This window comes from Kribbella sp. ALI-6-A, assembly GCF_001984195.1.
GTDB lineage: Bacteria > Actinomycetota > Actinomycetes > Propionibacteriales > Kribbellaceae > Kribbella.
The window spans coordinates 111043-168013 of record NZ_MTQN01000005.1; the positions used below are offsets into that span (position 1 = coordinate 111043).

Here is a 56971-nt window from a genome sequence, read left to right on the forward strand (position 1 = left end):
CCTGCCGGCGGACCCGAGGCCCCTGCCCCGGTCGGTGGACCCGAGGCTCCTGCCCCGGTCGGAGGCCCGAAGGCCCCTGCCCCGGTGGGCGGGCCGGAGGCTCCTGCCCCGGTAGGCGGGCCGGAGGCTCCTGCTCCGGTCGGCGGACCGGGCCGCGCCACGCCTGCCGGTGGACCGGGCGGCGACCGGATCCTCGCGCTCGACCTCGGCACCTCCTCGGCGCGCGCGCTCGTGCTGTCGGCCGACGACGCGTCGCCGGTGCCGGGTGCGCTGGCGCGGCACAAGATCACCCCGACGTACGGGGTGGGCGGCTCGGCGACGATCGACCTGCACGAGTACGTCGAGGGGCTGCTCGGCTGCCTCGACGAGCTCCAGCAGAACGGCCACCTCGACGGCATCACCGCGATCGTCCTGTCGTCGCAGTGGCACTCGGTCGTCGCGCTCGACAACCACGGCGCCGCGCTGACCCCGCTGATCACCTGGGCCGACACCCGCTCGGTCGCGCCGCGGCTCGACCCGTCGTTCGACGAACACGCCTTCCACGCGCGCACCGGCGCCTGGCTGCACCGGCTGTACTGGCCGCGCCGCATTCCATGGTTGCTGTCCGAGGTGTCGGCGGCCTCCTTCGCCGGCCTTCCCGACCTCGTGCTCGAACGCCTCACCGGCGAGCGGGTCACGTCGGTGTCCATTGCCTCCGGCACCGGATCGCTCGACCTCGCCAAGGGCGAGTACGACGCCGAGGCGCTCGACATCGCCGGGGTCACGGCCGCGCAGCTGCCGCCGATCGTGCCGACCGGCTGGACCGGCGTCCTGGCGTCGACGTACGCGCGACGCTGGCCCGGCCTGGCCGGCGTACCGGTGCATCCTCCGACCGGCGACGGCGCCGCCTCCAACGTCGGCACCGGCGGCTACGACGAGTCGACCGCCGCGGTCACGGTCGGTACGTCGGCCGCCGTCCGTGTCGTGCACCCCATCGACCAGGCCCCCGAGCTGCCCTGGGAACTGTGGCGCTACCGCGTCGACGACCAGCGCGCGGTCACCGGGATGGCCTTCTCCGCCGCGGGCAACCTGCACGCCTGGCTGACCAACGTCCTGCAACTCGACGAGGCCCACCAGGAACCGACCGACGTCGAGATCGGCTCGTCGCGCGTGATCGCGATCCCGTTCCAGGCCGGCACCCGCCCGCCCGAAACGGTCCCCGGCGGCTCCGGCGTGTACTTCGGCCTGTCCTTCGACGACGACGCCGCCGACCTGCTCGCCGCGTCGCTCCAGGGCGCGTCCCTGGAGATCGACCGCGGCCTGCGCATGCTCGACTCGCTGTTCGGCCGCCGCCTCGAGGTCGTCCTCGGCGGCGGCGGCATCGACGCCTCCGCCTGGTGGCGCCGCTGCCTCACCGCGACGTTCGCCCGCCCCACCGACGTCTGCGCCGAAGCCGAAGTAGGCGCCCGAGGCGCCGCCGCCGTAGCCCTCGGCCTGTCCCCCGCACCGGGCGGCGAACACCTCGACCCCGCCCCGGAGGAGGTCGAGCGCGTCAACACCCTCCGCCCCCGCTACACCGCCCTGCGCGACCTCGCGGTCCAGGCCACGCGGGCACTGAACCCGTAGAGCCGCTCTTCACGTCCGAGAACGCGACCACGCGGTGGCTGAAGTCGGCGGTCGACTGCTCTGCGCCCTTCCGCCGGCGCGGGTTCGAGCGTAGGAAGGTGACAGGCCAGGGGGGCCTGATCACTTTCCGTGGGGGGAACCACAGATGCGACTACTTGCTGCCGTCTCAGCGGCGACCGTGCTGCTCGGCTCGATGACTGTTCCGGCTGTTGCCGCGGCGCCGGCGCCCGTGCTTCAGGTCAGCCGGACGACCGGGCTCGCCGGCGGGGACGAGGTGCGGGTGAGCGGACGCGGGTTCGCCCCCGGCTCCGAGGTGCGGATCGTCCAGTGCGACGTGTTCGTGGACTGGATCGACGGCGACTGCCCGGACCGCACGGTGACGACGGCCGGATCCACCGGCCGGATCGCGACCCGGGTGGCGCTGGGCGATCCCGTCTTCCGGCGGATGGAGTTCGGCGAACCCACCACCGTCTACTGCCGGGCGGACGTGTGCCGCCTGTTCGCCGTCGGCGACGCCCCGGATGGCACCCGGCTCGTCCTCGACTCCGGCGCCCTGCGCTTCCGTGGCTCACCGGCCACGATCGCCGCGACCCCGTCCACGGATCTGGCCGCTGAGCAGTGGGTCACGGTGCACGGTACGGCGTACGGGGCGGAGGGCCGGCAGGTGCGGATCGTTCAGCACGCCTGCTTCGAGATCATTCAGGAGACCGGTTGTTACGGCGAGCGGCCCACCGTGACCACCTGGGTCCGTGCCGACGGCAGCTACGCGACGCCGTACCGGGTGAACCGCTGGCTGGCCGACGGCACGGACTGTGTCGAGCCAGGCTTCCTGGGCAGCTGTGTCCTGTCGGTCACCGTCCTGGACCGCGACGGCGAACCCGACGACAGCTTCGGGTACTCGGCCAACGGCGACATGATGACGCCGATCGCCTTCGCCGGGCCGTGACAGCGGTGAGTGACGGCTGCCACTGACACCCCGTCGGCCGCCCTGGATGATGGCCCGCATGCTGCGCGAGATGATGAAGTCGAAGGTGCACCGGGCCACCGTCACCCAGGCGGACCTGGACTACGTCGGGTCCTGCACGCTGGACGCCGAGCTGATGGCGGCGGCGGACCTGCTGCCCGGGGAGAAGGTCGACATCGTCGACATCACCAACGGGAACCGGCTGTCGACGTACCTGATCGCAGGGCCGCGCCGGTCCGGGGTGGTCGGGATCAACGGCGCGGCCGCGCACCTGATCCATCCCGGCGACCTGGTCATCCTGATCGCGTACGGGCAGTTCGAGGACGAGGAGGCGAAGGCCTTCTCGCCGCGCGTAGTCTTCGTGGACGGGCAGAACGCGATCACCCGCATCGGTTCCGACCCCGCCGAGGCGCTGCCGGACAGCGGCACGCTCCGCGGTGACCAACTGCACACCCAGTGAGACGAGGACTGGTCGACGATGACCCAGAGCACCGAGCAGGCTCCCGCCGAACCCTCCGGCCCGGCGATCGACCCGGCCGCCGAGCAGGTCACCGAGGCGGCGCCGAAGACGGCCAAGCATGACAGCGAGCCGAAGGACAAGCTGCGCGCGTTCATGAACTCCGGCTGGGGTGACATCGAGCGCACCGACGCGAGCCTGCGTGACGTCGCGGCCTGGACCGAGAAGCGCCGCGCGGCCCTGTCGCAGGCGTTCCCGGGCGAGCGGCTGGTGATCCCGGCCGGCACCTACAAGGTCCGCTCGAACGACACCGACTACGTCTTCCGCCCGCACACCGACTACGTCTGGCTGGCCGGCGACCAGACCTCCGACGCCGTCCTGGTGCTGGAGCCGAACGGCAGCGGCCACGACTCGGTGCTGTACTTCCGCCCGCGCTCGGAGCGCAGCCAGGGCGAGGAGTTCTGGCGCGACCGCATGTACGGCGAACTGTGGGCCGGCCGCCGTCCGTCGCTGACCGAGACGGCCAAGGAGTTCGGCCTGGAGACGCGGCATGTCGACCAGCTCGCGAACGCGCTGAAGGGCGACGTACCGACCCGGGTGCGGCGCGGCGAGGACAGCTCGCTGACCGCCCAGCTGAGCGGCTTGAAGGTCGACGCCGACCGCGACCATGAGCTGGCCGCGACGCTGTCCGAGCTGCGGCTGGTCAAGGACGCGTTCGAGATCGAGCAGCTGCGCGAGGCCTGCGCGATCACGCATCGCGGCTTTTCCGACGTGCTGGCCGAGATGGAGCAGGTCCGCAAGTACGGCGAACGCTGGATCGAGGGCACCTTCTGGCGCCGCGCCCGCGCGGAGGGCAACGACGTCGGCTACACCTCGATCGCCGCCGCGGGGTCGCACGCGACCACCCTGCACTGGATCGAGAACGACGGCCCGGTCACCGACGGCACGCTGATGCTGCTCGACATGGGCGTGGAGAACCGCAACCTCTACACCGCCGACATCACCCGCACGCTGCCGGTGAACGGCGAGTTCACCCCGCGCCAGCGTGAGCTCTACCAGCTCGTGCTCGACGCGCAGAACGCCGGCATCGCGGCGCTGCGGCCCGGCGTACCGTTCGCGTCCGGCCACCAGGCCGCGATGGAGGTCATCGTGAACGGCCTGGACGCGATGGCGCTGCTTCCGGTGAGCGTCGACGAAGCCCTCGAGACCGTGATCTACCAGCGCTACACGCTGCACGGAGTCAGCCACATGCTCGGCATCGACGTGCACGACTGCGCCGCCGCCCGCAACGAGCAGTACCGCGGCGACCTGCAGGCCGGCTACGTGCTGACCGTCGAGCCCGGCCTGTACTTCCAGGCCGAGGACCTGACCGTGCCGGAGGACCTGCGCGGGATCGGGATCCGGATCGAGGACGACATCCTGATCACCGACGACGGCACCGAGAACCTGTCGGCCGCGATGCCGCGGGAGATCGACGCGATCCAGAACTGGATGAGCTGAACCTGCAGCACTCACCAAGCGCCGGCCCCGGGGGCGCCGGTCCACGCGCTGAGCGTGAACCGGCCGCCTTCCCGGGGCCGGCGCTGGTTTGGTGAGTGCTGCAGGTCCGCTACCAGATCCGGACCCGCTGCTCCTCCGGCAGCCACATCGCGTCGTCCGGGCCGACCCCGAAGGCGGCGTGGAACGCGTCGATGTTGCGGACCACCGCGTTGCAGCGGAACTCCGGCGGCGAGTGCGGGTCGATCGCCAGCCGGCGGACCACCTCGGCCGGCCGCGTCTTGGTCGACCACGCCTTGCCCCAGGCCACGAAGAACCGCTGCGCCCCGGTCAGCCCGTCCACGACCGGCGGCTCGGCGCCGTTCAGCGAGATCTCGTAGGCGGTGTAGGCGATCGACAGGCCGCCGAGGTCGCCGATGTTCTCGCCGAGGGTGAGCTTGCCGTTCACCTTCTGGCCGTCGCCGCCGGTCGGCTCGAGTACGTCGTACTGCTCGACCAGGCGGTTGGCCCGCAGCTCGAAGGCGTCCCGGTCGGCGTCGGTCCACCAGTCGCTGATGTTGCCGGCGCCGTCGTACTTGGAGCCCTGGTCGTCGAAGCCGTGGCCGATCTCGTGCCCGATCACCGCGCCGATCGCGCCGTAGTTCAGCGCGTCGTCGGAGTCCAGCGCGAAGAACGGCGGGCGCAGGATCGCGGCCGGGAAGACGATCTCGTTGGCCCGCGGGTTGTAGTAGGCGTTCACCGTCTGCGGCGTCATGTGCCACTCGTCGCGGTCCACCGGCTTGCCCAGCTTGGCCAGGTCCCGCTCGGTCTCGACCGCGATCGAGCGCCGGACGTTGCCGACCAGGTCACCGGGGACGATCTCCAGCGCGCTGTAGTCGCGCCACTTGTCCGGGTAGCCGATCTTCGGGGTGAACTTGCCGAGCTTGTCCAGCGCGCGCTGCCGGGTCTCCGGACCCATCCACTCCAGCGCCGAGATCCGCTGCCGGTACGCCTCGACCAGATTGGCGACCAGGTCGACCATCCGGGCCTTGGCGGCCGGCGGGAAGAACTCCGCGACGTACAGCTGCCCGACCGCCTCGCCGAGCGCGGACTCGACCACGCCCAGGCCGCGCTTCCACCGCTCGCGCAGCTCCGGCGCACCGGTCAGCGTCCGGCCGTAGAACTCGAAGTTCTCCTTGACGAACGCCGAGCTCAGCAGCGGCGCCGCGGCGTGCACGATCCGCCAGCCGAGCCACTCCTTCCACTGCTCCAGCTCGACCTCCTGCAGCGCCGTCGCGGCGACGGTGAGGTAGTCCGGCTGCTGGACGACGACCTGGTCGAAGGCGTCGTCCGGTACGCCGGCGTTCGCCATCCAGGCCGCCCAGTCGAAGCCGGGCGTCAGCGCCTCGAGCTCCGGCCTGGTGAGCTTGTTGTACGTCGCGGTGACGTCGCGGGTCTTCACCCGGTCCCAGTGGCCGGCCGCGAGTCGGGTCTCCAGCGCGAGCACCCGCTCGGCCGCTCCCTCGGGATCGGCGAGCCCGGCCAGCTCGAGCATCCGGGCCACGTGCGCGACGTACGCCGTCCGCTGCTCGGCGAAGGAGTCCTCGCGGTAGTACGACTCGTCGGGCAGGCTGATCCCGCCCTGCATCATGTAGACGACGTACTGGTCGGACTGCTTCGCGTCGATGTCGACGCCGTACCGGAAGACGCCGCCGACGCCCTGCAGCTCCAGCGTGCCGAGAGCCGCGACCAGGTCGGCGCGGTTCTCGATCGCCGCGGCCAGTGTCAACTGGTCGGCGATCGGGTCGGCACCGAGCCGCTCGATCGTCTCCTCGTCCATGAAGCTGCCGTACAGATCGGCGATCTTGCGGGCCTCGCTGCCGTCGGGGTGCCCGGCGGTCAGGGTCTGCTCGACGAGCTCCCGGACGCTCTGCTCGGCGCTGTCGGCCAGTTCGTGGAAGGCGCCGTAGATCGCCTTGTCGGCGGGGATCTCGTGCGCGTCCAGCCACGGGCCGTTGGCGTACAGGTACAGGTCGTCCTGCGGCCGGACGGTGTCGGACAGGTCCGAAATGTCGATCCCTGAGGTCATCGAACTCCCCTGCGTGCGCGGCCGGCGGACCGTCGTCCGGCGACTCGAGAAGGTTTGCTGTGCTGGCGACAGTACCCGGTGGATTGAACCCTTGCGTCCTGCGTTCCGTTGTCTACGGTCGAGAGCACATCGTCGGCTTCTCGGGGGCGATCGAGTCGGCCAGATCACCGACCAGGAGGTCATCCAGCTCATGTCCCGCCTGTTGTCCCGCCGCGCGTTCGTCGCGGCGGCCACCGTGTCCACCCTGCTCCTGACCAGCGCCGGGACCGCCACCGCGGCGTCCACCGGCTCGACCGGCACCACCGGCTCCACCCACGCGGCGTACCCGAAGCACTTCGATCTGCCGGACGGCTTCCAGCCCGAGGGCATCGCGATCGCTCGCGGCAAGGCCTACTTCGGCTCCCGCGTCGACGGCGACATCTACGCGGCCGACCTGCGGACCGGCCGGGGCCGCGTGATCAGCCAAGGCCCGGGCACCGCGTCGCTCGGCCTGAAGGTCGACCGGCGCGGCCGGCTGTTCGTGGCCGGCGCGGCCGGCGGCAACGGCCGGGTGATCGACACCCGGACCGGGAAGGTGCTGGCGAGCTACACCTTCACCACCGCGACCCCGACGTTCGTCAACGACGTGATCCTCGGTCGCAACGCCGCGTACTTCACCGACTCACGCCGGCCGGTGATCTACAAGGTCCCGTTCGGGCCGCACGGCAAGCTCGCGCCGCAGTCGGCGGTCTCGACGATTCCGCTGAGCGGCGACTACGTGCACGACCCGCTGAACAACAACGGCAACGGGATCGCGCTGACTCCGGACCGGCGGGCCCTGATCATCGTGCAGTCCGCGACCGGGTTCCTGTTCAAGGTCGACCCGCGCACCGGCGTCACCCGCAAGATCGACCTCGGCGGCGTGCTGATGACCAACGGCGACGGGCTGCTGCGCTCCGGCGAGATCCTGTACGTCGTACAGAACCGGCTGAACAAGATCGCCGTGCTCGACCTCAACCGGTCCGGGACCCGCGGGCGACTGGTCCGTGAGATCACCAGCCCGGACTTCGACGTACCGACCACGGCGGCGTTCTTCGGCTCCCGGATCTACCTGCCGAACGCCCGGTTCACCACGCCGCCGACCGCCACCACGCCGTACTGGGTGACGGCGGTCCACCGCTGAGCGACGCCCACCACCGACCAACCCGCCGGATCGCCGCCTCCACGCTGCCGGTTGAGCGTGGCGGCGGCGGTGGAGCCGAGGTTGGTCAGTGGTGCACGTCGGTGAATCAGGAGATCGTGCGCAGGTCGCCGCGGGCGGCGGCCTTGAGCCGGCTGCCGCAGGACAGGCGGACGGAGTAGCCGGCCGGGATCGACAGCGGCTCGCCGGTCTGCGGGTTGCGGCCGGTCCGCGGGGCGCGCATCACCCGCTCGATGCTGAGCAGGCCGGTCAGCGAGACCTTGTCGCCCTTGTGCACGGCTTCGGTGACGACGTCGCCCAGCGCGTCGAGCACCTTCTCGGCCTGGTTGCGCGGGATGCCCGCCTTCGCCGCCACCCCGGCGACCAGCTCGTTTCGGTTCACGGCTTACCTCCGACTCAGGTCCCCGGGCGTTCTGACCCGCCGCCCGGCCGGACTCGCACACCTTAACCGAAATGATTGTCGTTAGCGAGAAGGGTTCGCATTCCGGGCGGCCGGTCTGGGTACTGGCAGGGCCCCCCGCGGAAGGAGAGCCATGGGTGAGCAGGTGATGGTGTTCGCACCGGCGCCGCAGCTGACCGTGACGATCGAGCAGGTCGGGGACGAACCCGAGCTGCACCTGCACGCCGGCGGCCAGGCGATCTGGCAGGCCCGGATGATCTCGTCGCTCGGTGCGGACGTGACGTTCTGCGCCGTGCTCGGTGACGGCGAGGTGGGCCACGTGCTCACCTCGCTGATCGAGCAGGAAGGCGTGGATCTGAAGGCGATCCGGCGTCGGTCCGACAGCGGCTGGTACGTGCACGACCGGCGCGGCGACGACGAGCGTCAGGAGATCGCGCAACACACCGGTGCGCCACTGGGCCGGCACGACGGCGACGAGCTGTATGCGCTGGCGCTGTCCGAGGGACTCAAGTCCGGCCTGTGCGTGCTGAGCGGCGTCGCCGACCCGTCGATGGTCTCGCCCGACACGTACCGGCGCCTCGGCACCGACTTGCAGCGCAACGGCGCCAAGGTCGCCGCCGATCTGAGTGGCGAGCACCTGGAAGCAGTCCTCGACGCCGGGCTGACGTTCCTCAAGGTGAGCGACGAGGAGCTGTACGCCGACGGCCTGGCGGACGAGTCGGCCGGCGACAAGGGGATCGTGAAGGCGGTTCGCGAACTGGCGGAACGAGGCGTGGAGACGGTCGTGATCAGCCGGGCGGAGAAGCCCGCCGTGGCGTTCGTCGACGGCGAGGTGCTGCAGGTCCACATGCCCGAGCTGAGCGTGCGGGACCACCACGGCGCCGGCGACTCGATGACCGCCGGCGTGGTCGCCGTACTGGCGCGGGGTGGAGACCTGCACGAGGCGATCCGGACCGGCGCCGCGGCCGGCGCGCTGAACGTGACGCGGCACGGCCTCGGCACCGGCCGGGCCGACGCGATCAGCGAACTGGCCGGCCGGGTTCGGCTCGAACCGCTGGAGGGCGCATGAGTCGCCGGGTGCTGATCACCAACGACGACGGCATCGACGCGCCGGGCCTGCGGGCACTGGCCGGGGCCGCGGTCGAGGCCGGCTACGACGTCGTGGTCGCGGCGCCCGCCGAGGAGGCGAGCGGCGCCAGTGCCGCACTGAGCGCCTACACCGGCGACGACGGCAAACTCCTGGTACGCCGAAAGACACTGGCCGGCCTCGAGGACGTCCCCGCGTACGGCGTGGCCGCGTCGCCCGCCTACATCGTGGTGCTCGCGACGCTCGACGCCTTCGGGCCGAGCCCTGACGCCGTCCTGGCCGGGATCAACCGCGGCGCGAACGCCGGCCGAGCGGTTCTCCACTCCGGAACCGTGGGCGCGGCCTTCACCGCCGCGGCGTACGGGCTGCCGGCGCTCGCGGCGTCGCTCGACGTGCTCTCGCCGCTGGATGCCAGCCGCGGCGGCAACGCGCTGGCCGTGCTCGACGAAACCTCCGACGAGTCGCGCCACTGGGCGACCGCCGCGAAGTACGTCGCTGAAGTGCTGCCGCAACTGGACGACCTCGCCGACGGCGCGGTGCTCAACCTGAACGTGCCGGACCGCCCGGCGAACGAGATCGTCGGCCTGGCCGAGGCGACGCTGGCCGCCTTCGGTCAGGTTCAGATGGCGGTCGCCGAGTCCGGCGACGACTTCCTGCGGACGTCCGTCCAGGAGAACCGCGCCCGCGCCGAGGACGGGACCGACCTGGCCCTGCTCACCGCCGGGCACGCCACCCTCACCACGCTGCGCGGCCTCCTGCAGCTCTGAGGCGCGGTCGACTTTCTAGCGTTAAAAACCCTGCATCAAGCACGCCTCAGGCTCTTGCCGTGTCCCGGCAACGCCAGTACCGTGAGCCGGACTTTAACGTTAATACCTGATCGACGGAGGCGCCGATGAGCCCCCAGCCCACCAGCCGGGGTCCCGTGCCGCACGGTCACGTGACGCTCAGCCAGGTGGCGCAGCGGGCCGGCGTCTCGGCCCAGTCGGTCTCCAACGCGCTCAACAACCCCGACCGCCTCGCACCGGCGACGCTGGAACGGATCCTCGCCACCGTCGCCGAGCTCGGCTACGAGCCGAACCTGTCCGCGCGGGCGCTGCGCAACCGGAGCTCACACCTGATCGCCTTCAAGGTCAGGCCGTCGCGGCCGGACAAGGCGTCGCTGCTGATGGACGAGTTCCTGTACGCGCTGAACCGCTCGGCGGTCGCGGCCGGCTACCACCTGATCCTGTGCCACGCCGAAGGTGACGGCTCGGCCGAGGAGATCAAGGCCTACCGCAACCTGCTGAAGAAGACCCCGGTCGACGCCTTCGTGCTGGCCGAGACTCATCGCAACGACGACCGCGTCGCCGCCCTGCGGTCCTGGGGCGTGCCGTTCGCGACCTTCGGCCGGTCCTGGGACGGTGACGATTCGCTGGCCTGGGTCGACGTCGACGGCCGCGCGGGTACTCGCGCCGCGACCGAGCACGTCGCCGCCCAGGGACACCACCGGATCGGCCACATCGGCTGGCCGGCCGAGTCCGAGATCGGCGAGGAACGCCGGGCCGGCTGGCGCGCGGCGTGCGGCGAGCGCGGACTCGAGACCGACCTCGAAGCGGCGGTCCCGGACACGCTCGAGGACGGCCGCCAGGCCGCGCACCGGATGCTCGACGCGCCGCGTCCCGCCACCGCGCTCGTCTGCGCGTCCGACACGCTCGCGCTCGGCGTACTGCGGGCCCTGCACGAGCGGGGTCTGCGGCCGGGCGCCGAGGTGGCGGTCACCGGTTTCGACGACTCTCCCACCGCCGCGCTGGTCAGCCCCGGACTGACCACGCTGCGCCAGCCGATCGACGTGGTCGGCCGGCAACTGATCCAGGCCGTGGAGAACCTGATCGCGGGCGATCCTCGCGAGCCCCAGCACGTGCTGCTGCAGCCGGAACTGATCGTCCGCGGCTCCAGCCTGCCCGGGCCCCGCACCCCCACGCCGTAGTACCGCCCCGGACAGCGCCGCCCGGTTCGCTGCCCGCCGTCCACCGGAACACCCTCGTGAAGGGACACAAGATGAGGCCCGGACCCAGGCTGCTCGCAGCCGTCGTCGCCGGCGCGCTGCTGCTGCCGACGGCAATTTCGTTGCCCTCGGCACCAGCTGCGCCGCCACCCGCCAATCCGTTCGTCGTGAACGCCGAAAACCTGCCGGGCGGCAGCGCCGCCGCCGGCGTGATGGACCTGACCACGTACGGCTCGCAGGACTGGGTCCACGTGACCGGCGACCGCATCGAGCGCAAAGCCGCTGTGCCACCGTCGATCACCGTGGAGGATCTTCATCCCGCCGCCGGGCGCACCTCGCTCGGCGACAGCCCGTTGTCGTTCCGCTGGTCCGACGGCACCTCCACGCCCTCGACCTCCGGCGTCACCACCGGCGGCGTCTTCCACTACGACGACACCACCGTCGGCCCGACGACGGGTCACGACGCCGGCTACCGGATCACGGTCCCGGCCGCCGACTCGGCCCGCCGGCTCGTCGTTGTCGGCGGTATCTGGCAGGCCCGCGGCTCGGTCACCATCGGCGCGGCCGACGGCACCGGTACGCCGTACACGACCTCGATCGGCGCGAGCGACACCGCGGCGGTCAAGCGCTACACGGTGACGATCCGCCCTGGTGAAGGGGTCGTCATCACCACGAAGTTCACCGAGAAGCTCACGGCGATCGGCAACGTCTCGTTGTCCGCCGCGGCGCTCTCGCCGATCGGATCCGGCCCGAGCTTCACCGCGACCGCGGCGCCGGCCGCGCTCGACCTGACCGCGGACGGGCCCGACGACTGGCTGCACCTGGACGGGCCGACGATCAACCGGCGGGCCGGCGTACCGGACGGGACGGCGCGGCTCGCGGTCGCCAACCGGCAGGCCGGCGCCGAGATCGGCACGCAGAACGACAATCCGGTGAGCTACTCCTGGACCAACGGGACGCCGACCGCGACCCAGCCGGCCACCCGGCACGGCGGCATCTTCTTCGTCGACGGCACCAACCCGGACCTGGTCAACGTGGATCTCACCGGCTCCTACGGCTACGACCTCACCGTTCCCGCGGCGGCGAACGCGCGGACGATCCGGTTCGTCTCCGGCGCCTGGCGCGCCGCGGCCACGGTGTCGGTCCACGTGAACGGCGCTTCCACCCCGGCGTTCGTGAGCTCGGACCTGGTCAGCACCGGCCCGTCGGTGACACGACTGTTCGAGCTCACCCTCGGCGCCGGCGACTCGGCCCGGATCAGCGCGCAGCTGAACCGCAAGTCGCACGAGTCCGGCAACGTGACCCTCGCGGGTGTGACGCTCGCGGACGCCTCCGCCGACGGCTACCGAAAGCTGACGACGTCGCTGCTCGACCGTATCGAGGCCGCTGACCTGACCAACGCGAGCGACTCCGCGCAGCGACAGCTGACCGATGAGGTCGCCACCGCGAAGGCGACGCTCGCCGACACCACGGCACAGCGGGACGACCTGCGGCTGGCCTACCTCCTGCTCCGCGCCGCGTACGACGACGCCGTCGCGTCCGCGGCCGGCGCCGAGTACACCAGCGTGACGAATCCCGGCCTCACCTCGTCGTTCGGCTGGGAGGGCGATCTCAACGCGCCGATCGCCTTCATCGACGGCAGCTACCGGCTGCGCAGCCGGGGCGACGCAATGATCACGTTCGGCGTCGCGAACATCCCGGGCAAGATCAAGTGGACCAACGCCGAGGGTTACCTGCCGGCGTTCGTCAGCGAGTACGCCAAGGACGGCCTGCAGGTGAAGGTGCAGAACTTCGCCGACCTGGTCGTTGTCGGCGGCAACCGCTTCGAGGTCGCCTACTCGCGGATGACCGTCACCAACACGACGGCGGCGCAGACCCGCCTGCCGCGGGTGTCGAGCCTGCTGACGCCGCTCAATGCCGCGGCCGATCCGGCGGTGACGACGATCGGCGCCGGTCAGACCGTCGTACGTGACTACGCGGTCGCGGCCGACCGGTTCGGCGCGGCGTACGAGTGGCCGACGGCGGGACAGCTGCGCCGGCTCGGCGGGTACGACCAGCACTACGCCCACATGCGCAACTACTGGAACTCGCGGCTGTCGGCGATCGCCGACATCACCGAGCTGCCGGACAAGCGGCTCGTCAACGCCTACAAGGCCGGCTACATCTACACGCTCATCATTCGCGACGACATCAACGGCGAGAAGCGGCTGCACGTCGGCGAGAACGGCTACGACGAGATGTTCGACCACGACACGATCGGCATCGTCGCCACGTTGCTGACGATCGGCGACTTCAGCTACGCGCGGGACTACCTCGCGACGCTGCCGGCCCAGCTCCAGTACGACGACGCCAAGTGGAAGTACAGCTGGCCGTACGCGCTCTACCTGCAGCGCACCGGCGACAAGGCCTTCATCCGTCAGCAGTTCGAGACGATCAAGAAGAACACCCACATGGTCGAGACCGACCGGATCGACGGCGGCACCGGGATCATCAAGCAGACCTTCGCGATCGACTCGCTCGGCTACTGGACGATCGACAACTGGTCCGCGCTGGCCGGCCTCACGACGTACCGGTACCTGGCCACGGCGCTCGGCGAGACCGAGGAAGCCGCCTGGGCGAAGGCCGAGTACGACGACCTGCTGCGGGTCGCGACGGCCCGGATCGAGCAGACGATGCGCGAGCACGACCTCGACTACCTGCCGATCTCGATGGTCGAGCCCAACGAGACCGGCCCGCGCAAGGACCCGCGGGACGCGAACTGGGCCTCGATGTTCCTGTTCGGCCGCTGGGCCTGGGACGGCTACCTGTTCGGCGCGCAGCAGACCGGGACGATGTTCGACAAGATCGACGACACCTACACGCACGGTTTCGAACGCCGCAAGGACGTCTCCGAGTCGATCTACAACTTCGGCGGCTATCCGCACGGCTACTACTCCAGCGCCTACAACGCCGGGTACGGCAGCGCCGCACTGCGCGGTGAGCAGTACCGGGACCTCGGCATCAAGGCGTACCAGTACATGATCGACAAGACGATGAGCGGGCCGTTCGGCTGGTGGGAAGGCGTCGACTACCCGAGCGCGAGCTCACCGTGGGACATCGACCACGCACGCGGCGGTGGCGGCTCGAACCAGCACATGTGGGGTCAGTCCACCGCGACGAAGGTGCTGTTCGACTCCTTGATCGCGGAGAAGGCCGACGGCACCGTGATCATCGGTCGCGGGGTGCCGAACGATTGGCTTCGCGCCGGCCAGAAGGTCGCGCTCAACCGCTACCCGGTCGCCGACGGCGGCCGGATCGGCTACCGGATGTCGACCTCGGGCAAGCGGGTGTCGATCCAGCTGAGCGGCGACGTCCGCGACGTGAAGGGTTACAGCGTCGAACTGCCGGCGCTGCGGAACAACGTCGCGAGCGTGTCGGTGAAGGGGGCGACGGTCGACCAGGCCGCCGGCAAGGTGAGTCTGCCCTCCGGGACGCGGCACGTGACGATCACGCTGCGTCGCGCGCAGTAGAGCACTGAGATGGGCGTCCGGGATTGTCCCGGGCGCCCATCGGCGCGTTACTACAGCCCGTCCTGGTCGTGCCAGTCGTGCTGCCAACGGGCGTCGACGTCCAGCGCGGCCGGCTGGTAGCGGATGTCGGTGGACAGCCGCATGACCTGATCGACGTTGTCCAGCGCGGCGTGCACGGTGTGGGCCGTGTGGATCACCACGTCGCCTGCGGCGTAGTCGGCCACCAGCCAGCGCGCGTCGTACTGCTCGGCCAGCGCGGGCAGATCCGCCGTGATCGAGGCCGCCGGGCGCTTCAACCGGCCCTCCGCTTCCTCCCTCCGCACTCGGTGATGGCTGCCCTCCAGATAGGTCAGCCCACCGCGCTCCACCGGGCAGTCACCGAGCGGGATCCACGCGGACAGCACCTGGTCGGTCCCTTCCCGCAGGTAGACCAGGTCGTAGTGCGCCTGCGTCGCGGTGCCGATCCCGTTCTCCCCCGGCGCGGTGTGCCGGATGATCTTGCGCCGGTGCAGGAACACCTCCGCCCCGAAGAACCACTCGAACCACCCACGCAACGCCTGCTGCCGGCACAACGCGTCGTACTCCGGGCCGGGCACGATCTCCCCGAACAACACCGCCCGGTAAGCCCCTCGCTCAACTTCCCGAGGCCGCCCGTCCGCGTCGGCCAGCCCGGTCTTGGCGAAGTAGTACCGGCGAAACTCCAGCACCGTCGCCGGATCGAGCAGCCGGGTCAGGAACAGATACCCGTCCCGCCAGAGCCTCCGCCGCAGCACGTCCCGGTCCGCCCGCTCGCCGTCCGGCACCGCGACCAGTCGCCCCAGCCGCCGCTCGTCCAGTTGGTACCCGTTGGAAGTCAGCACGCTTCCAGTCCACCACTTTTCCCAACGCGACGTCCCCAGCCAGTCCGTACGCCGACCCGCCGCCGGTCGAGCTACGGCGCGCTCACGCTCGGTCCCGCGTGCACGACGATCTGCCTTGCGGGATGCGGCGTGCACGACAATGGTGAACCCACCGGTCGCGGCGATCGCCCGCCAGATCGCGTACGACGACCCGCCGTACTTCAGCCGGCTCCTCACCGCGCGGACCGGGCAGCCGCCGCGCACGTTCCGGCGGATTGGTTCGACACCGCCGCCGATTTCCTCCTTTCGACGGAGGCCGGAGGCGGGCGCGGTCTGAAAGTCTGGGCCCAAACCGTCCGCTGGGGTGACGCGCGAGCACCACCGGGGCCGATACGGTCGTGCCATGAGTCAACCGCAGCCCATCGACCGACGCCTGGTCGGCCGCCCCCCGGTGCGCCCGAAGAAGCGGCGCAACTGGTTCGGCCGGGTGATCGGCCTGGTCGTCCTGCTGTTCCTGCTGACCCTGATCTGCGTCCCGCTGTACGCGTGGGGCCGGATCGACAAGATCGACGCGATGCCGGCCGGCAAACGGCCCGCCGAGGGACCCGGTACGACGTACCTGATGGTCGGCTCGGACAGCCGCGAGGGGCTGAGTGCCGAGGAGAAGAGGAAGCTCGGCACCGGCAGCGTCGGCGGCAACCGCACCGACACGATCATCCTGTTGCACGTGCCCGACTCGGGTCCGCCGGCGCTGATCAGCGTGCCGCGCGACAGCTGGGTGGAGGTGCCCGGCAAGGGCCGGGAGAAGATCAACGCCGCGTTCGGCAACGGCAACCCCAAGCTGCTGATCCAGACCCTGGAGGCCTCCACCGGCCTGCGGATCGACCACTACGTCGAGATCGGCTTCGGCGGTTTCGCCTCGATCATCGACAGCGTCGGCGGCGTCAACGTGTGCTTGCCGAAGGCAATGAAAGACCAGAAGGCGCACATCAACCTTCCGGCCGGCTGTCAGGACCTGGACGGCCCGAAGGCGCTCGGCTACGTCCGCTCCCGCTACACCGACAAGCTCGGCGACCTCGGCCGGGCCAACCGTCAGCGCGAGGTGATCGGCCTGGTCGCGGACAAGGCGGTGTCGTGGCAGACGTTTGTCAACCCGTGGCGCTACTACAAGATCGGCACCTCCAGCGCCGACGCGCTCACCGTCGACAACGACATGGGCCCGTTCGACCTGGCCAGGTTCGGCCTGGCGATGCGCAAGGTCGCCGGCGGCGGTGACGGCGTCTCGCTGACCCTGCCGGTCGCCAACGCGAACGCCCGCCGCAACGGGCAGAGCGTCGTACTGCTGGACGAGGCCAAGGTCAAGGCCCTGGTCAAGGCCCTCAAGGAGGGCAAGACCGCCGGCTTGAAGTCGAGCTGAGTGGGCACCGGATCCCCGTGAAAACACTGGACGACCTGGCCGCGCTGCGCTTCTCGTACGACGCGGTCGGGTCGACCCGTTTCGACCGGACGCCCGAGGGCTACCACCGGATGGACCTGCGTACCCGCATCGGCGCGGGCGACCAGGTCTTCCGGCGGGCCGGCGAGGTGGTCACCACCTGGCAGATGCACCGCGGGGCCGGTATCCGCATCACCGCGACCGACACCCCCGCCGTCATCGGCACCAACTGCCTGGGCAAGCTCGGCATCGGCGCCCTCGCCATCACCATCCCCTGCCGAGTCGTCTGGACCGCCGACGACGAAGACCACCGGGGCTTCGCCTACGGCACGCTGCCCGGCCATCCCGAGTCGGGCGAGGAGTCCTTCCTGGTCACCCGCGAGCCCGACGGCGTCTTCTTCACCCTCCGCGCCTACAGCCGCCCCGGCACCTGGTACACCCGCCTCGCCGGGCCCCTCGGCCGCACCACCCAGCAGCTGTACGCCCGCCGCTACACCCAGGCCCTGCAACGCCTAGTGGCCTGAAGAACCTCCCCCGAAGTGGACCTGTAGCCCGCGCGGGTCCGTTCCTACGCTCCACTTCATGATCCGCAACGCGACTCCCGCCGACATCCCCCAGCTCGTCGCCGCCTACTCCTGGCTCTTCGCACCCCCGGGCAGCACCCCCGCCCATTGGGACCCCACCGTCGCCGCCGACCGCCTCACCCGAGTCATCCCCGGCCCGCGGACCGCCGTACTGGTAGCCACCGAGGACAACGAGCTCACCGGCTTCTGCACCCTCTACCTGGACATAGAGTCCGTCCGCTTCGGCCAACGCTGCTGGCTGGAGGACCTGGCCGTCTCCCCCACGCACCGCTCCCACGGCACCGGCACCACGCTGTTCCAATCCGCCCACCAATGGGCCCGCGACCACGGCGCCACCCACCTGGAACTCGACTCCGCCAACACCCGCACCGACGCCCACCGCTTCTACCACCGCCACAACCCGCAGCCCCTCTCCACCACCTTCGGCTGGGCCCTGGCATAGCAAAAGCCCCGCAAGCTCATACCCTGCGGGGCCGCCGACCTTTCTACCCGGTCACTCCCTCCAACGAACAACCGACACGCGAACTTCCGGTGATCTGCTGCCGTCGGCTCCGAGCCGTGCGACCCTCCTCCGTGCGCAGCTGCAGTCCCATCGCCCAACCGCGGTAGGCGAAGTTCCTGCCGGGCTCATCCGCCTCACAACGTAGGAACTGGCATCTGGGCGGGGTCGCCCTGATGATCTTGGTCCGGATCGTCCCAGCGGAAGCCGTTGCCGGCCGTCTCCGTGAAGGGCGGACGTCCAGCACTCACCAATCATCCGAAACGGGGCGCGCCCAGCGCGGCACCCGCTCAGGCCGGTCCGGCAGTACGCCTTGGTGAGTGCTGCACGTCCGCCTCGGACCGGCAAGCGAGGGCCGCCACGTCCGCGAACGCGATCTCGACCGGGCTCTTCGTCGCGCTCCAATATCCGCTGACACCCGCTCTCTTCCTCTCGTCCGACCCCGGGGTGCGTCACCCCCGGCGAACTGGGATGCTTGCTCGGGTGAGTTCCAAGTCGTTGGACGAGTTGATGGCGGCCGACTGGGCCGAGGCCCTGGCGCCGGTGCGGGACAACGTGGCGCGGATGGGCGAGTTCCTGCGGGCCGAGATCGCCGCAGGACGGCCGTATCTGCCCGCCGGGGAGAACGTGTTGCGCGCCTTCCAGCGCCCGCTGGCCGACGTGAAGGTGCTGGTGGTCGGCCAGGATCCCTACCCCACAGCAGGCCACCCAGTCGGACTGAGCTTCTCCGTAGCGCCCGACGTCCGCCCCATCCCCCGCAGCCTCGCGAACATCTACCGCGAGCTGATGGCCGACGTCGGCGTCCCCGCGCCGTCCAACGGTGACCTGACTCCCTGGGCCGACCAGGGCGTGCTGATGCTCAACCGAGTGCTCACCGTGCAGCCCGGCAAGCCCGCCTCACATCGTGGCAAGGGCTGGGAAGCCGTGACCGAGCAGGCGATTCACGCGCTCGTGAAGCGCGGCGGACCGCTCGTCGCGATTCTCTGGGGTCGTGACGCGCAGACGCTCAAGCCGATGCTCGGCGACGTCCCGTACGTCGAGAGCGCGCACCCGAGCCCGATGTCGGCCGACCGCGGCTTCTTCGGCTCCAAGCCTTTCAGCCGGGTGAACGCCCTGCTGCAGGAGCAGGGCGGTGCCGCTATCGACTGGCGCCTTCCGTAGCCGTGGTCCCCGTCCAGCTGTGCCACAGCTGGGCATAGCGTCCCCCAGACTCCAGCAGCTCAGCATGCGTCCCGGACTCCACCAGCCTGCCCTGGTCCATCACGACGATCCGGTCCGCCTGCTCTGCCTGCGTGAGCCGGTGCGCCACCACCAGCGTCGTACGGCCTTCGGTGGCGGCAGCACTGGCCCGCTCGAGCTCCCGCGCACCAGCTGATCCCGCCTCCGCAGTCGCTTCGTCCAGTACGGCGACCGCCGGGTCGGCGAGCACCAGCCGAGCCAGTGCGACCTGCTGCGCCTGTGCGCCGGTCAGCTGTTCGCCGTTCTCGCCCACGTGGGTCTCCAGCCCGTCCGGCAACGCCCGGACCCACGCCAGCGCACCGACTCGCTCCAGCGCGGCCTCGACCTCGGCGACCGTGGCATCGGCCCGAGCCAGCCGTACGTCGTCCACCAGCGGCCCGGAGAACACATGGACCTCCTGGCTCAGCAACGCAACCTGCGAACGGGTCCGAGCCTCTCCCAGCTCCCGGATGTCCACGCCACCGATCCGGACAACCCCACTGGTCGGCACGAGCACACCAGCCGCCACTGCAGCCAGAGTGGTCTTGCCAGCTCCACTGGCGCCCACCAGCGCAACCCGCTCACCAGGCATCAGCTTCAGCGACACCCCGTCCACCACGAGTGGCCCGTCGTACGAGTGGCTGACGTCGACCAGCTCCAGCGTCGCGTCGGCAGGCATCGGGCCAGCAGGCGGCTCCGGCGCGGCCGGAATCTCCACCACCCCGACCAGCCGAGCCAACCCCGCCGCAGCCGTCTGCACAGCGTCGAACTCCATCAGCAGCGCACCGATCGGGTTGAACAACCGGTGGAAGTACAACGCGGCCGCCGTCACGGCACCGACCGTCACCAGATCCCCACGGACCAGGAAGAACCCGGCCACCAGGATCCCCGTCAGGCCGACGAACTCCGCGTGGTTGATCCGCGAGGAGAAGAAGCTGAACAGCCGGAACACGTTCAGCGACAGGTCTCGCGCGACGGCCGAGCGGTCGCGGATCCGCTCCAGCTGGATGTCCTCCAGCCGGTACGCCCGGACCGTCGCGCTGCCGCGCAGCGACGTGATGATCGCCTCCGACCGCTCGCCCAGCGCCGCCCGCTCCCGCGCGTAGAACGGCGCCGAGCGCGGCAGGTACCACCGCAGGGCCCACAGGTACATCGGCAACGACAGCAGCCCGGCCAGCCCGAGCCGCCAGTCCAGCGCGAACAGCCCGGCCGCCGTCAGCACGATTGTCAACGATGCCGACAGCAACACCGGCCCGATCTGCGTCAGCGCGGTCGCGACCGCCGACACGTCGTCGCCGACCCGCGACAGCAGATCCCCGGTCCGCACCTTGTCGAGCACGGGCGCCGGCAACTGCAGCACCCGGTCCAGCACCTTCTCCCGCAGCCGCGCCAGCACGGTCTCCCCGACCCGCGCCACCAGCGTCACCCCGACAGCAGTCAGTACGCCGGACACCAGCGCCGCAGCACCGATCAGCAGCACCACCCGTACGACGGCCGACCGGTCCGCACCGGAGGCGATGTCGTCGACCAGCACGCCCAACGCCCAAGGCGCGACCAGCCCGGCCGCACTCGCACCGGTGATCACCACAGCTGCCACCAAGGACAGCCCTCGCAGCCGCCGAATCTCCCGCCACAACACCGACCAGGTAGCCCGAGGCCCAGCAATCGGCAGCAACGCCGGAGACGAGCCACCCGTCGGCTCAGACGCGCTCACCGCAGCACCGCCTCGGCGTACGCCGCGTCCTCGGACGCCAGCTCGGCATGCGTGCCCACAGCAACCACAACCCCATCGGCCAGCACCACCACCCGATGCATCTTGCCCAGCAACGCCGGACTGCTGGTCAGCACCAGCGTCCCCAGCGACGGCACCGCACGAGCCTCCACCAGCCCTTCGGCCAAGACCTCCTCGGTCACCGCGTCCACCGCAGTACTGGGATCGTGCAGCACGAGCACAGGCGGCTCAGCAAGCAGCGCGCGAGCCAGACCCAGCCGCTGCCGCTGCCCGCCCGACAGCGTCCGCCCCCGATCGGTCAGCGGATGGTCCAACCCATCAGCATGCGCATCGATCACGTCAGTCGCCGCAGCAGCGACCACGACCTCCCGCAGCCGCCCCTCATCCGCCTCCGAACCGGCCAGCAGGTTGCTCCGCAACGTCCCTTCGAACAGGTCCGTGTCGTGCTGCTCGACCAGCACGGACCGCCGCAGCAGATCGATGTCCAGCTCCTCCATCGCCAGTCCGCCCACGGCCACCGTCCCCTCATGCTCCGGCGCCCTGCCGGAAACGACCGCCAGCAAGGCATCCGCGTCCCGCGGGTCGTAGCAGAGCACCCCGACCAGCTCACCCCGCCGCACCGCCAGACTCACCCCATCCAGCGACTTGTGCCGGACCTCCGACAGCTCGAGCAGCGGCGCGGATGGATCCACCGACACGGCCGACCCCGTCACTCTCAAAGGCGCCGACCCCAGCACCGAAGCCAGCCGGCCCGCCGACGCCTTCGCCATCGCCAGCACCTGGCTGACGTACCCCAGCGTGCTCACCGGCTCCGCGACGAACTGCGCCAGTCCCACCACGGTGATCAGCTCCCCGATGCTGATCCGCCCGTTCAACGCGAACCACCCGGCCACACCGGCCACCGCCGCCAGCAGCAACCCACTGGCGGCCATGGTGACCCCGTCCTGCAGCCCGTTGGTCGACGCAGCCTTCAGCGTGGCCTGCAGAGTCGCCTGACTCGACCGCCGGTACCGCTCAGCCGCGTTGTGCTGCGCCCCGATCCCCCGCAACGCCCGCAACCCGCTCACCAAGTCGGTAGCCAGCGCCGTCGTACTGGCAACCGACTCCTGCTGGTCAGACGTACGCCGAGTCAGCAGCGGCGACAGCGCCTGGATCCCCACCACCAGCAACGGCACTCCCACCAGTACGCCGACTCCGAGCGGCACGTCGATCAGCAGCAGCACCACCGACGACACGGCCAGCGCGGTCGAGGCGGCGATCCCGATCGCCAGCGCGCGCAGCACCAGCGCCGCCTTCTCGGCGTCCGACGTCGCGACCGAAAGCAGCTCGCCGGCCCGCATCCCGGTCCGGTGCCCGCGCGGATCCAGCACCCGCTGGGCGACCTCCAGCCGCAGCTGGTGCATCTCGTACTCGGCCGACCGCACGCCGTGCCGGGCACCGGTCCGCCACGCCGTCGACAGGACCGCGAAGAGCCCGACCATCATCACCACGCACCACACCAGCGGCTCCAGCCGGCCGGTCGAGACCGCGCGGTCGACGAAGATCCCGATCGTCACCGGGACGGCCGCCTCGGTCGCCTGGTGCAGCGACAGCCAGAACACCCCGAGCGCGAGCCGCTTGCGATGCCGGCGGACGGCGCGGCGCAGCACCCGGCCGGCGGTGACCTCTTCCCCCACGGCGAACGTCACGAACAGGCCTTTCCATGGGCGGACGGAAGCAGACAAGTAAGCCCACCCTAACCTCCGCCGGGCCGGACCCTCGCCGAGCTGTCCACGAGTGCGGCCGACCGATTGACACCGCCGGGCCGGACCCGTACGGTCTCGCGGTAATAGGAAACTTTCCTAACAGTTGGCGGGAATCGGCACGGCACCCGCATCAGACGGCACAAGGAGGGCAGGGTTAGCTCATGGCCAGTACACCCGGCACTCCCCGCCTGCTCCGCGCGATGAACGACCGCGCCGCTCTCGACCTGCTGCTCGCCCACGGACCGCTGTCCCGGACGACGCTCGGCAACCTGACCGGCCTGTCCAAACCGACCGCCTCCCAGCTGCTGTCCCGCCTGGAGACCGCCGGCCTGGTCCGGCCCAGCGGCACCAGCGCCGGCCGGCCCGGCCCGAACGCGCAGCTCTACGAGATCAACGGCGGCATCGCGTACGTCGCGGGCCTGGACGTCACCCCTGCCCGGATCCGGTCGGCCGTCGCCGACCTGACCGGCAAGGTGGTCGGCCGGTACGAGCTGCCGACGCCCGGCCGCAGCGCCAAAGGCACCGTCGAGCGGGTGGTCAAGGCTGTCGAAGGCGCACTCGGCGAGGCGGGGCTGACCAAGGACCGTCTGCACCGCGTCGCGATCGGCACGCCGGGCGGTTTCGACCCGACCACCGGCCGGCTGCGCTACGCGATGCACCTGCCGGGCTGGCACGCGCCACACCTGCTCGAAGAGCTCGCCGCCGCCATCGCCGTACCGCTGGACGTCGAGAACGACGTCAACCTGGCCGCTGTCGCCGAGCAGCGTGTCGGCCACGCCGCCGACAGCGACAACTTCGTCCTGCTCTGGGGCGAGGAGGGCATCGGTGCCGCGATCGTGATCAACGGCCGGCTGGTCCGGGGCGCGACCGGCGGTGCGGGCGAGGTCGCCTTCCTGCCCCTGCCCGGTACGCCGCTGGTCCGCAACGTCGGCCGCAACAACGCCGGCGGCTTCCAGGAACTGGCCGGTGGCGAACCCGTGCTGGCGCTGGCCAGGTCCCACGGCCTCAAAGCCCGTACGCCGGAAGCCGCGATCGCCGCCGCGCTGGACACCCCCGGCGCCGGTGACACGGTGCTGGCCGAGTTCGCGCACCGGCTGGCCGTCGGTCTGGCGGCCGTCGTCGCCGTCGTCGACCCCGAGCTGATCGTGCTGGCCGGGGGCGTGATCACCGCCGGCGGCGAACGGCTGCGCGGCCTGATCCAGGAGGAACTGGCCGAGCTGGCCGTTCCCCGCCCGCGGTTGCTGATGACCGCCGTACCCAACGACCCGGTGCTGTCCGGGGCCCTGCAGTCCGCCCTGAGCATCACCCGCGACGAAGTCTTCGACACAGCCGGCCCGACGAGCGGGGGCGCCGACTAACCACCCGCACCACCCCGACACCACCCAACGGACAGGTCAGCGACCTGCTCCGGTGGATCCGTACGCGCCAGATCAGGGAGAAACCGTCATGTCCCGAGTCCACAGGACCGCCCTCGCCGCCGTGGCGGTCGCGCTGCTCGCCACCGCCTGCACCGGTACGTCGAGCACGCCGCAGGCCAGCGACGACGCCACGAAGGAGACCACGATCACCTTCTGGCACGGCTGGTCCGCGCCCAGCGAGGCAGCCGCGATCGACGCCAACGTCAAGGCGTTCGAGGCCGCGCATCCCAACATCAAGGTCAAGGTCGTCGGCAACATCAACGACGACAAGATCAAGCAGGCCCTGCGTGCCGGCGGCCCGAACGCGCCGGACGTGGTCTCGTCGTTCACCACCGACAACGTCGGCACGTTCTGCCGGTCGAAAGTGTTCGCCGATCTCGAGCCGTTCCTCGACAAGTCGACCATCGACCTGGACAAGACGTTTCCGAAGCCGCTGCAGGACTACACCCAGTTCGAGGGCACGCGCTGCACGCTGCCGCTGCTGAACGACGCGTACGGCCTGTACTACAACAAGGACGCGTTCAAGACCGCCGGCATCACCGCGCCGCCGAGAACCTTGTCGGAGTTCGACGCGGTGGCCAAGAAGCTGACCAAACCCAAGGGCGACAGCTACTCCCAACTCGGCTTCATGCCGAACTTCCACGGCTACGAGTCGACCACCACACATTTCGCGGCGCAGTGGAACCCGACGTACTTCACGCCGGAGGGCAAGTCCAACCTGGCCGGCGACCCGGCGTTCGGGCAGATGCTCACCTGGCAGAAGAACCTGGTCGCCGAGCTCGGCGGTTTCGCCAAGCTGGAGAGGTACCGGGCCACCTTCGGTGACGAGTTCGGCGCGAAGAACCCGTTCCACACCGGCCAGGTCGCGATGGCGATCGACGGCGAGTGGCGGCTCGGTATGGCCAAGGACGCCGGTACGACGTTCGAGATCGGCGTCGCGCCGTTCCCCGTGCCGGACGACCAGGCCGACAGCTACGGCAAGGGCTACCTGTCCGGCACGGTGATCGGGATCGCCGGCACCAGTGAGAAGCAGAACGCCGCGTGGGAGCTGGTCAAGTACATGACCACCGACACCGACGCCGTGGTGAGCTTCGCCAACGCGATTCACAACGTGCCGTCCACCCTGGAGGCGCTGAAGTCGCCCAAGCTGCAGGCCGACGAGAACTTCAAGGTGTTCCTGCGGATCGCCCAGCACCCGAAGAGCAGCACCACCCCGGCCAGCCCGAACGGCGGCGCGTACCAGCTCACCCTGCAGGACTTCGGCTTCGCCTTCGAGTCCGGCAAGCAGACCGACCTGGCCGGCGGCCTGGCGAAAACCGACCAGCAGATCGACAAGGACCTCGCGCAGGCCAAGTGATGACAACCGCCTCCTCCGTGGTGAAGTCCGGCCCCGGCCTGCGCGGCAAGCAGCGCCGCGACCGGCTCCGCATCCTGGCCTTCCTGTCGCCGTGGCTGATCGGCGTCAGCGTCTTCTTCCTCTACCCGCTGATCTCGACCGTCTACTTCAGCTTCATGAAGTACGACGGGTTCACGCCGCCGACCTGGACCGGACTGAAGAACTGGAGCTACGTCTTCACCGACTACCCGTTCTTCTGGCCGGCCCTGCGCAACACCCTGTGGCTGGTGATCGTGATGGTCACCCTGCGGGTGCTGTTCGGCCTGGGCATCGGCCTGCTGATCACCAAGGTGAAGACCGGTGCCGGGTTCTTCCGGACCGCCTTCTACCTGCCGTACCTGGCACCGCCGGTGGCCGCGACGATGGCGTTCGCGTTCCTGCTCAACCCGGGAACCGGACCGGTGAACAACATTCTCGGCAGCATCGGCCTGCCGCAACCGGGCTGGTTCAACGACCCGGCCTGGTCGAAGCCGGCATTGACACTGCTGGCGTTGTGGGGCATCGGCGACCTGATGGTGATCTTCATGGCCTCCCTGCTCGACGTACCGCAGGACCAGTACGAGGCCGCGTCGCTGGACGGCGCCGGGGCGTGGCAGAAGTTCCGGTACGTGACGTTGCCGAACATCTCGCCGATCGTGCTGTTCGCGGTGGTCACCGGAATCATCCAAACCATGCAGTACTACACCCAGCCACTGGTCGCCGGGAAGGTCGCCAGTGGGGTGATCGGTGGCTCAGGGCAACAGTTCCAGCCCGGCTATCCGGAGAACTCCACGCTGACGTTGCCGCAGCTGGTCTACAACCTCGGTTTCCAGCGGTTCGACACCGGTGGGGCGAGCGTGGTCGCGCTGGTGCTGTTCGCCCTCGCGATGCTGTTCACCGCTTTGCTGATGCGCCGCCGCAGCGGCTTCCTGGGCACGGACGACTGAGGAGTCTGCCGAGATGACGATGACGACTTCCCTGACCGCCCCGGTCGGCCTGACCGCGGCGGGGCGCACCGCACGGCGTACCAGGGCACTGCACTGGATCGCCGTGCACTCGCTCGCGATCGCGGCCGCGTTGTTCTTCGTGCTGCCGTTCGTGTTCGTCGCACTGACCGCGCTGATGAGCGACCAGCAGGCGCTGACCCGCAACCTCTGGCCGGACAGCTGGCACTGGGAGAACCTGCGCACGGTCTGGGAGACTCCGGGCTTCCTGACCTGGTGGAAGAACACCCTCCTGTATGCCGGACTCGGCACCGCGCTCACCTTGCTGTCGAGCATCCCGGTCGCGTACGCGCTGGCCCGGTTCAGGTTCCGCGGCCGCAACCTGGCACTGATGCTGGTGATCGCGACGATGATGCTGCCGCCCCAGGTGGTGATCGTGCCGATGTACCTGTTCTGGGCCAAGCAGCTGCACCTGTCCGGGACGCTGTGGCCGCTGATCATCCCGATGGCCTTCACCGACGCGTTCACGATCTTCCTGCTGCGCCAGTTCCTGCTGACCATCCCGAAGGACTACGTCGACGCCGCCAAGGTGGACGGCTGCGGCGAGTTCAAGGCGCTGGTCCGGATCGTGCTGCCGATGGCCCGGCCGGCCATCGCGGCGGTCGCGCTGTTCCAGTTCTTCTACTGCTGGAACGACTACTTCGGCCCGCAGATCTACGCCTCGGAGAACCCGGCAGCCTGGACCTTGAGCTACGGCCTGGAGTCCTTCAAGGGTGCCCACCACACCAACTGGAACCTCACCATGGCCGCCACCTTGCTGGTGATGGCGCCGGTGATCATCCTGTTCTTCTTCGCCCAAAAGGCCTTCATCGAAGGCGTCACACTCACAGGGGTCAAAGGTTGAAACTCACAGTCGTAGGCGGCGGATCCACCTACACGCCCGAGCTCGTCGACGGGTTCGCCCGGCTGCGTGACTCGCTGCCCGTGGACGAACTCGTCCTGGTCGACCCGGCCACCGACCGGCTCGAGCTGGTCGGCGGTCTCGCCCAGCGGATCTTCGCCAAACAAGGACATCCCGGCCGGGTCACCACGACCGGCGACCTGGACGCGGCCATCGACGGCGCGGACGCCGTACTGCTGCAGCTGCGCGTCGGCGGCCAGGCCGCCCGGAACGAGGACGAGACCTGGCCGCTGGAGTGCGGCTGCGTCGGGCAGGAGACGACCGGCGCCGGCGGGTTGGCCAAGGCGCTGCGGACGGTGCCCGTCGTCCTGGACATCGCGGAGAAGGTGCGCGCGTCGAACCCGGACGCCTGGATCATCGACTTCACCAACCCGGTCGGCATCGTCACGCGGGCGCTGCTGTCCGAGGGGCACAAGGCCGTCGGGCTGTGCAACGTGGCGATCGGGTTCCAGCGGCGGTTCGCCCGGCTGCTCGGAGTCACGCCGGAGCAGGTCGCGCTCGACCACGTCGGGCTCAACCACCTGACTTGGGAGCGCGCCGTCCGGGTCGACGGGGTCGACCGGTTGCCGTCGCTGCTGTCGGAGCATGTCGGCGAGCTCGCGGCTGACTTGAAGTTGCCGCCGGAGTTGCTGCTGCAGCTGGGCGTCGTACCGTCGTACTACCTGCGCTACTTCTACGCTCACGACGAGGTGGTGCGCGAACTGCTGGAGAAGCCGTCGCGGGCCGCCGAGGTCGCGGCGATCGAGAAGCAGTTGCTCGACCTGTACGCCGATCCGTCGCTGGACGAGAAGCCCGCCCTGCTGGAGCAGCGCGGCGGCGCGTACTACTCGGAGGCCGCGGTCGCGCTGGCGTCGTCCCTGCTGAACGACACCGGTGACGTGCAGGTCGTCAACACGCTCAACAACGGCGCACTGCCCTTCCTGCCCGACGACGCGGTGATCGAGGTCCCCGCCATGGTCGGAGCCAACGGGACGACGCCGCTGCCGATCTCACCCCTCGAACCGTTGTACGCCGGACTGGTGGCGAACGTGACGGCGTACGAGAATCTGGCGCTGGAGGCAGCTCTGAAGGGTGGTGCGGACCGCGTGTTCACGGCATTGCTGGCGCATCCCCTGATCGGGCAGATCGAGTACGCCCGGGCGCTCACCGACAAGCTGATCGCGCACAACCGCGAGCACCTGCCATGGGCGTGACCGAGGCGTTCGAGGCCGAGGCCCTCCAGGCACCTCTGATTCCTGGCGGCGTGCTCGCCTTCGACGCCGGCAACAGCAAAACCGACGTCGCCCTGGTCGCCGCCGACGGCACAGTCCTCGGCACCGCCCGGGGCGGCGGCTTCGAGCCCCACCTCATCGGCGCGCAAGCAGCCGTCGACGGCCTCGCCCCCTTGGTCGCGGCGGCAGCCCGGGCCGCCGGCTTCGCCGTCGACAGGGCGGGCCCAGGCGCCGCCGTCGCCGAAGGCGGCCGGCGATTCGGGGCGACCGGCTCCTCCCCCCTCACCCTCCCCGCCGCCGAAGGCGGCGTGCCTTTGGTGGAACAGATCTCGGCGTGCCTGGCGAACGCCGATCTCCCCATCGAGGAGGAGCGGTTGGCCGATGCCTTCCGCTCGTACGGCTGGGCCTCCCGGGTGCACGTCGCCAACGACACCTTCGCTCTGCTCCGGGCCGGGATCGACGAGCCGCGCGGGGTCGCGGTGGTCTGCGGCGCCGGGATCAACTGCTGCGGCCTGCTGCCCGACGGCCGGACGGCGCGCTTCCCCGCGGTCGGCAAGATCTCCGGCGACTGGGGCGGCGGTCAGCAGCTTGCCGAGGAGGCGATCTGGGCCGCCGCCCGCGCGGACGACGGCCGCGGACCGGCGACCGCGCTGAAAACCGCCCTGCCTCAGCACTACGGCGTCCGCTCGATGACCGAGCTGATCGAAGCGATGCACCTCGGCGGCATTCCCGTCGTCAGCCGCCTGGAAGCGGTACCCGTTCTCTTCCAGGTCGCCACCGCCGGCGACGAGGTCGCGACCGCGATCGTGCACCGCCAGGCAGAGGAGATCGTCGCGATGGCCACCGTCGCGCTGCGCCGCCTCGACCTGCTCGACGTCCCGACGCCGGTGATCCTCGGCGGCGGCGTGCTCACCGCCAACCACCCGCTGCTGCTGCGCCAGATCACCGCGCAACTCGCCGCCGCGGCACCGCACGCGATCCCCCAGATCGTCGAGGTCCCACCCGTCGTCGGGGCCATCCTGCTCGGCCTCGACCACACCGAAGCCGGCCCGGAAGCCCACCGGGCGATCCGGACGACGTACCGGACGAATCCTCCCGCCTGACCGCCGAGTACCTCCACGGCCGCCGTACCCACCGGGTACGGCGGCCGTAGTTTTTGTTCCCAAAACAATTTCGCCTGTAACACCCATGACATCTTGCCTACTTCGTGGGTTTATGTTCACATTGTGAGCAGCCCGCCCAACGGCTCGTCCCAGGCCGTCGATCCCCCCGAAGGACCAGCCCATGTCAGACGCCGGAGTACTGATCAACACCGCGGTGGCGATCCTCGCCATCGTGATCCTCATCGTCCGATTCCGGGTCAACCCGGTGATCTCACTGGTGGTGGGATCGCTCTATCTCGGACTGGCCACCGAACTCGGCCTGGACAAGACCATCGAGACCATCACCGGCGGCTTCGGCGAGATCATGGCCGAGGTCGGCCTGCTGATCGCCTTCGGCGTTCTGATGGCCTCGATCCTGCAGGAGCTCGGCGCGATCGAGCGTCTGGTCAAGCACCTGCTGCGGCTGTTCGGCCCGAAGCGGCTGCCGTACTCGATGGCGCTGACCATCGGCACCTTGCTGCAGTCGATCTACCTGGACGTGCTGCTGGTCATCTCGGCCCCACTGGCCCGTACGGCGTCCAAGCGGATCGGGCCGCTCGGCACCGCCCGGATGGCAACCGCGCTGGCGATCGGGCTGGAGACCGGCATCGTGCTGATGGTGCCGGGCGTCGGGGCGCTGGCACTGGCGGCGCTGCTGAGCGTGCCGCTGGGCAAGATGCTGCTGTGGGGCCTGGTGCTGATCATCCCGACCATCCTGATCTCGATCACGATCATGACGTTCCTGTTCCGTCGCGGCTTCTGGAAGAGCGAGGTCGACGAGCAGCAGGAGATCCTGGTGGAGCAGGACCTGGTCAACGTCGCGGCCGACGGCTCGACGACTGCCGCCACCGCCCCGAGCGGCATCGACGACGCGTCCGGCGCTGGTGACGCCGGCCCGCAGGACGACTCCGGAGACGACGACCGGACCGGTCAGCCGCCGCTGGTGCTGCTCTTCGTCCCGTTGCTCACGTCGCTGCTGCTGATCGGCTTCGGCGCGATCGCCGAGGTCGCCAAGTGGGACAACAAGATCGTCCAGTTCGTCTCCGACCCGGTCGTCGCGCTGCTGGTCGGCCTGGTCGGCACCTGCCTGATCGGCCGCTACGCGATGGGCCAGAACCGCGTCGAGAAGGCGATCGCCCGCGGCTTCAAGGAGAGCGGCCAGATCCTCATCCTCACCGCGGTCGGCGGCTCGCTCGCCGCGGTCGTGTCGGCCGGCGGTCTCGGCGACATCCTGCGCGGCTACTTCAGCGCCCACACGTTCGCGCCGCTGCTGCTGGTCTGGGGCATCGCCGCCGTCCTGCACATCGCGGTCGGGTCGGTGACGATCTCCGCGATCACCGCGGCTGGCATCCTGGCGCCGATCGCGCCCGCCCTCGGCCTCGACCCGGTGCTGATCGCGCTCGCCGCCGGCTCCGGCTCGCTGTTCGCCGTCCACGTCACCAGCAACACGTTCTGGCTGCTGCAGTCGCTGATGGGCCAGACCACCCGCGGCACGCTGAAGAGCTGCACGGTCGGGGTGTCGGTCGCCTCGGTCGTCGCGATCGCGCTGCTGATGCCGATCAGCCTGCTCTTCTGATCCCCCCGCTTCCCCTGTGTCCCCGACGATTCCCGGAGATTTCGCCATGACCACGAGTCAGTCCCCCGCACCGCTGGCCGGTGTCCGAGTCCTCGAGCTGGGCAACTACATCGCCGCCCCCACGGCGGGCCGGTTGCTCGCGGACTTCGGCGCGGAGGTGATCAAGGTCGAGCGCCCGGGCACCGGCGACGAACTGCGCAACTGGCGCCTGTACGCCGGAACGACGTCCCTGCTGTTCCGCACGATCAACCGCAACAAGCTGTCGATCGAACTCGACCTGCGCAGCGCGTTCGGCCGCCGTACGGTAATCGAGCTGGTCAAGCAGTGCGACGTCGTCCTGGAGAACTTCCGCCCCGGCACCCTGGAGAACTGGGGCATCGGGCCGCAGGTGCTGTCCGAGGCCAACCCCGAGCTGGTGATCACCAGGATCTCGGCGTTCGGCCAGACCGGCCCGATGTCCGACCGGCCTGGCTTCGCGGCGGTCGCCGAGGCGCACGGCGGCTTTCGCGACCTGGTCGGTCACCCCGACCGTCCGCCGGCCCGGGTGGGCATCTCGATCGGCGACTCGATCGCCGGCCTGTACGCCGGCTTCGGCTCGGTGATGGCGCTCTACCAGCGCGACGCCCGCCGTACCGCGGGACTCGGGCCGGCGCCGCTGACCGAGCGGGTGATCGACGTCGCGCTGAACGAGTCGATGCTGTCGATGATGGAGTCGCTGATCCCCGACTACGAGGCCTACGACGTGCTGCGGGAGCGGATCGGTGGCCGGATGGAAGGCATCGCCCCGTCGAACGCCTACCTGTGCGCCGACGGCGACAGCATCATCATCGCCGGCAACGGCGACCGGATCTTCCAGCGGCTGACCACGCTGATCGGCCGTCCCGACCTCGCCGCCGATCCCGAGCTGCGGACGAACGCCGGCCGCTGGGCCCGTCGCGACGAGCTCGACGAGGCGATCGGCGCCTGGACCGGCGGCCTGCCCGCGGCCCAGGCGATCGAGCAGCTCGAAGCCGCCGGAGTGCCGTGCGGACCGATCTACACCGCGCGCGAGATCACCCGGGACGCGCAGTACGCGGCCCGCGACATGATCCAGCGCTTCGACGTCTCGAACGGCGAAGAGGTGCTGCCGAACGTCGGCTTCCCCGGGATCGTGCCGGTGATCGGCGGCAAGTCGTTGCCGGTCCGGACCCTCGGCCCGGATCTCGGCGAGCACACGCAGCAGGTGCTCGGCGGACTGCTCGGGCTGTCCGCCGAGGAGATCGACGGAGTGCACGACCTGGAGGAGGCGTCATGACCGATGTGAAGGTGCGCGCCGTGAAGGTTCGCGACGTGACGTTGCGCGACGGACTGCAGCTGACTGGCAAGCCGCTGCCCACCGAGCGCAAGGTGGAGGCGATCCGGACCATGCTCGACCTCGGCGTACCGTCGCTGGAGATCGGTTCGATGGCCCGGCCCGACCTGGTTCCCGCGGTGGCGAACACGCTCGACGTGATCCGCGCGCTGACGCCGGACGAGCTGGCCAAGTGCTGGATCTGGGTCGCCACGCCGCGGCACGTCGAGCGCGCGGCCGAGGCGGGTGCGCGGAACTTCCAGTACTGCTTGTCGGCATCCGACCAGCACAACAAGGCGAATCTCGGCCGGTCGACCGAGGACAGCCTCGCGGCGATGCCGGCCGCGCTCGACCTGGCCACCCAGGTCGACGGCGCCGTCCAGCTCTGCATCGCGACGGCGTTCACCTGCCCGTTCCAGGGCGAGATCGATCCCGATCGAGTCCTGGAGATCGTCACCGACGCCCGGGCCGCGAACGCGGTCGAGGTGGTGCTGTGCGACACCCTCGGGCAGGCGGTTCCCCAGCAGGTCCGCGACCTGGTGGCCCGTTCGGCGTCCGAGGACGGGCGGCCGATCGTCTACCACGGCCACGACACCTGGGGACTCGGCGTCGCGAACAGCCTGACCGCGATCGAGGCCGGGGCGACAACCGTCGACGGCTCGCTCGGTGGGCTGGGTGGATGCCCGTTCGCGCCGGGCGCGGCAGGCAACACGGCCACCGAGGATCTGGTCTTCGCGTTGCGGCCGGACTGGCTGACGCCGGAGAAGTTCGGCGTACTGGTTCGGCTGGCGGCGGGACTGCTGACCGATCTCGACGAACCGAACCGGTCGCGCGCCGGGGCTGGTGCGCAGGCCAGCACGACCGCGTTCGCCTGGGCGTCATGAACAGCGGCTGCCTGCTGGCCGGACGAGCCGGACCGGACCCACAGCGGGTCGAATACCCTGATTCCATGGCGACGGCGGACTCCGGCAACAGCGGACAACCCCTGTTGGTGCTGGGCAAGATCGGGGAGATCCTGGACGCGTTCTCCCTGGAGCGGCCGTCGCTGACGCTCGGCGAGATCCGCGAGTCCACCGGCTTCCCGACCTCGACGGTGCAGCGGCTGGTGACGAACATGGTCTCGCTCGGCTTCCTCGACCGGCAGGGCGACCAGGTGCGGGTCGGGGTCAAGATGGCGTACTGGGCGGCGCCGGCGGTCAAGGGTGTCGACGTGCTCGACCTGATCGTGCCGGTGCTCAAGCAGCTGCGCGACGAGACCGGCGAGACCGCGTCGTTCTTCCGCGCCGAGCAGGGGCACCGGGTGTGCGTCGCGCTGGCCGAGACCGCGCACGCGCTGCGCCGGGAGATGCACGTCGGCAAGATCATGCCGCTGCACGCCGGGTCGGCCGGCCGCGTGCTGCTGGCCTGGGACGAGGCGCTGGCCAAGTCGGTGCTGTCCCAGCCGCTCGGACCGATCACCGACAGCACGATCACCAGCGCCGACGAACTGGCCGCGGTGATCCGGCAAACCCGCGCCGACGGCTACGCGATCACCATCGGCGAACGCGAGCAGGGCGCCTCCGGCCTGTCCGCCCCGGTCTTCAAGGCCAACGGCGAGCTCGCGGGCTGCCTGACCATCAGCGGCCCGACGATCCGGATGCCCCTCGACCGCTGCCTGGACTGGCTCGACCTCCTCGTCGAGTCCGCCGAACAGTCCACCCGCCTCCTCGGCGGCCGCTTTCCCACCAGCTCGTCGATCGCGATCTGACCCACTCTCCAGACCGGCGGCGGGGGTCTGCGATTGTGCAAGCTTGATTGCAGTGTAATCATGCTTACATGAGTACATCGCTGGATGACGAGCGGGTGCGCGGCTGGCTGGACGGCCGGCTCCCGCAGGAGTGGTTCGAGGGATCGCCGGAGGTGACGCTCGACCGGGACGAGATCCTGATCGTCGGCACCATCGCCGCTCCCGAGCAGGCCGAGGACGTCAGTCCGGCCGCACGGTCCGCCGCCGAAGAGGGCCGGATCAAGCAGTTCCGTGAGAACACCCGCGAACGCCGGATCGAGATCGCCCAGGAACTCGAGCACGCCACCCGCCGCAAGGTCGCCTGGGGGGTGCGCTGCGGCGAGACCCGTACGGTCTTCACCTCGCTGTCCGCCCCGGTGATGACCCGCCTGCGGCAGCCCGAGCGCCAGGTCCTCGACACGCTGGTCGACGCCGGCGTGGCCCGCTCCCGCAGCGACGCGCTCGGCTGGTGCGTGAAGCTGGTCGCCCAGCACAGCGACACCTGGCTGAAGGATCTGCGCGACGCGATGTCCAAGGTCGAGGACGTGCGCCGCGCCGGCCCGGACACACAGAACTGACCGAAGTCCCCGTTGCAGCCGGGTGGGTGCGACCCGATCCGGTCGCACCCACCCGGGGAACTCCCGCCGGCGGTGACCCCGCCGGACGGGAGCGGTTTACCGCCGGCCGTCCGACCAGTTGCCGTCGGCACCGGTCGTGCCGTTGGACCAGCCGTTCTGCGGCGAGCCGTGGCTGGCCGGGTACTGCTCTTGTTCACTCTGGTAACCGGACTGACCACCCTGCTGACCATCGGCACCGGTCTGGTAGCCGTTGCCCTGACCGTTCTGGTAGCCGTTGCCCGTCTGGTAGCTGTTCGAGGCCGGCCGGTTGGCGGCCATCGCCTGACCCCGGTCGAACAGCGTGCGCAGCGCCTCGCCGGCCAACTCCCGGCCGCCGAGCCCGAACGCCAGACCCAGCGCCAGCGCGACACCGCCGAGCACGATCAGCAGCGTGTTCCCGGTCAGCTGGACCGCGATGCCCAGCTGCGTCAGGGCAGCGAACGCGGCGTACACCAGGATCGCGTACTTGCCGACCTTGGCCAGCGTCTCGTTGCCGGTGGCACCCCGGATGATCGCGGCCAGGAAGTTGGCGAACAGTGCCGCCAGGCAGACGATCACGATCGCGGCGAAGATCCGCGGGATGTAGCCGAGCATCGCGCTCATGAAGTTCGAGATCTCCGGGACGCCGAGCGCCGAGGCGAACATCGTGAAGCTGATCAGGAACACGAACCAGAACACGACCTTGCCGAGCATCGCCGAAGCGGTCAGCCCCGTGCCGGACCGCTGCAGCACGCCGGACACGCCGGCCCGTTCCATCCACTGGTCGAAGCCGACCTTGCCGAGCAGTTTGCCGACCAGGTTGCCGAGCACCTTCGCGACCAGGTAGCCGACCACCAGGATCACGATGCCGCCGAGCAGGTTGGGGACGAACCCGAGAAGCTTGCCGAAGGCATCTTCGAAGGGTTGGGTGAAGTCGATTGCCAGTGCTGCAGACATCGGACCATCTTCCTTCCGGACTGAGCCCGCACCGCCGGCCGCGCGCACCGCTGCACACGACCCCGGCCACGGGCGGATGCAGTGGTGTCTGCTCCACCCGTGCCCGTCGCCGCAGGCCGCAAACGCCTGTCCGCTAACGCAAAGTGATTGCATAAGGCAATGACCGTGACGACCGGACACTGCTGACCCAGCGCGCCGAACCGGTTCATCCGGCTGCGAGAATGTGCCTCATGACCGCTGCCGAGATCCGCCGCGCCACCCTCGCCGACCTGCCCGCGATCGTCACGCTGATCGCCGACGACCAGCTCGGCGCGACCCGCGAGTCACTCGACGACCTCACCCCGTACGCCGAAGCCTTCGCCGCCCTCGACGCCGACCCCAACCAGCTGCTGATGGTTGCCGATCGCAACGGTGAGGTGGTCGGCACGTTCCAGCTCACGATCATTCCCGGTCTGTCCCGGCGCGGCTCGACCCGCGCCCAGATCGAGGCGGTCCGCGTCGCCGCCTCCGCCCGCGGCACCGGCCTGGGCACCACGCTGATGCAGTGGGCCGTCGACGAGGCCCGCCGCCGCGGCTGCAGCCTGGTCCAGCTCACCTCCGACAAGACCCGCACCGACGCCCACCGGTTCTACCAGAACCTCGGCTTCACCAACAGCCACGAGGGCTTCAAGCTCCGCCTCGACTGACCGCCGTACGGCGTCAGCTGACCTTGGCGGCCGGGGCCACGAAAGTGTTGCAGGAGGCGGGGTTCGCGGTCTTGAACGCCGTACCGGCCCACAGCCACATGTTCTTGCGGGAGCCGTGGTCGCGCTTCTTCTTCGGATCGTACTCGTCGCCGGTGTGCTTGGTCTGCCACTCCCAGATCCGCAGCCGCTCACCGGTCAGGCCCAGGGCCGTCTTGTTCGCGCCGAGCCACGCCGCGCCGAGGCAGCTGGCCTGCAACTCCATCCGGCGGTTCTCCTCGAGCTTGGCCGCTTCGGTCTTCGCCCAGCCCTCCCGGGATCCGGACGAGATCAGGATGTTGGTGAGCATCTGGACGTGGTGCGCGTACTCGTGGGACAGCGTGTCCATCGCGCGGGCCCGGCCGGCCTCGGGGTTCTGCCGGAAGAACTTCGAGTCCTGGTCGCCGCGCATGGTGATGGTCTCGCCGTCACCACAGTAGAAGGCGGTGTCGGTGGGCTCGCCCAGGCACGAGGTCTGGCCCTTCGCGTACAGCTGCAGCTTCGGCGGCCGGAACTCGTAGCCGGCCTTGCGGACCAGCGGCGCCCACGCGCGGTTCAGGCACGGCAGCAGCGCCTGGTAGTACCGCAGCGCGGCGGCCTCCGTGGTCGGCTTGACCTTCGGCTCAGCACAGTTGACGGAGGCAACCTTCCCGGCCTTGTACAGACCGTTCTGCTTCACCCGGACGGCGTCCGGGACCGGCTGCACGGTCACCGTGACCGTCGGCTGCGGTGGCGCCGGGAGCGGCTCGGTCTGCTTCACCGACGGCTTGGACAGCGGGCTCGCGACGGTGTCGAACGTGTCCATCGCGCGGTATCCGAGCAAAGCGGCACCGGCCAGGGCGACGATTCCGGCGACCGCGCCGGTGATCACCACCGGCTTCGGCAGCCGCCGCGCCGGACCGGCCGGCGTCGGGTCGCTGAACTGCGGCGCCCGGCGGCTCGACGGAGAGTTCCAGCCCACCGGCCGGCTGCCACCCCGCTGTCGAGCGCCGGTCAACGGCGCCGACGGGGCCCCCGGCAACGGAGCCGGAGGAGGGGCGCCGAACCCGGTCTGCCCGTCCTCGGTCGGCAGCGGAGCACCCTTGCGCTGAGTGGGTTCGTCCGCGGAGATCGGCTTGGCCTTGCTGAGCCCCATCGGCTGCGGGCGTCGTACCGGCCGGGAGACCGCCTCCTGGGAAGGACCGGGCTCGCCGTCGCCACCGGGCAGGAAGTGGCCGGGGGCGGGCACGGTCGGCTGGGACTCCGGTGCCGGGTCGGGCTCGGTGGGGGCGTCGGTCATGGTGTTCCAGTCTTCTCGCGTCAGCTGACCTTGGCGGGGGCCGCCACGAAAGTGTTGCAGGAGGCAGGATTGCCGCTGCCGAAGCCCCGGCTCATCCACTGCTCGACGTTCTTGCGGGATCCGTGGTCACGGACCTTGTCCTTCGCGTCCTCGTCGCCGCTGTTCCTCGTCCGCCACTGGTACTTCGCGAGCAGCTCACCGCGCAGCGGGAACGTCGCCTTCTCCGTCCCGAGGAACACCGCCGACAGGCACGCGGCCTGCAACGCCTGCCGCCGGTCCAGTTCCAGCTCGGCGGTCTTGTTCGGCGCCGTGTCCCCCATCGACCCGGCCGCTTCGTAGATGCCGGTCAAGTGTTGTACGTGCAGGGCGTACATGTAGCCGAGGCCGACCGCGAGATCGACGCGCGCCAGCGGCCGGTTGTCGGCGAAGTCCTCCGGCCAGTCCTCCCAGCCCATCGCGAGCACGCCGCCGTCGGCCGGGCAGTAGGTGTCCAGCCCGTCGTCGTGCACGCCGCACGCGGTCTCCTGGCCGTTGTCGAAGATCACCAGCTTCGGCGGGTTGAACTCGGCACCGGCCTCGCGCACGACCGGCTCCCAGGCCTTGTTCAGGCAGCCGAGCAGCGCCTCGTAGTACGCGCGGACGTTGTCCTTGGTCGTCGGCCGGTACGCCGGCTCCTTGCACCCGGCCGCGGCGAGCTTGCCGGTCGAGTAGAGCTTGTTCTGCGCGGTCACCACGGCGTCCGGCGTCGCCTCACCGGCCGGCTTGGCCGCGTCCGGGTCGTCGGTGCCGCGGACCGACGGCGCACCCATCGGGCTGGCGACGTAGTCGTCGAACGACGCGAGCAGCTTCATGCCGCCGAAGGCGAGTCCGGCGATCAGCACCAGCACTCCGGCGACGATGCCGGCGACCAGCAGCTTCGACCGCTTCTTCGGCACGAACGGGATCGGCTCCGGCCGGTACCGCGCGTTGAACGCGGCGACCGCGCGATCGCCAGGTGGCGGCGGACCGATCCGCGAACCGTGCAGCGGCGGCGGTCCGGCGGGCGCTTCGGCACCCAGCCGGGGCGTCGGCGCGGCGAGCGGCGTGCTCCCGGCGGTCAGTGGAGCCGTCCCGGCGGCCGGGGCCGTGGTCTCGGGAGAGGCGGGCTGGTCGCCGGTGCCGCCAGGCAGAAAGTGCCCAGGCCCGGGTGCTCCGTCGTTCGCCATGCTGTCCCGCATCTCCCCAGTTCGCGGCCACCACGGCCGGCCCACCCAAAGTCTGTTGGCGACCGGAACCACCCCCTGGCCCGCAACCGCCGGACGATGCTACTGCGCGACACGCCGGACGGCGTACCGGATTGCAGCTATTGACATCGATCCGCGACCTTGGGCGGCGTTGTCCTACGCTGAGTCACCCGCCACCAACGTTACGGAGTACCGGATGAGCGTGCTGGACACTTTCGGGCTGGACGGCCGCCGGGTCCTGGTCACCGGCGGAAACCGCGGCCTGGGCCGGGCCTTCGCGCTCGCGCTCGCCGAGGCCGGTGCGGACGTCGCGATCGCGGGCCGTGACACCGAGCGCAACGACCGGGTGGTCACCGAGATCACCGACCGCGGCCGCCGTGGTTTGGCCGTCACGGCCGACATCACCCGGCGCGACGACGTCACCGCGATGGTCGAGCAGGTGACCGCCGAGTTCAGCGGCATCGACGTGCTGGTCAACAACGCGGGCATCGCGATCCACCGGCCGGCCCTCGAGGTCCCGGACGAGGAATGGCAGCAGGTCATCGACCTCAACCTGACCGCGCTGTGGAACACCAGTACGGCGGTCGCGCGCGGCATGATCGCGGCCGGCGGCGGGGTGATCGTCAACATCGGCAGCATGTCCGCGCAGATCGTCAACCGCCCGCAGTGGCAGGCGTCGTACAACGCCTCGAAGGCCGCGGTCCATCACCTGACCCGCAGCCTGGCCGCCGAGTGGGCCCCGCACAACATCCGGGTCAACGCGATCGCGCCGGGCTACGTGAAGACCGACATGGCTCCCGTCGATCGGCCCGAGTTCCGCCAGCACTGGATCCTGGACGCGCCGCAGCAGCGCTACGCCACGCCCGAGGAGATCGCGCCTTCGGTGGTCTATCTGGCCAGCCCAGCCAGTTCTTTCATGACCGGCTCAGTGCTGCTGATCGACGGCGGCTACTCCGTCTACTGATCGCCCGATCGCGTTCGACCAGGTGGGCTCAGGACACCTGTTTTTGCGAGAGATCGAGCGACAGCTCCAGGTCGCCGTACGGGTCGGTGCCGAGTTCGGTGAACCCGGCCGCTCGCATCGTCGCGAGACTCGCGGCGTCGCCGGGCTCGACCGTCGCGTAGATCGAGGTCGCTTCCTGCTCGCGGGCGAGCTGGATCAGCAGGGCCAGGGTTTGGTGCCCGAGGCCCTGTCCTCGCCGCTCCGGTGCGACGTAGAACGTGATCTCGGCTTCGCCGTCGAGGATCTCCAGGTCGACGAACCCGACCGGCCCCTCGTCGTCGCGGACCAGCCGCCCGAACCGGGTCGGGGCCTCAAGCAACGGCGCCCACCGGCGGACCGCGTGCGCGTAGAAGTCACCGAAGATCGCCCCGCCGACCGGGTCGGCCGCCAGCCAGTTCTCGACCTGGCGGAGTCCGTCGGGGTCCATCGCCTCCATCCGCATGCGACGACTCTGCCCCGGCCGGTCGCGCCTCACAACCTCAAACCGGTTGCGACCGCGGTGAGCGTTCCGGTTGGCTGACCGGATGGAGTTGCTGAAGCGGCCGGAGTACCCGCTGTCCTCGAAGTACGACCCGGAGTGGGTGGTCGCCAACGACATGGGCCCGCACCCGCTCTGGCTGCTGGAGGACCTGGCCCGCGACCTGGAGCTCCGGCCCGGGATGCGGGTGCTCGATCTGGGCTCCGGCAAGGGCGTGACGAGCGTCTTCCTGGCCAAGGAGTACGGCGTACAGGTGTGGGCCGCGGACCTGTGGATCGACCCCACCGAGGCCGCGGCCAACTTCACCGGGCTCGACATCACCGCACTCAAGGCGGAGGCGCACGCGCTGCCGTTCGCGCATGGTTTCTTCGACGCGATCGTCTGCATCGACGCCTACGAGTACTTCGGCACGGCGGACGGCTACCTCGCGTACCTGACCGCGTTCCTCAAGCCTGGCGGCCAGCTCGGCGTGGCCACTCCGGCCCTGCGGCGGGAGATCCGCGAACTCGGCCACATCCCCGAACACATCAAGCAACTCGTCGGCTGGGAAGCGATCGCCTGGCACACCGCGGACTGGTGGCGCTTCCACTGGGAGATCACCGAACTCGTCGACGTCACCTCCGCCCGCCTCCAGGAGTCCGGCTGGCACGACTGGCTGATCTGGTCTCAGGCCCTGACCGCGCACCGCGGCACCCCGGACCCGGCGCTGGAGATGCTGGAGCGGGACCAGGGCGAGTTCCTGACCTTCGCCCTGCTCACCGCCCGCAAACGCTGACCCCTTCGACCTTGGGCACCGCCCGGTCACCGATCCGGAGTCACCGCGGCTGATGGGTGCTCAAGGGGGTTCGGCGGGCCCCGGTGGGTGTGGAGTTGGTGGTGCGGGAGATGCTGAGGGGTATGAGCTGGGCTATCTACGCAATGCGAGGACCGGGCGGTGTCCGTCGGCTGGACGAGATTCCGGAGGGCTACCAACCACCGTCACTGGGGAGCGCGGACGAGGTGGTCGAGATCGTCCGTGAGGTCGCTCCCGGCGTCGACGCCACCAAGAAGTCGTGGATGCTGCTGCGCAGCGACGAGTACGACGTCGAGATGTCGATCGGCAAGGGGGTCGACGTGCACGACGTCACCTTCTACCTGAACGACGGCGCGCGGTCGATCCCGGTGGTGATGGAGATCAGCCGGCGCCTCGGCGCGACGCCGTACGACACCGAGTCGGGCGACTTCCTCACCGAGGAGTCCCGGCCGCCGGTCCCGCCGCCGCTGACCGAGGAAGAGATCAAGGCGAACAAGCCCAAGTGGTGGAAGTTCGGCCGCGCCTGACCTGGCACGTCGCGCCGGGCGGGCGGCGCGGACGCTTCGCCCCGGCTCGCAGTTCCCAGCGGACGGTTCGCCCTGGCGGGCGGGTCAGCTCGCCGGGCGGGTCAGCTCGCCGGGCGGGTGGCGACCAGCGTGCCGATCTTGTTGATCCGGTGCTCGGGGTTGCCCAGGGCGTCCTTCCAGTAGTTGCCCTGGGCATGGTCTTCGGGTGTCGCGCAGGTGCTCAGGGTGATCTTGGCGCGGGTCGGCGCGACACCGGGGCGGCCGGGCACGGCCGCGTTCTGCTGGGCCAGCTCTGCCGGCTTGCGGAACGAGATCGTCATCGTCTGGTCGATCACGTAGTCGTACACGACCCCGCCGGCCGTCACCAGCACATGGTCGCCGTGCTTCAGCTGCGGCACCCGCCCGAACGGCCTCCCGTGCGTCGTCCGGTGCGCGGTGACGATGAAGTTCCCGATCTCGCCCGGCCCGACGCCGCCACGTGCCCCGCGCGGTGAGGCCGCGACGCCGCGGTCCTGGATCACCGTGCCCGGCCGGTCGTCGGCGGTCCCGGTGTAGGGGACCACGCGCAGTCCGTTGACCCGCAGCGCCGGAATCGCCAGCACCGACGTCGTACGCCGCGCGGTCGGCGAGGGCGTCGGGCTCGGAGTCGCCTTCGGCGGCGTCGGCGTCGGCGTGGTGGTCGGAGCCGACTCGGACCTGGTCGGCGTACCAGGCGTACCGGCGGGAGCCGACTCGGACGCGGTCGGCGGAGCAGGCGTACCGGCAGGAGCCGACGGCGTCCCGGCGAGCTCCCCGGCGACATCCGAGCAACCCACCAGCACCCCGGTCAGCAGCGCCGCCGCCACCCACCGCCTCACCATGCCAGGAAACTAGCTCCGCCCACCGAAAGCCAGCCGAAACCGCCTCAGACCGTGAGCACCGCCGGCCCGAGCCGCAGTTCGCCGTCGTCCAGCGGCTCGCACCGTACGCCGCCGCGCCCGCGCAGCCCTTTGAACGCCCCCGGCGCGACCGCCACGTCCATCCACGCGCACGGGTTCGCCGGCCGATGCGCCTGGAACCGCACCGGCCCGAAGCCCGAGTCGATCGAGAACACCTGCCCGTCCACCCGGGTCCCGTCCGCCAGCCGCCGAGCCGCGAGGGTGTCGACCGGGAAACCGCGCAGCACGACGTTCCGCCGTACCAGATGCGGATTCGGCACCGCCGCCAAGTCGAGCCCGTCGGCCAGCTCCTCCAGCGCTTCGACGGCGAAGACCGTCACCGCGGCCTTCCGATGCACCGGCTGGTTGAAGTACCGGTCCCCCACCAGCCCCAACCCGGCCCGTACCGTGACCCGGTCGACCACCCCGTCGAGCGGATCGACCAGCGGCCCGTCCTGCGGCCGCCCCTCGTACGCATGCACCGGCGACACCAGCAACGCCACGATCTCCACCTGCGCCACCACACCACCCGCCATGTCACTCACCGTACTCAGGCTCGGCGACGTGGTCGGCGCGGGTGCTGATCGGCTGGGAGAAGTCCACCGGCCAGCGGAAACCAGCCCCGGTCGTCGGCGCGCCTGCTCGGCCTACGGGGCTACAGCGGGTAACAGTGGGGTGATGACCAGAGGTGATCAGCAACCCGAGTGCAAGCCGTGGTGCAGTCCCAAGCACTACCGGTTCTGCGGCGGCGCGTGCTGCCCCCATCTGCACCAGGTCACCCGGGACGGGAAAGACGCCGGCCGAGACCCGGCCCGCCTCTCTGGCCGCACTCGCGCCGGCGTCTGAAGTTCACCGTCGTGACTGGTGCACCGAGCAGGTGCCCACCGAACTCACGCCGCATGCATGTGATGTGGAGCACATTTTAAGCGGCTCAGCGCCGGTTGGCCACCTCGAACGCGACCACGGCCGCCGCGACCGCGACGTTGAGCGACTCGACCCCGTTGTGCAGCGGGATCCGCAGGTCGGTGTCGGTCCGCACCGAGATGCCGTGCGTCTCGCCACCCAGCACGAACACCGACCGCGGCGCCAGCTCGGTCCGGAACAACGACCGCTGCGACCGGGCCGACAGCCCGTAGATCTCGTAGCCCGCGTCGCGGAACGCCTCGACCGCGCCCTGGGCGGTCGGCGCGTTCACGATCGGGGCCTGGAAGGCGACACCGGCTGACGCCTTGATCACCAGCGGCCCGACGTGCGGCGTCCCGGCCCGGGGCAGCACGACTCCGTCGAAGCCGGCGCCGGTGGCGGTCCGCAGGATCATCCCGACGTTGCCGGGATTCGTCACACCGTCCAGCAGGAAGACCTTGGTCGGCCGCCGGCCACGGGAGCGCAGGAAGTTCTGCAGCGGGGTCATCCGGGGCGCGTCGACGTCGGCGACCACGCCCTGGTCCTGCTTGCCGTTGCCCGCCAGCCACTTCACCCGGGTCGCGGTGGCGCGCTCGACCGGCGTACCGACGCGGCGGGCGGTGGCCAGGATCTCGTCCAGCGAGTCACCACCGGCGTTGTCGGCGACGACCACCTTGGCCACGGTCAGCGCGGGGTCGTTCAGCGCCTCGAGCACCGGCTTGCGACCGAAGATCGTGATCCACTTGTCCCGCGGCGACAGCTCGGCCCGGTCGCCCTCGCCGGTCCGGCCTGAGGACCCGGCACCGCCGGAGGACCTGGGCCCTTCCGAAGGCCTGGGCTGCCTGGGCGCTCCGCTACCTGTCCGCCGACTCACCGAGCCACCTTATCCGCCACGCGCCCTGGCTCCGGCCGACAGCCGGCCTCCCGCGCTCCGGTACGACGACCCGGTGGTGACCTGGTCCGACAACCGCTCCCGGACCTTGGCCGCGGCCGCGTCGTCCAGGCCGGCCAGCAGGTCGAGCGCGTGCGTCCACGCCTCCCGTGCACCGGCCGGGTCGTCGGCCGAGACCAGGCAGTCGCCCAGGTTGATGAGCGTGGTCGACTGGTTGACGGTGTCGCCCAGCTCGGCGAACGTCGCGATCGCGTGCCGGTAGGCGCGGGCGGCCTCGGCGTGATGGCCGAGCAGGTGGTGCGCCTGGCCGACGCTGTCCCAGGTGTTCGCCTCACCGTGCCGGTCGCCGATCTCGGCCCACAGCCGCAGCGACTCCAGGCACAGCGTCAGCGCCTGCTCGTGGTCGCCGAGCGTCGAGTAGGCGTTGCCCAGGTTGTTGATCGTCATCGCCCGGATCACCGGGTCCTCGGTCAGCTCCAGCGTCTGCCGGTAGAGCCGGACCGCCTCGTCGGTGTCCCCGCGGTCGGAGGCGAGTGTGGCCAGCGTGGCGTACCCGTTGGCGGCCCGGTCGGTCTCGCCTTCCTCCTCGTACACCGCGATGGCGAGCAGGAGGTGCGCCTGCGCCTCGTCGTACTGCTGGAGCCGGAGGTGGCCACGGCCCAGGCTGACGTGGAACCGGGCCTGCAGCAGCCGGTCGCCGAGCCGGTCGGCGGCGGCCAGGCCGGTCTCGTCCGACGCGAGCGACTGACGCCAGCGGCCGGTCCGGTACAGATAGGTGTCGAGCACCCGTGCCAGCCGCCAGACATGCTCGTCGAAGCCTTCGTCCACCGCCAAGCTCATGGCCGACAGCAACGGCTCGTGCTCGGCGGTGAACCAGCCGAAGGCCTGCTCGTAGTCAGCGCACTCGCGGACCACCACGCCGGGCTGCGGCTCGATCGGATCGACCTGTGGCCGGTGCGGGTTGATCATGAAGTCCGCGGTCTGCGCGCTGACCGTGTAGTGGTCGAGCAGCCGGTGGATCGCGGCCCGGCGCTGCTGGGCGGGCAACTCGTCAGCCAGCTCGGCGGCGTACAGGCGGACCAGGTCGTGGTACATGTACCGGCCGGGCTCACCGGCGAAGACCAGGTTCGCGCTGAGCAGCTCGCCGAGCAGCCGCCGGACCTGCGGCAGCGGTCGGCCGGTCAGGCTGGCAGCGGCCAGCTCGTCACAGGACATCGCCCGGTGCAGCGCCATCAGCCGGAAGAGCTCGGCCGCCGGCTCCGACAGCGCCCGGTACGACCAGGAGAAGACCGAGCGGACGTCGACCACCGCGTCGACGTCCATGAACGCGTCCAGCACGCCCTGCTGGTCGCGCAGCTCGGTCAGCGCGGCGGACAGTGGGAAGTGGGGCGCTGTCGCGACCCGCGCGGCGACCACCGCGATCGCCAGCGGCAGCCGGCCACAACGCTCGGCGATCTCGGCCAGCTCGGCACTGTCCTGCGCGCCGGGCTGGCCGAGCCGCCGGTCGAGCAGCCGGACGGCGTCCTGCGACGAGAGCACGTCCAGCTCGATCAACGCGGCGCCGTCGTGCACGCTGAGGCCGCGCAGCTGGTTGCGGCTGGTCACGATCACCAGACTCGAGTCGCCACCCGGCAGCAGTGGGCGGACCTGCTCGGCGTCGCGGACGTTGTCGAGCAGGATGAGCAGGCGCTTCCCGGCCAACAGACTGCGCAGGTACGCCGCCTGCCGGTCGACGTCGTTCGGCAGCTGAGCGGCCCGGACTCCGAGCGAGTCGAACAGCGCCATCAGTGCCTCAGGCACGGTCAGCGTGGGCCGCGCCGGATCGAAGCCCCGCAGGTTCAGGTAGATCTGACCGTCCGGGAACCGGTCGGCGATCCGGTGCGCCCAGTGCAGCGCGAAGGCCGTCTTCCCGACCCCGGCCATCCCGGTCACCACGACCACCGACTGCGGCTCGTCGGAGTCGCAGTTCAGCAACGCCTCCGCGCGCTGCAGCTCCCCCTCGCGGCCGACGAACCCGCGGAGCCCGGCCGGCAACTGCGCCGGCCGCAGCGTGGCTTCGATCGGTTCGTCCTCGCTGCTCGCCTCTGCCGAGCGGCCGTCGTCTGGTTGCGCACGGGTGATCACCGCAGCACTGGGAATCAGCGTGGGATCACCGCGCAGGATGCGCTCGTGCAGACCCCGCAGCCCCGGGCCCGGATCGACTCCGAGCTCCTCGGCCAGCAGCTCCTGCGTCTGGCGGTAGACCTTCAGCGCGTCGGACTGGCGGCCGTGACGGTAGAGGGCGAGCATCCGGAGCTCCTGGAAGCGCTCGTCGAGCGGGTGCTCGGCGGTGAGCTGGTCCAGCAGCACCTCGGCGTCGCCGTACGCTCCGGCCTCGACCTGGGCGACCGCCTTCGCCTCCAGCGCGGTCAGCCGCAACTGGTCGAGGTGGACGCGCTGGGACTCCGCGAACTCCCCCGGCACCCCGGCCAGCGCCGACCCCCGCCACAGAGCGAGGGCCTCGTCGAGCAGCGCGATCGCCTTGGCGTGGTCGCCCGACCGGCCGGCGTCCTGCGCGGCACCCACGGCTTCGCGGAACTTGGCCAGGTCGAGGGAGTCGGGTCCCGTCGCCAGCAGGTAACCGTGACCGACCGAGGCGATCACCGAGCTGCTCGCGTCACCCGTCGCGCCGGCGCCGAGCACCTTGCGCAGCCGGTAGACGTAGCTGCGGACGACGTGCTCGGCCGAGTTCGGCCCGTCTCCTGCCCACAGCGCGTCGACGATCTCCGGCACCGACACCTGGGCGTTCTCGCGGAGCAGCAACACCGCCAGGACGGCCCGCTGCTGCGGCGGCCCGAGCTCGAGTTCCCGCTCACCCCGCCACGCACGGACGGGACCCAGTACGGCGAACCTCAGGTGCCCGGACACCTTCCTCCACTCCGGTCGTTCCAACCCCGCGACTGCCAGTGTGCAACATCGCACGAAGCGTGCGACGAGCAGCCGGGGTGACTGCCGAGTAGCCGAAGACGACCAGACGTCGATCGGCTGTCTATCCGCCTGGGCGATGCTGGCACCGTGCAGACCGCTCACGACAACGAACTAGGCGAGCAGCAGCGCCAACTGCTGCGCCTGATGGCCCAGGGGTTTCCCGACACCACGATCGCCCGGCGGCTGTCGCTGGGCCCGCGGACTCTGGCCCGCCGGATCTCGGAGCTGTACGCCGTGCTCGGCGTCGAGACGCGCTTCCAGGCCGGCGCCGCCGCCGAGCGGCTCGGCCTGCTAACTCCGGCTCACCCAGTACGGGCGCAACGGCACTTGGCGATCACGCCCGGCACCGCCCGGCGGAAGGTCAGCTGACCGCGACCGGCTGTTTCTGAGGTTTCTTCCGGGCAGACCGCTTCCCGGCCGGCCGGCCCAAGGTCACACCGAGCAGGACCAGCGCCAGACCGACCAGCTGCCCGACGGTGAGGTGGTCACCCGCCAACGTCGTACCGAGCAACACCCCGGTCACCGGGTTGAGCAGGCCGACCAGTCCGACCGGGGCCGCGTCGAGGTGCCGCAGTCCGGTGAACCAGGCGACGTACGCGAGCGCCGTGGCGACCAGTCCGATGTACGCGAAACCGGCGATCGCCGGCAGGTCCAGCGACGGCGGCGCACCCTCGACGACGACGGCCACCGGGACCAGCACCAGACCACCCGCGATCAGCTGCCAGGCAGTCGTCGCCAGGAGGTCGCCCCCGCGTCCCCACTTCTTGGCCAGCACGTAGCCGAACGAGGACATCGTCAGCGCGGCCACCGACGCCAGCACTCCCGCCAGCCGTACGCCGGCCGTCCCGCCGCCGAGCATCAGGCAGACCCCAGCGATCCCGGCGACCGCTCCGAGCAGCACCCGCCCCGACGGCCGAGCGCCGAGCAGGACCCAGGCGAACAGGCCCATCGTCAGCGGAGTTGCCGACATGATCGTCGAAGCGACGCTGACCGGCAGCAGCTGCGACGCGACGTAGATCAGCGCGAAGAAGGCGCCGACGTTGCAGACACCGAGGACCAGCGACTTCCACCACCAGTCACCGCGCGGCCGGCTTCGCGCCAGCGCGAGCAGCAGGAGTCCGGCCGGCAGCGCGCGGATCACCCCGCCGTACAGCGGGTAGCCGGCCGGCAGGAACTCGTGGGTGACGAAGTAGTTGGTCCCCCACGCGACCGGCGCAATCGCCGTGATCAGCAGCCAGCGCCACGAAGTATCTTCCACGGAAAACATTGTATCTTCCATGGAAGATATATGCTGACCGGGTGAGCGAAGACCGTGTCGACCGGATCCAGGCCGCCTGGCACACCGAGCGCCCCGACCTCGACGTCAGCCCGCAGGGCGTGATCGGCCGGCTGCACCGGATCGCGGCCCACCTGACCGCGGAGCTGGCCGTCGTGTACGCGAAGTTCGGGCTGTCCGAGGGCGAGTTCGACGTCCTGGCCGCCCTGCGCCGCGCCGGTACGCCGTACGAGCGGGCGCCCGGCGAGATCGCGCTGCACACGATGGTCACCACCGGCGCGGTCAGCAAGCGCGTGGACCGGCTCGAGCAGGCCGGACTGGTCCGCCGGATGCGCAGCAACACCGACGGCCGCGGCCGTGTCGTGCAGCTGACTCCGGCCGGGCACAGGCTGATCGACAAGGCCTTCAGTGCTCACATGGCCAACGAGCAACGCCTGCTGTCCGGGCTCACACCCACCCAGATCAGTCAGCTCGAGGGGCTGCTGAAGACCTGGCTCACCGACCTGGAGCCGCCGGACTGAAACACCGTTTCAGATGGTAGAACGCTGTTTCAGAAGCCCGAATGCTGCTCGTACCAACGCAGCAGCGGCTCGAACGCCTGGTGCTCGGCCGCGCTCAAGGGGCGGACCGTTTCGTAGCCCTCCCGGAACGTACGGCGTACCGCGGGCGAGGTCGGCTGCCAGTTGGTGAACCGGGTGCCGAGATAGATGGCTGCCTGGGCCAGGTCCTCCACCTGGTGCCCCCAGGCCAGCTCGTCGAAGTCGAGCACGGCGACGATCTTCGGGCCCTGGGTGAGGATGTTCGCGGCCCGGAAGTCGTTGTGCACCGGTTGCTTGCCGCCGAGCGGCGGCACACCCGGCACGCCGGTCGGCCGCGGCCTGATGTCGTTGTGGATCAGCCGGTCGTCCTCGTACCCGGCCAGCGCGTTGTGCAGCTCGGCCAGGCAAGCCCCCGCCGCCCGGACCGCGTCCTCGTCCTCGACGTCGAGCCAGTCGCCCGTCACCTCCGGCAGCACTGCCAGCGACAGCTCGCAGGCCGGCCCGTCGACGATCACCCGGACGCGCGCGTCGAAGGCCGGGATCGGCGCCGCCACCGGCACCCCACGCTCGTCGAGCACACGCAGCAACTGCGCCGACGCCTCCAGCCGGTCGAACTGCCCCTGCGCCCGCGACCACTTCACCACCAGCGGACCCCGGTCGCTGTCCACCCAGACGATCGCGTTCTGGTCACTGATCACCAGCCGGCCGCATCCCGCGGCCTCGATCCCCCACACCGCGCCCAGCACCTCGCCGACCCACTCACCCGCCGCCTCGAACCTGTCGAACCCGAACCGCTCCCGCAGCGCCTGCTCCGGCTCGGTCTTCTCCCACAGCATCGACAACCCCATCGGCAACATCGCTCCACCGTACGAGCCGCCGGAGTCACCCCCGCGCCGGTCGACGGTTCTGGGGGTGGCGCCCTCTACGCTTTCGCGGGTGAGTACTTATGACACCGACCCGTTCGAGCACCTGGCCCCGGCATCGCTGCCCCAGCGGCAGCAGCAGATCCTCGTCGTGATCCGCGACTGGGTGAACCAGCACGGGTACTCGCCGAGCACCCGGCAGATCGGTGAGGCGGTCGGGCTGCGCTCGGCCTCGTCGGTGTCCAAGCACCTGGCCAGCCTGGAGGAGAAGGGCTTCCTGCACCGCGGGACGTCGGTGACGCGGCCGATCGACGTGCGCCTGTTCCTGCAGGACGGCGGCAGCTCGACGGTCTCCGACGACTCGGTCTCGGTCCCGGTGGTCGGCGACATCGCCGCCGGTACGCCGATCTCCGCGATCGAGCACGTCGACGACCACCTCAACCTGCCGCGCGGACTGACCGGCCGCGGCACGGTCTTCGGCCTGCGCGTGCGCGGCGAGTCGATGGTCGAGGCCGCGATCTGCGACGGCGACATCGTCGTGGTCCGCCAGCAGGCCGAGGCCCACTCCGGGCAGATCGTCGCCGCGATGATCGACGAGGAGGCGACGGTGAAGGTCTTCCGCCGCCGCGGCGGCCACGTCTACCTGGAGCCGCGCAACCCGGCGTACGAGGTGATCGACGGCGACAACGCCACCATCCTGGGCGTCGTCGTCTCTGTTCTTCGTACGGTCTGACCTTCCGCCGGACGCCCCGCCCCCGGAACAGGGGCGGGGCGTCAGCGGTTGGAGATCAGGCCGGGACGTTCCACAGCTGGTTCGACGTCCGGGCGCAGTCCCAGATCTGCAGCCGGGTGCCGTCGGCCGAGCTCGGGCCGGTGGCGTCGAGGCAGCGGCCGGAGGCCGGGTTGAGCAGCGTGCCGTTGGTCTGCGGCTGCCAGCCCTGGGCGCCGGTTCCGTTGCAGTCGTAGAGCTGGACCTGCGTGCCGTTCGCGGTGCCCGCGGCGGTGACGTCCAGGCACTTGCCGAGGGCCCGGACCGTGCCGTTGCCGACGGTCCAGGTCTGGGCGGCCGAGCCGTTGCAGGTCCACAGCTGGACCGGGGTGCCGTTCGCGCTGTTGCCGCCGGCAACGTCGACGCACTTGCCGCCGATGCCGGTGATCGGGCCGGTGCCGCCGGTCGGCGGCGGGGTGGTGCCGCCCGCGGCGTCGAAGATCGCGCTCACCAGCGAGGCGCTGCCGGTCGCGTCCTGGGACAGCTCCCAGTTCATGATGCCGCCGGCGTTGGCGACCGCCCACTGGGTCTTGCGCTTGATCGTCGGGACGCCGTTGTAGCAGTTCTGCGTGCCGTTGATGGTCACGCAGTCGATGTTGGCGTTGTTCGGGTTCATCGCCACGATGTCGCGGTAGGTGGTGTAGTTCGGGCGGCTGTAGAACGGCACGCCGAGCACGGTCTTGGCCTTCGGCAGACCGCGGTTCTTCCAGAAGTTGGCCGCGTTGATCGACCAGTCGTAGTTGGCGTGCGGGCTGCCGCCGTCGTAGGCCATGATGTTCAGCCAGTCGACGTAGCCGAAGACGGCCGGCTGGACGCCGTCCGCGGTCCCGCCCTCGGACACCACCGCGGCGGTGAGCAGCTTGCCACGGCTGTGCATCGCGGTGCTCAGCTGCTGCATCAGCGCGGTGAAGTTGTTGCCCTCCGCGGTCGTGTCCGGGTACTCCCAGTCGATGTCGACGCCGTCCAGGTTGTACTGGTTGACGACGTTGACCACGGAGTTCACGAAGGTGGTCCGGCTGCCCGAGTTCGCGGCCAGCACCTCGAAGGCCGTGTCGTCACCGTTGTTCCAGCCACCGATCGCCAGCGACACCCGGACGCCCGCGGCGTGGCCCTTGCTGACCAACTGGGTCAGCTTCGCGGTGTTCTCGATCGCCTGCAGCGTGCCGTTGGAGTTCGGCAGCGCGAACGCGTAGTTGATGTGCGTCAGCTTCGAGTACTGGACGGCGTTCACGTCGCCGGACCACGACGGCATGTAGCCGACACTCTTGAACCCGCTCGGCAGGGCGGCCGCGGCGCTGGTGCCGGCGGTGCTGGTCTCGGACTGCGTGGCGGCTCCGGCCGTCGGGGCGACGACGGCGCCGGCGGCGGCCGTGGCCACTGCCAGTCCGGTGACGGCCCAGCGGGTTCGAAGCTTGATCCAAGGTGAAGAAAAAGTCTTCATGGGGGCGGGTTCCTTTCGGACGGGTCCTGGGCGGCACCCCCGAGAGGTCAGCGAACCGACAGGACGGCCCGCACGGGCCGTCCTTCGGGTGACACCTTCCGGGGGCGGTCGAACGAAGGTGTATTTAAAGAAAAGATCTGACCGAAGTCGCGATCAGTGAATCGCGTTTCGCTCCGTGACGTCAAGAGTTCACCGCGTTAAGAATCTCCGGCAGGCGGCAGATTCATCCGGCGGCACCGCAGGTAGAGCAGGCCCGGAGCCTCCCGCCAGACCGGGCGGCCCCCGACCGGCTCGGCCAGGCGCTCGACTACCAGCCCGGCCGCGACCAGGGTGTTCACGTACGTCGAGAGCGTCCGGTGGTACGACACCCGCGGCAGGATCTCCCACCGGGTCACACTGTCGTACGGGCCCTCCTCGAAGTACCGGCCGGTGACCCGGCGCGCCTCGCCCGTGGTGTGGTCGACGAACTCGCCGTGCGCCGGCGGCTTGCTGCAGGGATGCACGATCGACGCGACGAACCAGCCACCCGGCTTCAGGATCCTGGCGACCGACCGCACCGCCGGCTCGAGTTCGGGGATGTCCATCAGCGCCATGTGGCAGACCGCCCCGTCGTACGACGCGTCCGCCAGCCCGTCGAGCCGCTGCGCGTCGCCGTGCAGGTACTCGATCCCGCGCGGGCTGTCCTGCTCGAGCCGCCGCGCGTGCACCAGCAGCGTCTCCGAGGCGTCGACCCCGACGACCTGCGCACCGAGATCGGCCAGCCGACGGGCGTCACGCCCCTGCCCGCAGGCGATCGAGGCGACCCGCTGCCCGCGGAGGTCACCGACCAACTCGTCGAAGGCCGGATCGTCGAGACCGCCGCCGTCGGCATCGACGGTGGCGTGATAGGCGTCGGCGAGGTCGTCGTACGGGCTCGTCAGCTCGGTCATACCGCGATTCAAGCCGATGACGCCAAAGCCCGCCGCGGTGATCAGGGCACCGGGCGGGCTTCGGGGATCGGGATCGGGATCGCGGGTCAGCGGGTCGCCTTCGCCGCCTTCTTGATCAGGTCGGCGACCTTGCCCGGCTCGGAGACCGCGACCGCGTGCGACGCGCCCTCGACCTCGACGACCGCCTTGGCGTGGGCCCGGTCGGCCATGAAGTGCTGGACCGCGGGCGGGATGTTCTTGTCCGCGGTCGGGATCAGGAACCACGACGGCGTACTCGTCCAGGCCGGGTCACCGGCGCCCTCGGACAGCGCCACGTCGCGGATCGGCCGCTGCGTCGCGGCCGCCAGCGCCGCCTCCCGCGGGGAGACGTCCGCCATGAACTGCGCGCGGAACTTGGCCGGCTGGATGCTGAGGTCGTTGCTGCCGTCACCGAGCGGGACGCTCTGCAGGGTGTCGCCGAGGGTGCTGCCCGGGAACTTGTTCGACAGGGCCAGCGCACTCTCGCCCTTGGCCGGCGCGAAGGCGGCGATGTAGACCAGCGCCTTGACGTTGCCGTTTCCGGTCGCGGCCTGGGTCATCACCTGCCCGCCGTAGGAGTGACCGACCAGCACGATCGGTCCCTGGACTCCCGCCAGCACGCTCTTCACGTACGCCGCGTCGCCGCTCAGGCTGCGCAGCGGGTTGGCCACCGCGACGACCGGGTAGCCGCTCTTCTCGAGCCGCTTGATCACGCCGTTCCAGCTGGCCGACTCGGCGAAGGCGCCGTGCACCAGCACGATCGTCGGCTTGCCGGTCTTGGCCACCGCTTGCGAACTCACCCCCGCCAGGCCCAGCAGGGCCAGGACGAGCACCCCGATCAGACCCATGGTCCGCTTGCTCCGCATGTTGTTGTCCCTTTCCGACTCGTGTGCCAGCAGAGTAGAACGCCAGGTCCCCCCGGTGATGTCACCTGGCTGACGAGTTCACGCCACCTGTAACCTTGGCCGACCGGTGGGGGCCGGGTCGGTTGGTCCGGGGTTGGGGAGAAACACATGGGTGGGGAGTTCAGGGCCCGGCGACGGGTGCTGTGGATCGCGGGCGCCGTCGTACTGGCGATCGTCGCGGCGGCTGCGACCTGGGCGGTCGCCGTACGCCGTCCGGACGAGCGCCCGGTGTCGTCCGGTTCGCCGGTGACCACACCGGCCGCGACTCCGTCGTCGGACGAGGGCGACCCGAAGATGCTCGCGCAGGTCGACGCCGTCCTGAAGGCGCGCGCGGCGGCGGTGCTGACCGGGAAGCTGCCGCAGTTCCTGGCGCACGTCGACACCAAGCTGCGGGCCCGGCAGCAGGTGCAGTACACCAATCTGCGCAAACTCGGCCTGCGCTCGCTGTCGTACCGGCGCGAGGCCCGCTGGGTGCCGGAGCCGCAGGCGCAGCACGGCAAAAAGGCCTACGCGTTCCGGATCATGATGCTGGTCCAGGTCGCCGGGATCGACCCGGCCCCGCGCTACGTCCCGGCCGGCCTGACCTTCGCCGAACGCGGCGGCCGCTGGCTGCTCGTGGACGACGACGACCTGGCCGCCGAGGCCGACCGCCGCAACACCCCCGAACCGTGGGACCTCGGTCCGTTCGAAGTCGTCCGCGGCAAGGGCATCGCGGTGATCGTCCCGCCGTCCGAACGCGCCAACGGCCGGCGGCTGGTCCGCGAGGCCGCGATCGCCGTGCCCGCCGTCCGGACCGCCACCCGGCGCTCCCAGGCCGGCATCCTGGTCATTGCTCTAAGCAACAAACGGTCCTTCGACCCCGAATGGGCGACCGGCGGCCATCCCGCGGCCGCCGTCGCGGCCCTCAACTACACGGTGCTCAATGCCGAGGCGAACCAGTTCAAGGTCACCGGGAGCCGCATCGTCATCCATCCAAGCGAACGTCGCGACACCGGCCGGTTCCTGCTGGCCCACGAATTCACCCACGCCGCGATGGCCCCGCTCGGCCGCGGCGCCCCGACCTGGCTGGTCGAAGGCTTCGCCGAGTACGTCGAGAAGAAGCTCACCGCCGACGAGGGCCACCGCCGGTGGCTGGCCGATCAGCGCCGCTCGCTGCGCCGCGAGGCTCTCCCGAAGCTCACGGTGCTGCCCATCGACGGCGTCTTCCACGGCGACTACGACGACCAGAGCTACGGCGTCAGTTGGCTGATCGTCGAGCACCTCGTCACGACGTACGGGCTGCCTCGCGTCAACGCCTTCTACACCGAGCTGGCCAAGTCTCCCGACGACTCCGATGTCCGGGACCGGGCCCTGGCCAAGCACTTCAAGCTCACCGAGACCGCGCTGGTTGCAGCGGTCAAACGCTGACCTCTGCGGTGAGCGCCCGGGAGGGGATCTGATGGTGGACACGCAGGCCGTCGGCCTCCGCAGCCGCTGGGCGCCGATCGCGGCGTACTCACTGGTCGGCGCCGCGACCCAACTCGTCTGGCTCAACTTCGCCGGCGTCACCACCGTCGCCGCCGGCCGGTACGACGTCAGCGAAACCGCGATCGGCTGGCTCGCCCAGGTCTTCCCGCTCCTGTACGTCGTACTGGCGATTCCGGCGGGCCTGCTCCTCGATCGCTGGTTCCGCGCTTCTTTGCTGACCGGCGCCTTCCTCACGGCGGCCGGCGCGTTGATCCGCCTCGGCGACACTTACCCCTGGCTCCTGGCCGGCCAGATCCTCGCCTCGATCGCGCAGCCCCTCGTCCTGAACGCCGTCACCGGTATCACCGGCCGCTACCTCACGGTGAAGCACCGCCCCACCGGCATCGCGACGGGCACCGCCAGCATCTTCGCCGGCATGATGATCGCGTTCGTGCTCTCCAGCATCTTTGCCTCGAGCAATCAAATCCCCACCGTGCTGATCATCTCGGCCGTCTTCTCCGTCGCAGCCGCCGTCGCCTTGCTCGCCGCGCTGCGCCGGTCCCCTGTCGCCGTTCCCGTGGCGTCCCGCCCCGACCGCAACGCCCTCCACCTGGCTTGGTCCGACCCGCTGATCCGCCGCCTCTGCGTCCTGGCCCTCTTCCCCTTCGGCGTCTTCGTGGCCCTCACGACCTTCACCCAGGCCCTCCTGGAACCCGCCGGTGTCCCCGCCGGCACCGCCAGCACCGTCCTCCTGGTCACCGTGATCGCCGGAGTCCTGGGCAGCGCCGCTATCCCGATCCTCGTGGCCCGCCGCCACGCTCAGTCAGCCCTCCTGGTCCTCAGCCTCACCGCCACCAGCCTGGCCTGCGCCGCCCTGGCCCTCACCCCCAGCACACTGACCGCCTTCATCGCCATCACCACCATCGGCCTCCTACTCCTCCCCGCCCTCCCCGTGGTCCTGGAACTGGTAGAACGCCGTACCGGCCAAGCCGAAAGCACGGCC

Annotated in this window: 51 protein-coding genes (2 of these 51 running past the window's edge); 33 read left to right on the plus strand and 18 right to left on the minus strand. The window is 70.4% G+C overall.

What is annotated here, in order from left to right; all coding sequences use genetic code 11:
- The 4 genes from BWI15_RS01935 to BWI15_RS01950 form a co-directional block, all read left to right on the plus strand.
- Positions 1-1605, plus strand: the 3' portion of a protein-coding gene (locus BWI15_RS01935; RefSeq protein WP_237771087.1) for an FGGY family carbohydrate kinase. It extends 33 nt beyond the left edge of the window; 1605 of the gene's 1638 nt are visible here — the last part of the coding sequence; its start codon lies beyond the left edge, outside the window; the stop codon is at positions 1603-1605.
- A 145-nt stretch (positions 1606-1750) separates the two neighbouring features.
- Positions 1751-2551 (plus strand): neocarzinostatin apoprotein domain-containing protein, encoded by an 801-nt coding sequence (locus tag BWI15_RS01940; protein ID WP_083750514.1) that lies wholly within the window; start codon positions 1751-1753, stop codon positions 2549-2551.
- A gap of 58 nt (positions 2552-2609) precedes the next feature.
- Positions 2610-3029, plus strand: a complete 420-nt coding sequence (gene panD / locus BWI15_RS01945) for an aspartate 1-decarboxylase (RefSeq protein WP_077012519.1) — start codon at positions 2610-2612, stop codon at positions 3027-3029.
- Between the two features lie 18 nt (positions 3030-3047).
- Positions 3048-4526 carry an aminopeptidase P family protein gene (locus BWI15_RS01950; RefSeq protein ID WP_077012520.1) on the plus strand — a complete coding sequence of 493 codons (1479 nt, stop codon included), beginning with the start codon at positions 3048-3050 and terminating at the stop codon, positions 4524-4526.
- Between the two features lie 109 nt (positions 4527-4635).
- On the opposite strand, the gene BWI15_RS01955 is transcribed toward BWI15_RS01950, so the two are convergent.
- Complete coding sequence (locus BWI15_RS01955; RefSeq protein WP_077012521.1) at positions 4636-6591, minus strand: M13 family metallopeptidase; 1956 nt, start codon at positions 6589-6591, stop codon at positions 4636-4638.
- A 190-nt stretch (positions 6592-6781) separates the two neighbouring features.
- Between BWI15_RS01955 and BWI15_RS01960 the strand changes: the two genes are divergently transcribed.
- Positions 6782-7753, plus strand: a complete 972-nt coding sequence (locus tag BWI15_RS01960; protein ID WP_143465368.1) for an SMP-30/gluconolactonase/LRE family protein — start codon at positions 6782-6784, stop codon at positions 7751-7753.
- A gap of 106 nt (positions 7754-7859) precedes the next feature.
- Here the strand turns inward: BWI15_RS01960 and BWI15_RS01965 are convergent, their stop codons facing one another.
- Positions 7860-8153, minus strand: coding sequence for an HU family DNA-binding protein (locus tag BWI15_RS01965; RefSeq protein ID WP_077012522.1), 294 nt, complete (start codon positions 8151-8153; stop codon positions 7860-7862).
- A 151-nt stretch (positions 8154-8304) separates the two neighbouring features.
- Between BWI15_RS01965 and BWI15_RS01970 the strand changes: the two genes are divergently transcribed.
- From BWI15_RS01970 to BWI15_RS01985, 4 genes are all read left to right on the plus strand, one after another.
- Positions 8305-9240 (plus strand): 1-phosphofructokinase family hexose kinase, encoded by a 936-nt coding sequence (locus BWI15_RS01970; protein WP_193432127.1) that lies wholly within the window; start codon positions 8305-8307, stop codon positions 9238-9240.
- The gene (gene surE, locus BWI15_RS01975; RefSeq protein WP_077012523.1) at positions 9237-10025 is read left to right on the plus strand and encodes a 5'/3'-nucleotidase SurE; all 789 of its coding nucleotides are present in this window, start codon (positions 9237-9239) and stop codon (positions 10023-10025) included. Before BWI15_RS01970 ends, surE begins: the two co-directional genes overlap by 4 nt.
- A gap of 125 nt (positions 10026-10150) precedes the next feature.
- Complete coding sequence (locus BWI15_RS01980) at positions 10151-11224, plus strand: LacI family DNA-binding transcriptional regulator (RefSeq protein WP_077012524.1); 1074 nt, start codon at positions 10151-10153, stop codon at positions 11222-11224.
- Between the two features lie 71 nt (positions 11225-11295).
- A complete protein-coding gene (locus tag BWI15_RS01985) occupies positions 11296-14751 on the plus strand; it encodes a sugar-binding protein (RefSeq protein ID WP_077012633.1) in 3456 nt (1151 codons plus the stop codon).
- Positions 14752-14801: 50 nt separating this feature from the next.
- On the opposite strand, the gene BWI15_RS01990 is transcribed toward BWI15_RS01985, so the two are convergent.
- The gene (locus BWI15_RS01990; protein ID WP_077012525.1) at positions 14802-15611 is read right to left on the minus strand and encodes a phytanoyl-CoA dioxygenase family protein; all 810 of its coding nucleotides are present in this window, start codon (positions 15609-15611) and stop codon (positions 14802-14804) included.
- A gap of 382 nt (positions 15612-15993) precedes the next feature.
- Here BWI15_RS01990 and BWI15_RS01995 point away from each other — a divergent pair, with 382 nt between their 5' ends.
- The 4 genes from BWI15_RS01995 (at position 15994) to BWI15_RS02010 (ending at position 19269) form a co-directional block, all read left to right on the plus strand.
- Positions 15994-17007 carry an LCP family protein gene (locus tag BWI15_RS01995; protein ID WP_077012526.1) on the plus strand — a complete coding sequence of 338 codons (1014 nt, stop codon included), beginning with the start codon at positions 15994-15996 and terminating at the stop codon, positions 17005-17007.
- Positions 17008-17024: 17 nt separating this feature from the next.
- Positions 17025-17549, plus strand: coding sequence for a DUF1990 family protein (locus tag BWI15_RS02000; protein ID WP_237771088.1), 525 nt, complete (start codon positions 17025-17027; stop codon positions 17547-17549).
- A gap of 58 nt (positions 17550-17607) precedes the next feature.
- Complete coding sequence (locus BWI15_RS02005) at positions 17608-18051, plus strand: GNAT family N-acetyltransferase (protein ID WP_077012527.1); 444 nt, start codon at positions 17608-17610, stop codon at positions 18049-18051.
- A gap of 528 nt (positions 18052-18579) precedes the next feature.
- Positions 18580-19269: a uracil-DNA glycosylase gene (locus tag BWI15_RS02010; RefSeq protein ID WP_202817546.1), complete on the plus strand. Its 690-nt coding sequence runs from the start codon at positions 18580-18582 to the stop codon at positions 19267-19269.
- Here BWI15_RS02010 and BWI15_RS02015 read toward each other — a convergent pair.
- Both BWI15_RS02015 and BWI15_RS02020 read right to left on the minus strand, forming a co-directional pair.
- Positions 19247-20923, minus strand: a complete 1677-nt coding sequence (locus tag BWI15_RS02015) for an ABC transporter ATP-binding protein (protein ID WP_237771089.1) — start codon at positions 20921-20923, stop codon at positions 19247-19249. The two genes, BWI15_RS02010 and BWI15_RS02015, sit on opposite strands and share 23 nt — an antisense overlap.
- A 113-nt stretch (positions 20924-21036) precedes the next feature.
- Entirely contained in the window at positions 21037-22746 is a 1710-nt protein-coding gene (locus tag BWI15_RS02020) for an ABC transporter transmembrane domain-containing protein (protein WP_077012530.1), read from the minus strand.
- Positions 22747-22964: 218 nt separating this feature from the next.
- On the opposite strand from BWI15_RS02020, the gene BWI15_RS02025 reads away from it, so the two are divergent.
- The 11 genes from BWI15_RS02025 to BWI15_RS02075 all read left to right on the plus strand — a co-directional run bounded on the left by BWI15_RS02025 (position 22965) and on the right by BWI15_RS02075 (position 35103).
- Positions 22965-24161 carry an ROK family transcriptional regulator gene (locus BWI15_RS02025; protein ID WP_077012531.1) on the plus strand — a complete coding sequence of 399 codons (1197 nt, stop codon included), beginning with the start codon at positions 22965-22967 and terminating at the stop codon, positions 24159-24161.
- Between the two features lie 88 nt (positions 24162-24249).
- Complete coding sequence (locus BWI15_RS02030) at positions 24250-25578, plus strand: ABC transporter substrate-binding protein (RefSeq protein ID WP_077012532.1); 1329 nt, start codon at positions 24250-24252, stop codon at positions 25576-25578.
- Positions 25578-26543 (plus strand): carbohydrate ABC transporter permease, encoded by a 966-nt coding sequence (locus BWI15_RS02035; protein WP_077012533.1) that lies wholly within the window; start codon positions 25578-25580, stop codon positions 26541-26543. Before BWI15_RS02030 ends, BWI15_RS02035 begins: the two co-directional genes overlap by 1 nt.
- Positions 26544-26556: 13 nt before the next feature.
- Entirely contained in the window at positions 26557-27444 is an 888-nt protein-coding gene (locus tag BWI15_RS02040; RefSeq protein ID WP_077012534.1) for a carbohydrate ABC transporter permease, read from the plus strand.
- Positions 27441-28694 (plus strand): 6-phospho-beta-glucosidase, encoded by a 1254-nt coding sequence (locus BWI15_RS02045; RefSeq protein WP_077012535.1) that lies wholly within the window; start codon positions 27441-27443, stop codon positions 28692-28694. The genes BWI15_RS02040 and BWI15_RS02045 overlap by 4 nt, the downstream gene beginning before the upstream one ends.
- Positions 28685-29815: an N-acetylglucosamine kinase gene (locus BWI15_RS02050; protein ID WP_077012536.1), complete on the plus strand. Its 1131-nt coding sequence runs from the start codon at positions 28685-28687 to the stop codon at positions 29813-29815. The genes BWI15_RS02045 and BWI15_RS02050 overlap by 10 nt, the downstream gene beginning before the upstream one ends.
- Positions 29816-29996: 181 nt before the next feature.
- Positions 29997-31430: a GntP family permease gene (locus BWI15_RS02055; protein ID WP_077012537.1), complete on the plus strand. Its 1434-nt coding sequence runs from the start codon at positions 29997-29999 to the stop codon at positions 31428-31430.
- 46 nt (positions 31431-31476) lie between these two features.
- Positions 31477-32724 (plus strand): CaiB/BaiF CoA transferase family protein, encoded by a 1248-nt coding sequence (locus BWI15_RS02060; RefSeq protein WP_077012538.1) that lies wholly within the window; start codon positions 31477-31479, stop codon positions 32722-32724.
- Positions 32721-33644: a hydroxymethylglutaryl-CoA lyase gene (locus BWI15_RS02065; protein ID WP_077012539.1), complete on the plus strand. Its 924-nt coding sequence runs from the start codon at positions 32721-32723 to the stop codon at positions 33642-33644. Before BWI15_RS02060 ends, BWI15_RS02065 begins: the two co-directional genes overlap by 4 nt.
- A gap of 65 nt (positions 33645-33709) precedes the next feature.
- Positions 33710-34507 (plus strand): IclR family transcriptional regulator, encoded by a 798-nt coding sequence (locus BWI15_RS02070; protein ID WP_077012540.1) that lies wholly within the window; start codon positions 33710-33712, stop codon positions 34505-34507.
- 68 nt (positions 34508-34575) lie between these two features.
- A complete protein-coding gene (locus BWI15_RS02075; protein WP_077012541.1) occupies positions 34576-35103 on the plus strand; it encodes a hypothetical protein in 528 nt (175 codons plus the stop codon).
- A 96-nt stretch (positions 35104-35199) separates the two neighbouring features.
- Here BWI15_RS02075 and BWI15_RS02080 read toward each other — a convergent pair whose 3' ends face one another.
- The gene (locus tag BWI15_RS02080) at positions 35200-36078 is read right to left on the minus strand and encodes a mechanosensitive ion channel family protein (RefSeq protein ID WP_077012542.1); all 879 of its coding nucleotides are present in this window, start codon (positions 36076-36078) and stop codon (positions 35200-35202) included.
- A gap of 230 nt (positions 36079-36308) precedes the next feature.
- Between BWI15_RS02080 and BWI15_RS02085 the strand changes: the two genes are divergently transcribed.
- Positions 36309-36764 (plus strand): GNAT family N-acetyltransferase, encoded by a 456-nt coding sequence (locus BWI15_RS02085; protein WP_077012543.1) that lies wholly within the window; start codon positions 36309-36311, stop codon positions 36762-36764.
- Between the two features lie 13 nt (positions 36765-36777).
- Here BWI15_RS02085 and BWI15_RS02090 read toward each other — a convergent pair whose 3' ends face one another.
- A complete protein-coding gene (locus tag BWI15_RS02090) occupies positions 36778-38079 on the minus strand; it encodes a neutral zinc metallopeptidase (RefSeq protein ID WP_077012544.1) in 1302 nt (433 codons plus the stop codon).
- Between the two features lie 20 nt (positions 38080-38099).
- The gene (locus tag BWI15_RS02095; RefSeq protein ID WP_077012545.1) at positions 38100-39284 is read right to left on the minus strand and encodes a neutral zinc metallopeptidase; all 1185 of its coding nucleotides are present in this window, start codon (positions 39282-39284) and stop codon (positions 38100-38102) included.
- Positions 39285-39498: 214 nt separating this feature from the next.
- Between BWI15_RS02095 and BWI15_RS02100 the strand changes: the two genes are divergently transcribed.
- Complete coding sequence (locus BWI15_RS02100) at positions 39499-40266, plus strand: SDR family NAD(P)-dependent oxidoreductase (protein WP_077012546.1); 768 nt, start codon at positions 39499-39501, stop codon at positions 40264-40266.
- Positions 40267-40294: 28 nt separating this feature from the next.
- Here the strand turns inward: BWI15_RS02100 and BWI15_RS02105 are convergent, their stop codons facing one another.
- Entirely contained in the window at positions 40295-40747 is a 453-nt protein-coding gene (locus BWI15_RS02105; protein WP_077012547.1) for a GNAT family N-acetyltransferase, read from the minus strand.
- Between the two features lie 82 nt (positions 40748-40829).
- On the opposite strand from BWI15_RS02105, the gene BWI15_RS02110 reads away from it, so the two are divergent.
- Complete coding sequence (locus BWI15_RS02110; protein WP_077012548.1) at positions 40830-41558, plus strand: SAM-dependent methyltransferase; 729 nt, start codon at positions 40830-40832, stop codon at positions 41556-41558.
- Positions 41559-41680: 122 nt separating this feature from the next.
- A complete protein-coding gene (locus tag BWI15_RS02115; RefSeq protein ID WP_077012549.1) occupies positions 41681-42103 on the plus strand; it encodes a hypothetical protein in 423 nt (140 codons plus the stop codon).
- 101 nt (positions 42104-42204) lie between these two features.
- On the opposite strand, the gene BWI15_RS02120 is transcribed toward BWI15_RS02115, so the two are convergent.
- The 4 genes from BWI15_RS02120 to BWI15_RS02135 all read right to left on the minus strand — a co-directional run bounded on the left by BWI15_RS02120 (position 42205) and on the right by BWI15_RS02135 (position 47722).
- On the minus strand, positions 42205-42963 hold the full coding sequence (locus tag BWI15_RS02120) for a class E sortase (protein WP_083750515.1): 759 nt from the start codon (positions 42961-42963) through the stop codon (positions 42205-42207).
- A gap of 44 nt (positions 42964-43007) precedes the next feature.
- Positions 43008-43556, minus strand: a complete 549-nt coding sequence (locus tag BWI15_RS02125) for a molybdenum cofactor biosysynthesis protein (RefSeq protein ID WP_143465377.1) — start codon at positions 43554-43556, stop codon at positions 43008-43010.
- 395 nt (positions 43557-43951) lie between these two features.
- Positions 43952-44797: a TrmH family RNA methyltransferase gene (locus tag BWI15_RS02130; RefSeq protein ID WP_083750516.1), complete on the minus strand. Its 846-nt coding sequence runs from the start codon at positions 44795-44797 to the stop codon at positions 43952-43954.
- Positions 44798-44806: 9 nt separating this feature from the next.
- Positions 44807-47722, minus strand: coding sequence for an AfsR/SARP family transcriptional regulator (locus BWI15_RS02135; protein ID WP_077012551.1), 2916 nt, complete (start codon positions 47720-47722; stop codon positions 44807-44809).
- Positions 47723-47869: 147 nt separating this feature from the next.
- On the opposite strand from BWI15_RS02135, the gene BWI15_RS02140 reads away from it, so the two are divergent.
- A complete protein-coding gene (locus BWI15_RS02140; protein ID WP_077012552.1) occupies positions 47870-48151 on the plus strand; it encodes a response regulator transcription factor in 282 nt (93 codons plus the stop codon).
- Here BWI15_RS02140 and BWI15_RS02145 read toward each other — a convergent pair.
- Positions 48144-49040 carry an EamA family transporter gene (locus BWI15_RS02145; RefSeq protein WP_202817547.1) on the minus strand — a complete coding sequence of 299 codons (897 nt, stop codon included), beginning with the start codon at positions 49038-49040 and terminating at the stop codon, positions 48144-48146. The genes BWI15_RS02140 and BWI15_RS02145 overlap by 8 nt on opposite strands.
- A 41-nt stretch (positions 49041-49081) precedes the next feature.
- On the opposite strand from BWI15_RS02145, the gene BWI15_RS02150 reads away from it, so the two are divergent.
- Complete coding sequence (locus BWI15_RS02150; RefSeq protein WP_077012554.1) at positions 49082-49579, plus strand: MarR family winged helix-turn-helix transcriptional regulator; 498 nt, start codon at positions 49082-49084, stop codon at positions 49577-49579.
- A 29-nt stretch (positions 49580-49608) separates the two neighbouring features.
- Here the strand turns inward: BWI15_RS02150 and BWI15_RS02155 are convergent, their stop codons facing one another.
- Entirely contained in the window at positions 49609-50454 is an 846-nt protein-coding gene (locus BWI15_RS02155; protein WP_077012555.1) for a phosphotransferase enzyme family protein, read from the minus strand.
- A gap of 79 nt (positions 50455-50533) precedes the next feature.
- Here BWI15_RS02155 and lexA point away from each other — a divergent pair, with 79 nt between their 5' ends.
- Positions 50534-51193, plus strand: coding sequence for a transcriptional repressor LexA (gene lexA / locus BWI15_RS02160; protein ID WP_077012556.1), 660 nt, complete (start codon positions 50534-50536; stop codon positions 51191-51193).
- 55 nt (positions 51194-51248) lie between these two features.
- On the opposite strand, the gene BWI15_RS02165 is transcribed toward lexA, so the two are convergent.
- From BWI15_RS02165 to BWI15_RS02175, 3 genes are all read right to left on the minus strand, one after another.
- Entirely contained in the window at positions 51249-52670 is a 1422-nt protein-coding gene (locus BWI15_RS02165) for a glycosyl hydrolase family 18 protein (protein ID WP_077012557.1), read from the minus strand.
- A 197-nt stretch (positions 52671-52867) separates the two neighbouring features.
- Positions 52868-53599, minus strand: coding sequence for a class I SAM-dependent methyltransferase (locus tag BWI15_RS02170; protein ID WP_077012558.1), 732 nt, complete (start codon positions 53597-53599; stop codon positions 52868-52870).
- A gap of 86 nt (positions 53600-53685) precedes the next feature.
- Positions 53686-54483 (minus strand): alpha/beta fold hydrolase, encoded by a 798-nt coding sequence (locus BWI15_RS02175; RefSeq protein WP_077012559.1) that lies wholly within the window; start codon positions 54481-54483, stop codon positions 53686-53688.
- Between the two features lie 147 nt (positions 54484-54630).
- Here BWI15_RS02175 and BWI15_RS02180 point away from each other — a divergent pair, with 147 nt between their 5' ends.
- Both BWI15_RS02180 and BWI15_RS02185 read left to right on the plus strand, forming a co-directional pair.
- Positions 54631-55929 carry a hypothetical protein gene (locus BWI15_RS02180; protein WP_077012560.1) on the plus strand — a complete coding sequence of 433 codons (1299 nt, stop codon included), beginning with the start codon at positions 54631-54633 and terminating at the stop codon, positions 55927-55929.
- Between the two features lie 31 nt (positions 55930-55960).
- Positions 55961-56971 carry the 5' portion of an MFS transporter gene (locus BWI15_RS02185; RefSeq protein ID WP_077012561.1) on the plus strand. Its footprint extends 159 nt past the window's final position, so the window shows 1011 of its 1170 coding nt (coding positions 1-1011); the start codon lies at positions 55961-55963; its stop codon lies beyond the right edge, outside the window.

Coding starts and splice junctions, on each gene's coding strand:
- BWI15_RS02085 (WP_077012543.1), top strand. CDS start 36,309: ATGACCGCTGCCGAGATCCGCCGCGCCACCCTCGCCGACCTGCCCGCG.
- BWI15_RS02125 (WP_143465377.1), bottom strand. CDS start 43,556: ATGGCGGGTGGTGTGGTGGCGCAGGTGGAGATCGTGGCGTTGCTGGTG.
- BWI15_RS02060 (WP_077012538.1), top strand. CDS start 31,477: ATGACCACGAGTCAGTCCCCCGCACCGCTGGCCGGTGTCCGAGTCCTC.
- BWI15_RS02110 (WP_077012548.1), top strand. CDS start 40,830: ATGGAGTTGCTGAAGCGGCCGGAGTACCCGCTGTCCTCGAAGTACGAC.
- BWI15_RS02080 (WP_077012542.1), bottom strand. CDS start 36,078: ATGTCTGCAGCACTGGCAATCGACTTCACCCAACCCTTCGAAGATGCC.
- BWI15_RS02005 (WP_077012527.1), top strand. CDS start 17,608: ATGATCCGCAACGCGACTCCCGCCGACATCCCCCAGCTCGTCGCCGCC.
- BWI15_RS02115 (WP_077012549.1), top strand. CDS start 41,681: ATGAGCTGGGCTATCTACGCAATGCGAGGACCGGGCGGTGTCCGTCGG.
- BWI15_RS02025 (WP_077012531.1), top strand. CDS start 22,965: ATGGCCAGTACACCCGGCACTCCCCGCCTGCTCCGCGCGATGAACGAC.
- panD (WP_077012519.1), top strand. CDS start 2,610: ATGCTGCGCGAGATGATGAAGTCGAAGGTGCACCGGGCCACCGTCACC.
- BWI15_RS02075 (WP_077012541.1), top strand. CDS start 34,576: ATGAGTACATCGCTGGATGACGAGCGGGTGCGCGGCTGGCTGGACGGC.
- BWI15_RS01955 (WP_077012521.1), bottom strand. CDS start 6,591: ATGACCTCAGGGATCGACATTTCGGACCTGTCCGACACCGTCCGGCCG.
- BWI15_RS02090 (WP_077012544.1), bottom strand. CDS start 38,079: ATGACCGACGCCCCCACCGAGCCCGACCCGGCACCGGAGTCCCAGCCG.
- BWI15_RS02155 (WP_077012555.1), bottom strand. CDS start 50,454: ATGTTGCCGATGGGGTTGTCGATGCTGTGGGAGAAGACCGAGCCGGAG.
- BWI15_RS02035 (WP_077012533.1), top strand. CDS start 25,578: ATGACAACCGCCTCCTCCGTGGTGAAGTCCGGCCCCGGCCTGCGCGGC.
- BWI15_RS02170 (WP_077012558.1), bottom strand. CDS start 53,599: ATGACCGAGCTGACGAGCCCGTACGACGACCTCGCCGACGCCTATCAC.
- BWI15_RS02010 (WP_202817546.1), top strand. CDS start 18,580: ATGCTTGCTCGGGTGAGTTCCAAGTCGTTGGACGAGTTGATGGCGGCC.
- BWI15_RS02095 (WP_077012545.1), bottom strand. CDS start 39,284: ATGGCGAACGACGGAGCACCCGGGCCTGGGCACTTTCTGCCTGGCGGC.
- BWI15_RS02030 (WP_077012532.1), top strand. CDS start 24,250: ATGTCCCGAGTCCACAGGACCGCCCTCGCCGCCGTGGCGGTCGCGCTG.
- BWI15_RS02105 (WP_077012547.1), bottom strand. CDS start 40,747: ATGCGGATGGAGGCGATGGACCCCGACGGACTCCGCCAGGTCGAGAAC.
- BWI15_RS02065 (WP_077012539.1), top strand. CDS start 32,721: ATGACCGATGTGAAGGTGCGCGCCGTGAAGGTTCGCGACGTGACGTTG.
- BWI15_RS02070 (WP_077012540.1), top strand. CDS start 33,710: ATGGCGACGGCGGACTCCGGCAACAGCGGACAACCCCTGTTGGTGCTG.
- BWI15_RS01950 (WP_077012520.1), top strand. CDS start 3,048: ATGACCCAGAGCACCGAGCAGGCTCCCGCCGAACCCTCCGGCCCGGCG.
- BWI15_RS02180 (WP_077012560.1), top strand. CDS start 54,631: ATGGGTGGGGAGTTCAGGGCCCGGCGACGGGTGCTGTGGATCGCGGGC.
- BWI15_RS01960 (WP_143465368.1), top strand. CDS start 6,782: ATGTCCCGCCTGTTGTCCCGCCGCGCGTTCGTCGCGGCGGCCACCGTG.
- BWI15_RS02120 (WP_083750515.1), bottom strand. CDS start 42,963: ATGGTGAGGCGGTGGGTGGCGGCGGCGCTGCTGACCGGGGTGCTGGTG.
- BWI15_RS02175 (WP_077012559.1), bottom strand. CDS start 54,483: ATGCGGAGCAAGCGGACCATGGGTCTGATCGGGGTGCTCGTCCTGGCC.
- BWI15_RS01940 (WP_083750514.1), top strand. CDS start 1,751: ATGCGACTACTTGCTGCCGTCTCAGCGGCGACCGTGCTGCTCGGCTCG.
- BWI15_RS01980 (WP_077012524.1), top strand. CDS start 10,151: ATGAGCCCCCAGCCCACCAGCCGGGGTCCCGTGCCGCACGGTCACGTG.
- BWI15_RS02055 (WP_077012537.1), top strand. CDS start 29,997: ATGTCAGACGCCGGAGTACTGATCAACACCGCGGTGGCGATCCTCGCC.
- BWI15_RS01995 (WP_077012526.1), top strand. CDS start 15,994: ATGAGTCAACCGCAGCCCATCGACCGACGCCTGGTCGGCCGCCCCCCG.
- BWI15_RS02100 (WP_077012546.1), top strand. CDS start 39,499: ATGAGCGTGCTGGACACTTTCGGGCTGGACGGCCGCCGGGTCCTGGTC.
- BWI15_RS01970 (WP_193432127.1), top strand. CDS start 8,305: ATGGGTGAGCAGGTGATGGTGTTCGCACCGGCGCCGCAGCTGACCGTG.
- surE (WP_077012523.1), top strand. CDS start 9,237: ATGAGTCGCCGGGTGCTGATCACCAACGACGACGGCATCGACGCGCCG.
- BWI15_RS01985 (WP_077012633.1), top strand. CDS start 11,296: ATGAGGCCCGGACCCAGGCTGCTCGCAGCCGTCGTCGCCGGCGCGCTG.
- BWI15_RS02165 (WP_077012557.1), bottom strand. CDS start 52,670: ATGAAGACTTTTTCTTCACCTTGGATCAAGCTTCGAACCCGCTGGGCC.
- BWI15_RS02040 (WP_077012534.1), top strand. CDS start 26,557: ATGACGATGACGACTTCCCTGACCGCCCCGGTCGGCCTGACCGCGGCG.
- BWI15_RS02050 (WP_077012536.1), top strand. CDS start 28,685: ATGGGCGTGACCGAGGCGTTCGAGGCCGAGGCCCTCCAGGCACCTCTG.